23 protein-coding genes and 2 pseudogenes are annotated in these 40,478 nt (G+C 37.4%); 18 read left to right on the top strand and 7 right to left on the bottom strand.

What is annotated here, in order from left to right; translation table 11 throughout:
- The first annotated feature begins 1,060 nt into the window (after positions 1-1,060).
- Complete coding sequence (locus tag ACFIJ8_RS06930) at positions 1,061-1,195, top strand: hypothetical protein (protein WP_375639264.1); 135 nt, start codon at positions 1,061-1,063, stop codon at positions 1,193-1,195.
- A 311-nt stretch (positions 1,196-1,506) separates the two neighbouring features.
- Here the strand turns inward: ACFIJ8_RS06930 and ACFIJ8_RS06925 are convergent, their stop codons facing one another.
- From ACFIJ8_RS06925 to ACFIJ8_RS06915, 3 genes are read right to left on the bottom strand one after another with little or no spacing between them, the layout of a single operon-like run.
- The gene (locus ACFIJ8_RS06925) at positions 1,507-3,171 is read right to left on the bottom strand and encodes an electron transfer flavoprotein-ubiquinone oxidoreductase (RefSeq protein ID WP_273788096.1); all 1,665 of its coding nucleotides are present in this window, start codon (positions 3,169-3,171) and stop codon (positions 1,507-1,509) included.
- A 3-nt stretch (positions 3,172-3,174) separates the two neighbouring features.
- A complete protein-coding gene (locus tag ACFIJ8_RS06920) occupies positions 3,175-4,095 on the bottom strand; it encodes an electron transfer flavoprotein subunit alpha/FixB family protein (protein ID WP_375639263.1) in 921 nt (306 codons plus the stop codon).
- A gap of 51 nt (positions 4,096-4,146) precedes the next feature.
- Positions 4,147-4,893: an electron transfer flavoprotein subunit beta/FixA family protein gene (locus tag ACFIJ8_RS06915; RefSeq protein ID WP_375639262.1), complete on the bottom strand. Its 747-nt coding sequence runs from the start codon at positions 4,891-4,893 to the stop codon at positions 4,147-4,149.
- A gap of 514 nt (positions 4,894-5,407) precedes the next feature.
- Between ACFIJ8_RS06915 and ACFIJ8_RS06910 the strand changes: the two genes are divergently transcribed.
- From ACFIJ8_RS06910 to ACFIJ8_RS06900, 3 genes are all read left to right on the top strand, one after another.
- Positions 5,408-6,226 carry a hypothetical protein gene (locus ACFIJ8_RS06910; RefSeq protein ID WP_375639261.1) on the top strand — a complete coding sequence of 273 codons (819 nt, stop codon included), beginning with the start codon at positions 5,408-5,410 and terminating at the stop codon, positions 6,224-6,226.
- 179 nt (positions 6,227-6,405) lie between these two features.
- Positions 6,406-7,326, top strand: coding sequence for a sulfite exporter TauE/SafE family protein (locus ACFIJ8_RS06905; RefSeq protein WP_015856288.1), 921 nt, complete (start codon positions 6,406-6,408; stop codon positions 7,324-7,326).
- Positions 7,327-7,328: 2 nt separating this feature from the next.
- Positions 7,329-8,138, top strand: a complete 810-nt coding sequence (locus tag ACFIJ8_RS06900) for a TIGR02186 family protein (protein ID WP_375639260.1) — start codon at positions 7,329-7,331, stop codon at positions 8,136-8,138.
- A gap of 22 nt (positions 8,139-8,160) precedes the next feature.
- On the opposite strand, the gene ACFIJ8_RS06895 is transcribed toward ACFIJ8_RS06900, so the two are convergent.
- A complete protein-coding gene (locus ACFIJ8_RS06895; protein ID WP_026500288.1) occupies positions 8,161-8,442 on the bottom strand; it encodes a DUF6460 domain-containing protein in 282 nt (93 codons plus the stop codon).
- 1,098 nt (positions 8,443-9,540) lie between these two features.
- Between ACFIJ8_RS06895 and ACFIJ8_RS06890 the strand changes: the two genes are divergently transcribed.
- From ACFIJ8_RS06890 to ACFIJ8_RS06840, 11 genes are all read left to right on the top strand, one after another.
- Positions 9,541-11,166, top strand: a complete 1,626-nt coding sequence (locus tag ACFIJ8_RS06890; protein ID WP_375639259.1) for an ABC transporter substrate-binding protein — start codon at positions 9,541-9,543, stop codon at positions 11,164-11,166.
- A 924-nt stretch (positions 11,167-12,090) separates the two neighbouring features.
- Positions 12,091-13,722: an ABC transporter substrate-binding protein gene (locus ACFIJ8_RS06885; protein ID WP_273788090.1), complete on the top strand. Its 1,632-nt coding sequence runs from the start codon at positions 12,091-12,093 to the stop codon at positions 13,720-13,722.
- A gap of 831 nt (positions 13,723-14,553) precedes the next feature.
- Entirely contained in the window at positions 14,554-16,185 is a 1,632-nt protein-coding gene (locus ACFIJ8_RS06880; RefSeq protein ID WP_375629893.1) for an ABC transporter substrate-binding protein, read from the top strand.
- Positions 16,186-16,586: 401 nt separating this feature from the next.
- Positions 16,587-18,017, top strand: a complete 1,431-nt coding sequence (xseA, locus tag ACFIJ8_RS06875; protein WP_273788088.1) for an exodeoxyribonuclease VII large subunit — start codon at positions 16,587-16,589, stop codon at positions 18,015-18,017.
- Positions 17,995-18,621, top strand: coding sequence for a DNA-3-methyladenine glycosylase I (locus ACFIJ8_RS06870; RefSeq protein WP_015856295.1), 627 nt, complete (start codon positions 17,995-17,997; stop codon positions 18,619-18,621). The genes xseA and ACFIJ8_RS06870 overlap by 23 nt, the downstream gene beginning before the upstream one ends.
- Positions 18,622-20,265: 1,644 nt before the next feature.
- A complete protein-coding gene (locus ACFIJ8_RS06865; protein WP_375639258.1) occupies positions 20,266-21,891 on the top strand; it encodes an ABC transporter substrate-binding protein in 1,626 nt (541 codons plus the stop codon).
- 374 nt (positions 21,892-22,265) lie between these two features.
- Entirely contained in the window at positions 22,266-23,867 is a 1,602-nt protein-coding gene (locus ACFIJ8_RS06860; RefSeq protein ID WP_375639257.1) for an ABC transporter substrate-binding protein, read from the top strand.
- 112 nt (positions 23,868-23,979) lie between these two features.
- The gene (locus tag ACFIJ8_RS06855) at positions 23,980-25,053 is read left to right on the top strand and encodes an ABC transporter permease (protein WP_015856298.1); all 1,074 of its coding nucleotides are present in this window, start codon (positions 23,980-23,982) and stop codon (positions 25,051-25,053) included.
- Between the two features lie 2 nt (positions 25,054-25,055).
- Positions 25,056-25,985, top strand: a complete 930-nt coding sequence (locus ACFIJ8_RS06850) for an ABC transporter permease (protein ID WP_015856299.1) — start codon at positions 25,056-25,058, stop codon at positions 25,983-25,985.
- A complete protein-coding gene (locus ACFIJ8_RS06845) occupies positions 25,978-26,862 on the top strand; it encodes an ABC transporter ATP-binding protein (RefSeq protein ID WP_015856300.1) in 885 nt (294 codons plus the stop codon). Before ACFIJ8_RS06850 ends, ACFIJ8_RS06845 begins: the two co-directional genes overlap by 8 nt.
- Entirely contained in the window at positions 26,849-27,631 is a 783-nt protein-coding gene (locus ACFIJ8_RS06840; RefSeq protein WP_375639256.1) for an ABC transporter ATP-binding protein, read from the top strand. Before ACFIJ8_RS06845 ends, ACFIJ8_RS06840 begins: the two co-directional genes overlap by 14 nt.
- Positions 27,632-28,290: 659 nt before the next feature.
- Here the strand turns inward: ACFIJ8_RS06840 and ACFIJ8_RS06835 are convergent.
- The 3 genes and pseudogenes from ACFIJ8_RS06835 to ACFIJ8_RS06825 all read right to left on the bottom strand — a co-directional run bounded on the left by ACFIJ8_RS06835 (position 28,291) and on the right by ACFIJ8_RS06825 (position 37,394).
- Positions 28,291-29,019 (bottom strand): autotransporter domain-containing protein, encoded by a 729-nt coding sequence (locus ACFIJ8_RS06835; protein WP_375639255.1) that lies wholly within the window; start codon positions 29,017-29,019, stop codon positions 28,291-28,293.
- A 123-nt stretch (positions 29,020-29,142) separates the two neighbouring features.
- On the bottom strand, positions 29,143-33,384 hold the full coding sequence (locus ACFIJ8_RS06830) for a right-handed parallel beta-helix repeat-containing protein (protein WP_375639254.1): 4,242 nt from the start codon (positions 33,382-33,384) through the stop codon (positions 29,143-29,145).
- Between the two features lie 599 nt (positions 33,385-33,983).
- A pseudogene (locus tag ACFIJ8_RS06825) lies at positions 33,984-37,394 on the bottom strand (autotransporter outer membrane beta-barrel domain-containing protein).
- 801 nt (positions 37,395-38,195) lie between these two features.
- Between ACFIJ8_RS06825 and ACFIJ8_RS06820 the strand changes: the two are divergent.
- From ACFIJ8_RS06820 to ACFIJ8_RS06810, 3 genes and pseudogenes are all read left to right on the top strand, one after another.
- Entirely contained in the window at positions 38,196-39,326 is a 1,131-nt protein-coding gene (locus ACFIJ8_RS06820; RefSeq protein WP_375639253.1) for a metallophosphoesterase, read from the top strand.
- A gap of 651 nt (positions 39,327-39,977) precedes the next feature.
- Complete coding sequence (locus tag ACFIJ8_RS06815; RefSeq protein WP_375639252.1) at positions 39,978-40,358, top strand: hypothetical protein; 381 nt, start codon at positions 39,978-39,980, stop codon at positions 40,356-40,358.
- 13 nt (positions 40,359-40,371) lie between these two features.
- Positions 40,372-40,478 (top strand): annotated as a pseudogene (locus tag ACFIJ8_RS06810) (phage tail protein); the annotation flags it as partial.

Genomic DNA, 40,478 nt, shown 5'->3' with positions numbered 1-40,478 from the left:
ATCTCATCTCATCTCATCTCATCTCATCTCATCTCATCTCATCTCATCTCATCTCATCTCATCTCATCTCATCTCATCTCATCTCATCTCATCTCATCTCATCTCATCTCATAGTCAATTAATCAAAATCATTTTCGTGCATTTTGAAGCCTTCTCAAAGCAAAGATTATTGCATCATTGGGGCTTGCAGAGAAAATGACGCTGTTAGCTTGTACTTTTTATTTCGTAAATATGGAAGTGTTTGTTCACAGGAGTACGTTATACTTTTTTTGAATAGTGTCGCAAAATAATTGTTCGATATGTGTTAAGAGCTATCTCTTAAAAACAAGCCCATGAATGAACAACACAAGTCTGTTTTAATTTTGGATGCCTTATTTTTCTGAAGGATATGCTCCCATAAAAAACGTAAGTAATAAAAGCAGGGGCAATTTGTGGTTTCTTCTTTTTAAAAGATATTGTGATGCTTTTGAAAGTTCTAAAACCGAATGGATAGATGATAGTAAAGAGGAAAACAGGTTTCTCTCCTTTCAGATTTCATATTCTTGCTAAATGAAGCTGTATTTTCGTTTCAGAGATTAATCAAATAGAATACGCAATATTTTTGCTCTAACTACAAAAGCTGGAACGGCGCGCAGAGCTTTCATTTACCTTAATCTTTCTTTTAAATATACTACTTGTGTTAAATTTGGATGTTGATTTACAAGAAACAGCGAATGCACAAGCTTTATAAGAAAAACAACCCTATAAAACGCGTCATAGAGTGGTCATGAAAGCTATTTTGGCTTTTTATCAGATGGTTTTGCTAATAGCGATAGTTTCCATGGTTTGGCATCTGCTTATTCTTACGGTGTTTGTACATATTCATTGCAGTATATTGGTAAAGGTTAGATGCAAGGCGATTATCCTTGATGAAAAAATAAAAGGTCAATGTGATATTAAAGATTTTTTCGTGTCATTATTAGTAGAAACATTGAAATAGCTTGAACAAGCATGCTCTTTATCTCGTTATCTCGCAATGTTTTTTCTACATTTTTCTGTGGTTATCTTTAGTGAGCATTACTTGGCAAAGTGTAAGAGAAAAAATAAACTTGAAGCGCATCTTCATGGGTTTTGTTCTTGGCTAGTTAAAACAATTGATGTTTCTTATGAGGGGGCTAAAAGCATTTTGGATCATGTAGGAGAGGGGGCAAAGTAGAGCGGACTTATTTTCCTTCAGATTTTAGAGAAGCGTGGCTGTTTCTTTATCGCAGAATTGCCAAGATATATTCATTATTGTTTTGTCATTTAGATAAAAAATTTTTGATAAAAATATGTTATGTTTTGCTATTGAAAAAAGTCATGCGGTGGGGAGAGTGTTTTATATGAAAATAGAGTCCTTTTTACATTGTGAAAGAACGTATGCAGGAAGGGGATTGATAGATTTCTGATCTGAGGGAAATATTTTTATTTATTACGTTTTGTATATTTCAATTTTAGGAGAGTGAACAATGATTATACATTGGGGCATTACATATTGGGATAGAAGGGGCCCTCATTGCCTTGCGGACAGGTCCAAGTGATATTTTGGTTCGGATCTTTGATATCGCATGTTTTACAATGTATGCAATTTGAAGCGTTGATAATATAAGTCAGATGATCATTATACTCTAGCCACTCGTAGACAGCGGCGGGGCAATAGTGTGTGGAAGGTGCCCCATAGATTGCATATTCGGAGTCTTTTTGTTTTCTTAATGAGGTTATTTTTAAATGGCAAGGTTGATTTTCTTCATGGTGCGTATTGGAAAGGGCAACACTTGAAAGGCGATCAAAGGTTACAACACCATCTGGTTTTGGATAAGCAATGGGTTGAAATTTTTCTGCTGGTTCAAGATATGCATAATCTTCCTTTTTGTGGGGGAGTGTTTTAAATAAGGAAAATCCGAACAGCTGTTGCCACCACATATCAAAACCGGCAAGTTTAATTCCATATTTTGTCCCATATTGTGCCCAGAGCGGTTTGGCATTTCTCACTTTATAAAGATCTTTGCCAATGGGACCTTTTCGCCACTGTTCTTCGATTTCTTTGACCTCATCATGGGCACGTCCTTGCGCGAGAGCGGTAGCGATTTTATCGGCAGCTAATATGCCAGATAAGATGGCATTGTGTGAGCCTTTGATACGAGGAACATTGACAAAGCCAGCAGAGCAGCCAATAAGTGCTCCACCAGGAAAGGTGAGTTTTGGTACAGATTGCCAACCTCCTTCGCTGATAACACGTGCACCATAGGAAAGACGTTTTGCACCTTTGAAGATTTCATAGAGTTTTGGATGTGTTTTAAAACGTTGAAATTCTTCAAAAGGAGAAAGATAAGGATTTTTGTAATCTAAGTGCACAACAAAACCGACAGAAATGACATTGTTTTCTTGGTGATAAAGAAAGCCACCACCACCGGTATTATTGTCTAAAGGCCAACCCGTGAAATGTTGCACTAAACCGCGTTGGTGTTTATGGGGATCAATTTCCCAGAGTTCTTTGAGGCCAAGACCAAATTTTTGTGGTTCACGATTTTTGCTAAGGTTGAAATGTTTTATCAGTTGTTTTGCAATTGAGCCGCGTGCTCCTTCCGCAATCAGAGTATATTTTGCCAATAAAGCCATACCAGGCATATAATTTTTTCCAGGGGTTCCATCTTTGTTAAGCCCCATATCACCGGTGAGAACACCAATGATAGCTCCGTTATCTTTTTGGATGATAGGCTCTGTTGCTGCAAAACCAGGATAGATTTCAACACCCAACGCTTCAGCTTTTTTGCTTAGCCAGCGGCAGACGCTTCCAAGCGAAACGATATAACATCCGTTATTTGATAAGATTCTGGGATGCAAAATATTGGGCAATAGTGTCGCTTTTTGAGGCTTTAGAAAAAAAAATTTGTCTTGGGTGACGGGGGTTGTGAAGGGATGGTCGTTGTCATTTCTCCATTCTGGTAAGAGTGTATCGATACCAATGGGGTCAACAACTGCGCCCGAGAGAATATGTGCACCAACTTCGGTCCCTTTTTCAACAATTGTGACAGAAAGCTCAGGATTAATTTGTTTAAAACGAATTGCGGCAGAAAGCCCTGCAGGTCCTGCTCCGACAATGACTATATCAAACTCCATACTTTCACGTTGGTCATGCAGAGGTTCTTTCATGGCTTATAAAGCTTTCTCCAATTCTGGAATAATTTGGTGGAGATCACCTACAAGGCTGTAATCGGCAATTTGCATGATGGGAGCTTCTTCATCTTTATTAATGGCAACAATAATTTGTGCATCCATTATACCTGCTAAATGCTGGATTGCACCGGAAATGCCAACAGCGATATAGAGTTCAGGGGCAACGACTTTTCCTGTTTGTCCAATTTGCCATTCATTGGGGGCGTAGCCTGCATCAACTGCTGCGCGGCTGGCACCTAAAGCGGCATCTAATTTGTTTGCAAGAGGAAGAAGAAGTGCCATAAATTGTTCTTGAGAACCAAGACCACGCCCGCCTGATATAATAACACGTGCAGAGGTAAGATCAGGACGATCACTTTTGTTGGTTTCTTCTTTTACGAAAGAAGAAAGATTTGGATTGGGAGCTGGTGTTATTATTTTAATGGGAGCAGAATTATTTTGGGAAGGCGTTGGTGTGAAAGAAGCTGTGCGAACTGTTATAATTTTTTTATGAGCATTGGTACGGACAGTTTCAAGTACATTGCCTGCATAAATGGGTCGTTTGAAGGTATCAGGTGAAAGAACGGCGGTAATATCTGAAATTTGCACAAGATCAAGAAGGGCTGCTACGCGTGGCATCACATTTTTTCCAGTGCTGCTGGATGCAGCCATGATCACATCATAATCATTTGCTAACGTGAGAATTGTATCTGCCATAGGCTCGGCAAGTTGATGGGCTAAATAGTCTGCTTTTGCAATAAGAACTTGCCGCACACCATTAAGTTTAGCACTATTTTCCGCTATCGTTTGAATTTTTTCTCCGCAAACCAGAATATCGATATCATTACTGAGTGCGCGTGCAGCGGTGAGCGCTTTTGCTGTTTCTTCTGTATTATGATCAGCCAATAAAAGAATTGCCATAAGTTTTTGCCCTTTTATGTGAGTGTTGCTTTTACTCTAGTGGTGAGAATATTAAATGCAGTTCTTTTGTTTTAGCGCACTGACAAGCTCTACTACATTCGCCACTTTAATACCGGGTTGACGGGGTTTTGGCTCTTCAACGCTTAAAATTGTTAAGCGTGCTTCCGTATCGATGCCAAGATCAGAAAGAGATTTTTGTTCAATGATTTTCTTTTTTGCTTTCATGATATTGGGGAGAGAGGTGTAACGCGGTTCATTGAGCCGTAGATCGGCAGTCATAACCATGGGAAGGGGAAGACAAAGAGTTTGTGTTCCATTATCAACTTCACGAGTAACTGTAGCATGCCCATTTTCTATGTTAAGATGTGAAGCGAAAGTTGCCTGTCCCCAACCAAGAAGAGCTGCGAGCATTTGTCCTGTTTGGTTGCTATCATCATCAATTGCTTGTTTTCCTAAAAAGACCATATCGGGTTTTTCTTCATCAACAATAGCTTTGAGAACCTTAGCAATTGCTAAGGGTTCAAGTGTTTGATCTGTTGTGACAAGAAGTGCGCGATCAGCGCCCATTGCAAGTCCTGTTCGTAGAGTTTCTTGGGCTGCTTCTGGGCCAATTGAAACAAGAAGAACTTCTGAAATTTTACCGGATTCTTTCTGGCGAATAGCCTCCTCCACGGCTATCTCATCAAAAGGATTCATAGACATTTTTACGTGAGACAGATCAACACCTGTACTATCGGGTTTGACGCGTATCTTGATGTTATAATCAACAACACGTTTGACAGCGACAATTATCTTCATAATGATCCTCTTTGTTTGTATGACCACAAGTTTATAGCAATACTCATAAGAAACCAAATTGTTTAGAATGAAGTCTCATTTATAACCTGTGTTATCTTTCATATAAGCTTTTTTTACGTTTACTTGTACTTTCTCGTCGTTATTTTCAATCTTCATATTTTTGCATTGCTATAATTGCCTTATTTGCTTGAATAAAAAGTAAAAAAATCAATCTGTCTTGTGAGAATATTCTTTTTTAGTTTCTTATGCTTTGTTTATGATGGTGCAATAGGTCCTTTATACAATGAAAAATTAAGTGAAAAAGATAAAAATGGGGGAATGTTTTTGCTCTTCAAATCTTGAAGACAGAAAAATTAAAGATCTGTCTTTCAAGTATTTTGGATAAAGATTGGGGAAAATATTTCTAACAAAAAAGTTTTTAGGACTTCTTAAAGCTCTATTTACTAAAATAGAGCACACTTTCTCATCATTTGTTACGATTCTTTTCAAAAAGGTTAATGAGGGGTAGGCGTTTGTGAATACGAAGGGTCATACGATCGATCAGGCGACCAATCAGGTTAAGAATGGTAAATTCTTTTCTTTTGTTGAACAGAAAGAAAGAATGGATACTTCTGTAGAAGTAACGATGTCGGATATTGCTCAAAAATTACGCACCGTTTATACGCAAATGCAAATGAAGCATCCGCCCCGTTCTTTGATGCAGCAGAGTTCTGTAGAAGAGCATTTTAAATCTTACTTAGATGATATTAGTCGAGCCATTTTGGCTGAACATTATATACGTCGTCAAAGAGAAAAAAAGCTTTTTGAGTCTTTAGAGCAGATTAAAACAATTGTTAAAAGTTTGCAGAGTGAAAAAAAAAGCTTAGAAGAAGAAGCGGTAACACGACGGGTATCTCGTTCAAAATCACCTGATTCTGTTGTACAAAAACTTGCTCATATGGAATGTCAGGAAAATCAAGAACGTTTATTCCTTCAAAAGATGCAAAATTTTTCAAAACAAAACGGTATAATTCCACTCCAAACAAATGTTGAAAATACGTTGCAGCAAGAAAATAGAAGTTCTTTGCCCAGTGATGCTCTGAAACCTTCTTTTAAAAAGGATGAGGGAGTAGTGAAGCGTGCTGTGATAGAAGAAAAGGGTATGATGGATGTTCAGGTATCTAATCATTGCAGTGAGAATGATTTTTCTTCTTTAAAGGCGCAGTCTCGGGAACATGTCTCGTTTTTATCTTATTTGGTAAAAAAAAGTGTTCTTTGTTTTTTAACCGTTGTATTTGTGGTAGCGATAACGTTATGTCTTTATAGCTTTTTAAAAGGAGCTCGTTTTTTTTAATTTGTATGATGTTGATGTTAATAGATGTGAAATGTATTGCGCATTCGTGTTTGTACGAAAGCTATAGCAACTAGAATTATTCTTTTAAACACGCAACAAAGATTATTGGAAAAGAGGATAATTGGAGAAGGATTCTCTAATTGTTAAAAAAACCTCAGATTATCTTGAAGGTTCTGTAAGTGAGTATTTATTTACCAATTGCTGAAATGTCACTCAATATGCTGATCTTGATTGGTATGGGAGTCGTTGCTGGTTTTTTTTCAGGCCTTTTTGGAATCGGTGGTGGGTTTCTCATCACACCGTTATTGATTTTTTATAATATTCCTCCTGCTATTGCTGTTGGAACAGGTGCTAACCAGATGATTGCGTCATCTGTAACAGGAGCAATTACACATTTTAGAAGACGTACGCTCGATATTAAACTTGGTATTCTTTTAGCGATTGGAGGAGGGGGTGGTTCTTTAATCGGGATTCAGGTTTTCTCTGTTTTGAAAAAGTTAGGTCAATTAGACTTAATGATTTCGCTTCTTTATGTGATTCTTCTTGGAAGTGTAGGAAGCTTAATGATCGTTGAAAGTTGGTATGATATGATGCGCAAGCGTAAGGCAGGAAAAGCCAATATTCGTCTTGCTGGTCGACATAACTGGATTCATCGCTTACCCTTAAAAATGCGTTTTCGGACATCTATGATATATGTTAGCATTATTCCAGTTTTAGGGATTGGTCTCATTGTGGGGTTGTTGTCTTCTATTATGGGAATTGGTGGGGGGTTCTTTATGATACCAGCATTGATTTATCTTCTGCGTGTTCCAACCAGTGTGGTGATTGGGACTTCACTTTTTCAGATTACATTTGTGTCTTCTTTCACGACAGTTTTGCAAAGTATGACTAATCAGTCCGTTGATATTGTCTTGGCTTTTTTGTTAATGCTTGGAGGAAGTATTGGTGCGCAATATGGAACAAGGGCTGGACGGAAGTTAAAGGCTGAACAATTGCGTATGGCGCTTGCATGTTTAGTATTGATTGTGTGTATGCGTCTTGCTTTTCAATTATTTATACGCCCTGATAATCTTTTCTCTCTGGATATTCTTATGAGATAAAAATGGGTAGATTATTTTCTTTATACATCATTACAGGTTTTTTTTGTTTTATTTCTTTTTCTACATGGTCACACGTTGGGACGCCAGCTACATCCATTGATCAACTTGACCACGAAACTGTCCAAATTATCGTAACAACGAATACGATTACTGTGGATGCAAATTTTGCTGGTCGTGATCTTTATATTGCTGGTGTTTTGGAAAATATTGATCCGTTATATTCTCGACAAAACCGTTATGATATTGTTGTAAGCTTGGAGGGACAAGATCGGACAATGGTGATGCGAGAAAAAAAACGCAATGCCGGTGTATGGGTTAATACAGATTCTCTTATTTTTAAAAAGGTTCCTCTTTTTTACTCTATGGTCACAACACGTGAAATTGACGATATTACGAGCATTGAAGATTATAAACGCTTGGGGTTAGGATTGCTCTATTTTCCATTACAGACGGATGAACAAGATCAGAAAAAAATACAAAGCTTTCGCGATGAACTTATAAAATTGCAAAAAGCTAAAAGCCTTTATTACGAGGAAGTAGGTGGTGTTCGTTTTGGTTCTGACACACTGTTCACAGCACATTTTCGTTTGCCAGCAAATATTCCTGTTGGACATTATAAAGTTCGTGCTTATCTTTTTCGTGATGGACAGTTTATTGATAGTACAACAACGACTCTTGAAATTGTTAAAGCACATATCGCTTATACAATTTTTTATGCAGCGCACAAGTATCGTTTTTTATATGGTATTGTTGCAGTGATTATTGCTATTACTACAGGATTTTTATGTCGTTTGATTTTTCGAAAAGATTAGCGCAAGGAAAATGTTAAGGCTTTTATTTTTTATGAAAAATTCGTAAAATAAGAAAAATAGGTACAACAACAATAGCTCCCGTCATAGTTATATGAAAGAAATTTGTAAGCGTTATAAATCCTGCTTTCCATAGTGATTGAAAAAAATCTACTATTCGTTGTATGAGGTTTCGAGGTGTCCATCCCAAAAAATTCATTACGATGCCAATGAAGAATGAAAGGATAAGCAATTTTAGACTAGCACGGTTTAATGTTCCTCCAAGAAACGCATGAGAAGAATTTAACAACTTTTTCTTTCGGTTCATTTTAATATACTTTCGAAGATCGTGTTTTTTATTATATTATCATAGTACAGCGATGTTACTAGCATAAAAGAAAAACATTTTTTATTTTTTCTTACTTTTTTAAGTTCACTACCTTAGTACTGGTGTAATAACAGTGCTGTTTTTTGAAATATACGCGTATTTTATTGCATTTTCGCGATATTTTCAGGGCGCTTCATTTCATTAAATGAAGGGATATCCTTTTGTTGCTGAGAATTTGTAGAGAAATTTTATAACGTTTCGATATTCCGCGTCAGGGTGAGAGTTTTTGTTCGTTGAAGATTTTGTAACCGACTTATTATTGTTGTGTATAGAAATAATATTTCAAGACAGTTTACTTAAAAAAAGACTATCTATTCTGATAATGGTGTGCTTATATAGGTATTATATTTAGGTATTTCAACCTTAGTCATTGAAAAGATTTTTTTCTGAAAAAATGCAAGCAATGAATTGAGTGTTGTTAAAGGAGCAAAGGTATTTAAAATACAATATTGAAAAAAGCTTTGTTATGTACGGATGCGTGAGGGAATGTCAGAGGTTTGTGGTGCCCGTACTCCTTTTATTTGGAAATAAGATATAATGAGAAGCTGTTATTTAGTGGGGAATTATGGAAAAATCCAAAATTCCTTTTGCAGAAGGGGTAGAGGTGGTTGATGTTGGGCGATGGGCAAATTTTTCTGTTTTGTTGAAATATCAAATTATTATGAAGGCTCTTTGTTATTAAGGTTTTTGAGCTAACTGGGGGTTGTCCTTTGATGGCATAAAAACGCTAGAGTAAAGAAGAGCTGAGCTTGTCCGACAAGAGAGAAGAAGTCTTTGTCTTATAGCCTTCAATGGTAGACGTTGTAATATCATCAATAATTGGTGATGGGTTATGTCATTCATCATATATTAGATTGTTTTTCGGTGCATATTCAGGGGTTGGTTTGTAACTATGGGCAGGAGGAGTGGTTGATAAGTGATGTTATTTGAAAGTTTTAATACTTTATCTCTCAGAGCCTATGGTTTGTCTAATTTTATTATTTTGCACATTCTTGTTGCGTGGGGAATTTATACAATAAACTTTAAAAGGAAAAGTCTATGAACTTAAAAAGAAAAATATTGAAAAGTAGCGGATCTCTTGTTGCTGCTCTTATTGCACTGGGAGTAGTTGTACAACAGGTTTCAGCAAAAACACCGGCTGATACCCTTGTGATGGCTTGGAATCTTGATGCAATCAGTACGTTTGATCCTGCGCAGCTCACGGATGTTTATGGAAGTGAAATTGTTCGCAATGTTTGTGATAACTTAGTCAGTACAGCGACAGACGATCCTGCTAAAATGGTTCCCGCTTTAGCAACACATTGGGATGTTTCAGGTGATGATCACAGTACGGTGATTACTTTTCATTTGCGCGATGGTTTAAAGTTTAACGATGGTAGATCAGCCAATGCCAATGATCTTGTTTGGGGTATGAGGCGGGTTGTCAAATTGAAGATGGGTAATGCGGCAATTTTTAATGAATATGGAATTACAGAACAAAATGTTGATGATGCTTTGCAAGCTGTTGATGAAAAAACAGTGGTAATGAAATTTGATAAGCCTTATCCAGCAGAGCTCATTCTGAATAATATTGTTGCAAGTCCTGCAACAGCTTTGCTTGATCGTAAGACGATCATGAAACACGAAAAAAATGGTGATTTGGGAAATCAGTATTTGAAAACTCATGCTGCTTGCGTTGGTCCTTATCAGTTAAAAAGTTGGCGCCCTGGAGAAGCGATTTTATTGCGTGCAAGCTCTCATTATTGGGGAGAAGCACCTAAACTAAAGCAGATTGTAATTCGCCATGTTGCGGAGCCTGGAACACAGCGCTTGTTGTTGCAAAAACATGATATTGATGTTGCTCGTAATTTGACACCTGAAGATCTGGCAGATTTGCAAAAAACAACAGATGTTAGAATCAAAGAAGTGTTAGAACCATCCATGATGTATTGGGGATTCAATACGACGAATCCGATTTTTGCTAAGGAAAAAGTGCGCTTAGCGATGCGTTATCTTATAGATTATGAAGGTTTTGGCAAGAAGCTTCTCAAAGGGATTGGTATCCCACGGGCAAGTTTTATTCCTCTTGGCAATCTTGGGGCTTTGGATGAAAAAGAAGGGCAACCCTTTAAGCTTGATATTCAAAAAGCCAAGCAGCTTTTGGCAGAGGCCGGTTATCCGAATGGATTTGAGGCAAATTTTCTCGTATCAAACACTCCTTATACTTTATTACTTGCTCAGTCACTCCAAGATAGTGCTGCGCAGGCGGGTGTGCGTCTTAAAATTGAACGATTGGCAGGTACACAGTTGTTTTCCAAACTTTATGCTCGGGCTTTTGATACAATTTTTGTTGGATGGAATAATGATTCTGCGGATCCTCATACAATGGCTTCACGTCTTGTTTATAATCCAGATAATCGGTTTGAGGCAAAAAATACAGCTTATCCTAGTTGGCAGCATGGGTATTTTGATGCCAAGATGAATCAAAAAGTTGAAGAGGCGTTGTTTCAAAAAGATCCGCAAAAACGGGCGCAAATATATGCTGATTTACAACGTGAACTTATGCAAAAAGGACCTTATGCGTTTATTTATCAGAAATATGGCGTCGTCGCGATGACACCGGATATCAAAAAGTGGGTTTGGAATAGTGCACCGCATATTTTTTATAGTAAAATTGAAAAATAAGCGTGTCTTCAATACTGTTCAATAGATGAAGGACATTGTCATGATATATTCGGCGTATTGTATAAATTTTCAAGCTTTGCAATACGTCGAAGATTATAGGTAATGCGTGATATACTGTTGAATGTCTTTTTAAGACATTCGTTTAAAGGGATTTTTCATTCTCATTAGAGGTGTATTGGTGTGGATGTTAAGATTGAATATTTCAATTTCTCTGAATTGAAAAGTGATCAATTTATTTGTTAAAAAACTGAATGTAACATAAAAAAACTAAGTGTAACAAATGTCATGGAATTTAGTAGTGCTAAAGGTGCAAGGTTGTTCGATGTTGAAGGAAAGTTTTCTTATGGGTGGGTACACAAGGAATTCAGTTTTTATGGTGTTCATATTTTCTTTTGCTTTGAAAGATGATGAGATACCAAATGGAGGGTGTTATTTTACGGGGAGTGATGAAAAACAATCAAATTTCCTTTTAAAGAAGGAATAAAAGTCGTTGCACTTGGCAAACTAACGAATTTTCCTGTTTTATCAAATCATCAAATTATTATGAAAGCTCTTTGTTATTAAGGTACTTGAGCCGAAAGGGCTAGTGCTTTGATGGTATGCAAAACGCCGGAAGAAATAAGAGACAAGCTTGCTTAACAAGATAGAGAAAAAATATTGGTTTTATAGTCTTCAATAGTAGGCGTTATGATATCGTGGATAAGCTCTGTTGTTGGTGAGCGTTCATTATATATCAGAGTGTTTTCCTTTGTATGTTTTGGTTTGGCTTATAAGTGTAGGCAGGAGGAGTCATTGGCAAGAGGTGCTTATTCTTGAAGATTTTAAAGCTTGGTCTTTAGGAGCCTATAGTTCGTCTAAACTTAATTATTAAGCACGTTTTGCTGCATGGGGAATTTATACAATAAACGTTAAAAGGAAAAGTCTATGAACGTGAAAAGAAAAATATTAAAAAAGAGCTGTTCTTTTGTTTCTGCTGTTCTTGCAATGGGGATTTTTGTGCAACAAGTTTCAGCAAAAACACCTACCGATACGCTTGTAATGGCTTGGAATCTGGATCCAATAAGTACATTTGACCCTGCACAACTCAATGACCGTTATGGAATTGAAGTGGTTAACAATATTTGTGATAATTTGGTCGTTTCTGCTACAGATGATGCAGCTAAAATGGTTCCTTCTTTGGCAAAGAGTTGGGATGTTTTAAGTGATGACCAGAGTACGGTGATTACTTTTCATTTGCGCGATGGTTTAAAGTTTAACGATGGTAGATTAGCCAATGCCAATGATCTTGTTTGGGGTATGAAGCGGGTTGTGAAATTGAAATTGTCCAATGCGGCAACATTTAATGAATATGGGATTACAGAACAAAACGTTGATGAGGCTTTTCAAGCACCGGACGACAAAACGGTGGTGATGAAATTTGATAAACCTTATCCTGCAGAGCTCATTCTTAGCAATATTTCCACTAATCGCACTGCTGCCTTGCTGGATCGTGAGACACTCATGAAAAACGAACAAGATGGCGATATGGGAAACCGGTATTTGGCAAGTCATTCTGCTTGTGTTGGTCCTTATCAGTTAGAGAGTTGGCGTCCTGGAGAAGCTCTTTTATTGCGTGCAAGCTCCAATTATTGGGGGGAAGCGCCTAAACTGAAGAAGATTTTAATTCGCCATGTTGCGGAGCCTGGAACGCAACGTTTATTATTGGAAAAACACGATATCGATGTTGCACGTAATCTGATGCCAGAGGATTTGGCAGATCTCCAAGCAACAACGGATATTAAGGTTGAAAAAGTGTTGGCGCCCTCCATGATTATATGGGGTTTTAATACGACGAACCCTATTTTTGCTAAGGAAAAAGTGCGTTTAGCGATGCGCTATCTTATTGATTATGAAGGACTCAGTAAGACCCTTCTCAAAGATGTTGGTATTCCCCGTGCAAGTTTTATTCCTCTTGGTAATCTTGGGGCTTTAGATGAAAAAGAAGGACAACCCTTTAAACTTGATCTCCAAAAAGCAAAGGAACTTTTAACAGAGGCAGGCTATCCGGATGGTTTTGAGGCCAATATTTTTGCAGGGGCATCTCCTTATCCTTTTGCTTTACCTATTGCTCAGTCCCTTCAAGACAACGCAAAAAAGGTTGGGGTACATTTTAAAATTGAACGTTTTGTAGGTACGCAGTTGTTTTCAAAATTTTATGCGCGTGGTTTTGATACGATTTTTTTCGGATGGAATAATGGCTCTGCGGATCCCCATACAATGGCTTCACGACTTATTTACAATCCAGATAATCGGTTTGAGGCAAAAAATACAGGCTACGCTAGTTGGTGCCATGGGTATTTTGATAAAAGTATGAATCAAAAGGTTAAGGATGCGTTGTTTGAAAAAGATCCCCAAAAACGCGTGCAAATGTATGCTGATTTGCAACGTGAATTTATGCAGAAAGGACCCTATGCTTTTATTTATCAGACATATGTTTCTGTAGCGATGACACCTGATGTCAAAAAATGGGTTTGGAATAGTGCACCACGTATTTTTTATAGTGCAATTGAAAAATAAGAAGGTATCAGGTTTATAAAATATAAAAAACATGATCATGATATATTTGACGTATTGCAAAGTTCTTAAATGCTTTGCAATACGTTGAAGATTGTGAATAATAGAGGATATATTGCTGAGTGTCTTTGCAAGATTTCTATTAAGGGATCTTTCATTCTCATTAAAGATGTGCTTGCTTGGATGTTTAAAACTTAATATTTCAACTTCCATGAATTGAAAAGAGATCAATTCATTTGCTGAAAAAATTAGTACAACAAATGTTGTGGTATTTAGCATTGTTAAAGGAGCAAAGACTTTGCAATGTTGAAGAAGAGTTTTGGTGTGGAGGCAAAGAGGAATATCAGTTTTTTATGATGCCTATGTTATGTTTCCTTTTGTTTTGAAAGATAACACTCCGCAATTGGGGTATTATTTTATGGGGAGTGATGAAAAAATTCAAATTTTCTCTTGAGAAGGAGGGTAAATGATCAATTTCAGCAAATTACAATTCATTCAAAATCATCAAAATATCAAATTTTTATTGAGGCGCTTGAAGTAACCGGAGGTGGTGTTTTCGCGACACTTTTTAGAAAATCAAAAAAGAAATTTGAAGCAAAAGGTCTGATTGATAAAGCAAAAGGAAACTTTGCCTGATATGTCCCAAATTGTAAGCACTGTGATATCTCCAACAGATGCTGTTATGCCTAATACCTTCGTTTTATATCAGATCGTTTTCTGTTGAGTTTTTAATTTTATTTCGAGGAGGTATGTTTTCTAAGTCTAATCTTATTATTTCTTGCACGTTATTGTTGCATGGAGAACTTATACAATAAATTTTAAAAGGAAAAGTCTATGAACTTGAAAGGAAAAATATTGAAAGGGAGCAGTGCTTTTGTTTCTGCTGTTATTGCACTGGGGATTTTGGTGCAACAAGTTTCAGCAAAAACACCTGCCGATACGCTTGTGATGGCTTGGAATCTTGATTCAATAAGTACATTTGATCCCGCACAAATCAATGACCGTTATGGTAACGAAGTTCTTGTCAATGTTTGTGATAATTTAGTTGAACCAGCTAAAGATGACGCAGCTAAACTTGTTCCCTCTTTGGCGAAGAGTTGGGATGTTTTAAGTGATGATCAGCGTACGGTGATTACTTTTCATTTGCGTGATGGTTTGAAGTTCAATGATGGTCGTCCTGCGAATGCCAATGATCTAATTTGGAGCATGAAGCGGGTTGTTAAATTGAAGATGGCTACTGCGGCGACATTTAATGAATATGGTATCACAGAACAGAATGTTGATGAGGCTTTTCAAGCACCGGATGAGAAAACGGTGGTGATGAAATTTGATAAACCTTATCCAGCAGAGCTTATTCTTAGCCATTTTGCCACTAGTCGTACTCTTGCTTTGCTTGATCGTGAGACACTCATGAAACACGAAAAAAATGGTGATATGGGAAACCGGTATTTGGCAAGCCATTCTGCTTGTGTTGGTCCTTATCAGTTAGAGAGTTGGCGCCCTGGAGAAGGGATTTTATTGCGTGCAAGCTCCAATTATTGGGGTGAGGCGCCTAAATTGAAGAAGATTTTAATTCGCCATGTCGCGGAGCCTGGAACACAACGTTTATTGTTGCAAAAACACGATATCGATGTTGCACGTAATTTGATGCCAGAGGATTTGGCAGATCTCCAAGCAACAACCGATATTAAAGTTGAAAGAGTGTTAGAGCCATCCGTGATCATATGGGGGTTCAATGTGACAAATCCTATTTTTGCCAATGAAAAAGTGCGTTTAGCGATGCGCTATCTTATTGACTATGAAGGACTCGGTAAGACTCTTCTCAAAGATGTTGGTGTTCCACGTGCAAGTTTTATTCCTCTTGGTAATCTTGGGGCTTTGGATGAAAAAGAAGGACAACCCTTTAAACTTGATCTTCAAAAAGCAAAGGAACTTTTAACAGAGGCAGGTTATCCAGATGGTTTTGAGGCCAGTATTTTTGCTGGTACTTCTCCTTATCCTTTTGCTCTGCCTATTGCTCAGTCCCTTCAAGACAATGCAAAAAAGGTTGGGGTACGTTTTAAAATTGAACGTTTTGTGGGCACGCAGTTATTTTCAAAACTATCTGCACGTACTTTTGATACGATTTTTTTCGGATGGAATAATGATTCTGCGGATCCTCATACAATGGCTTCACGCCTTATTTACAATCCTGATAATCGGCTTGAGGCTAAAAATACAGGCTATGCGAGTTGGTGCCATGGGTATTTGGATGAAACTATGAATCAAAAGGTTCAAGATGCGTTGTTTGAAAAAGATCCCAAAAAACGGGCGCAAATGTATGCTGATTTGCAACGTGAATTTATGCAGAAAGGACCCTATGCTTTTATCTATCAGACGTATCATACTGTAGCTATGACACCTGATGTTAAAAAATGGGTTTGGAATAGTGCACCACGTATTTTTTATAGTGCAATTGAAAAATAAGAAGGTATCAGGTTTATAAAATATAAAAAACATGATCATGATATATTTGATGTATTGCAAAGCTCTTTAACACTTTGCAATACGTTGAATTTTATCGGGAATGGATTACTATGTTGTGTAGAGAATTTTATTTCAGGAGTTCTTATGAAAGATGTGTTTGTGTGGATGTTAAGATTGAATATTTTAACTTCTATTGATACAGCTTTCGGATGGAATAATAACTCTGGAGATCCCCATACAACGGCTCCAAGCTTTTTTATAACTCGGATAATCAGTTTGAAATTCGAAATATAAGCTGTTCTAGCCGGTGTTATGGATATTTTGATGAAGCTATAAATAAAAATTTTAAAGATTGTGTTGTTTCAAAAAGATTCACAGAAACGGGCGTAAAGAATTGAAAAATGGTAAGTTTGTTTAGTGAAAAAACAGGTGTAACAAATGTGGCAGAATTTACTGTTTCCGAAATAGCAGGAGCTCTAAAGCGTGTTGTTGAAGAAAAGTTTGGTTATGTACGGGTGCGTGGGGAGATATCAGGTTACCGTGGTACTCATGCTTCAGGACATGCTTATTTTGCTTTAAAGGATGATAAGGCACGGTTGGAAGCTGTTATTTGGCGTGGAGTGATGGAAAAGCTCAAATTTCCTCCTGAAGAAGGGATGGAAGTGGTTGCTGTTGGTAAACTTACAACTTATCCAGGGTCATCGAAATATCAAATTGTCATTGAGGCTCTTGAACCAACGGGGGTTGGTGCTTTGATGACACTTCTTGAAAATCGTAAGAAAAAGTTTGTGGAAGAAGGCTTATTTGATGAAGCAAAGAAAAAACCTTTGCCTTATATGCCTCGAATTATAGGCGTTGTAACATCACCAACAGGTGCTGTTATTCGTGATATTATTCATCGTATATCCGATCGTTTTCCGTTACATATTTTGGTTTGGCCTGTACGTGTTCAGGGGGAAACAAGTGGGAGAGAGGTAGCTGTTGCTGTTGAAGGTTTTAATGCTCTTGCTCCAGGAGGACTTATTCCAAAACCTGATCTTATTATTGTTGCACGGGGAGGGGGAAGTTTAGAAGATTTGTGGGGTTTTAATGACGAAGCTGTTGTTCGTGCTGTTTATGCCTCTGCTCTTCCCGTTATTTCTGCTGTTGGGCATGAAACGGACTGGACTTTGATTGATTATGTCGCTGATTGGCGTGCTCCAACTCCTACAGGAGCTGCAGAAAAGGCTGTTCCTGTTAAGCTTGATCTTGAAGTGTGTGTTGCGTCTCTTGGGGCACGTTTGCGCAAGGGACTTGTACGTTCTTTTGATTTTCATCAACAAAAGTTGCGTGCAGCCAGACGTGGTCTTCCCACTGTCGACCAACTTTTTGCTCTACCACGGCGTGGTTTTGATGAAATTTCAAATCGATTACAGCGTGCTCTTTGTGTGAGCTACGATAAAAAATGTTTTTCTTTTCATACTCTTCGTTTACGTCTTTCGCTACGTTTGTTAAATAGTGAAAAAGCACAACGCAATACAAAGGAATATACGGCGCGCCTTCATCGTGCTTTTGTGCGTAGTGTGGAAAAACAACGTGCTCAAATGGAGCTTGCATTCAGACTTTTAAAAAGCACTTCTTATCAGAATATTTTAGAGCGTGGTTTTGTTTTGGCTTTGGGGCAAGATAATAAGCCCGTTAAACGGTTGACTCAGTTTCCTGAAACAGGGCAAATAAATTTACGCTTTTTTGATGGTGATATCAGTGTTGCAATACAAGAACCTGTTTTTTCTAAACGTTCAAAACACAAGCAGATAAAGCCGCCAAGCGATGATCAAGGAACTCTCTTTTAATACGGTTAATGCCATGCTTGCGGAAGGTCTTCTTAAGGGAGTGGATGGAAAAGTTCGTTGCGCATGGGCTGGAACGGATCCACTTTATTGTGCTTATCATGATAACGAATGGGGAAAACCTGTTTTTGAGGATATCTGTTTGTTTGAAAAAATTTGTCTTGAAGGTTTCCAAGCGGGACTTTCTTGGTTTACAATTTTAAAAAAACGCTCTTTTTTTCGCATTGCATTTGATCACTTTGACTTTGAAAAGATTGCTCATTATGATGAGTTAAAGGTGAAAATGTTAATGCAGAATAAAGACATTGTTCGCCATCAAGGAAAAATTCAATCAGTGCTTAATAATGCACTTAGAGCACAGGAAATTATAACAGAGTGGGGGAGCTTGTCCCGCTATTTTTGGTCTTTTCAGCCACCACAATCAGAGCGTTATGAAAAGATAGACTTTCAAACACTGTCGGCTCATCCTACAACCCCTGCTTCTCTTCGTCTTTCTCAAGACTTGAAGAAACGTGGCTGGACATTTATTGGTCCCACAATTTGTTATGCTTTTATGCAGTCCGTAGGGATTGTTAATGATCATCTTGAAGGATGTTTTTGTCGATAAATTAGCCAACGTTCTTTTGTAAGGGTAATGATCAATAGGATAATAATTGAATTGTTTAATAAATGTATAGATTATACAACTCCACTGTATAAGATAATTAAAATATATAAACTATACAATATCAATGATTTCCTACTATTGTTGGCACTCAAAACGATAAAGGTATAATTTTGAAGATGAAAAAACAGATGCAAAAAGGAGTGATACCTTAACTGTCATGTATCTGAAGTGAGATAATGGTAATGTCTTGTATGTTTTAAAGAAACACCTAGTGTACCAAAGCCCATTTTGCGACGCAGCCCATGAATGGTATAATAATCAATCCATTGTGCACTCCATCTTCACGCTTATGAAGGAGCAAATCAGCACCATCACACACTTTACGAGCGTTCAATGTTGTGCAACAGCCCTTGGCATTTGAAATGGTTCAGAAGAGGTGTTTTTATTTTTGTTAATGACATGAGCGTTATAATAAGTAGTGAATATTTTATTCATGTTTATTGACGAATGCAAAGTGGTTTTTAGAGGGCGTGCTGTTGTTGCATTGTTATATTTTACTTTGGTTGTATGGTAGTTGGTTTATTTGTGTGTAGGTCGATTGTCCAATACTTACCTAGGCAATAAAAATAAAATGCAGCGATGAAAAATTGAAGTTAAATGACTCAAGCTGCTTGTGTTGGGTTTTATTATCTGATAGTTTTCTTCTATTAGAGGGTGATCTTGCCGCGTGTGCGCTCCAATAATTTTTGGGAAGATGATTAAGCTCAGGCAGGCTTGTATCCACTACATTGCTTAGTTGAATCTCTGTATGTTTCTGCTGGAAACAAGAGTTTTGTTTCAGTGTATTGTTTTCTGTTCTATTTTTATAGTGGTAAAGCAATAATGCACACTAAAGTTTAGAAGGATTTATATTCGTTATGTCTTTGGGGGGTAGTCTAATGAATTTTGTTTTTATCAGTAGAGAAGTGCATTTTAATGTGTATTCTTTTATTGCAAGCTTTATCTCTCAAAAGACAAAGCTTGAAAGTGCTGCTTCTTCTCATTGTTCCTTTGTTTTCGTTAACATGTTTGGTTTTGTTGGTAAAAACGTAAAATTTTTGACACTTGGGTTTCAAAAGATTAAGCAGATTTTTGTGGGGGGTAGAGTTTTAGAAAAGATCTTTTCTTGCTCCTTTCTACTGTTTTAGTGCAGTTTTGATCATGTAGTAAAGATGCGCCGCGTCTTGAAATTGAGTGTTTGAGGAGAATGACGATTTTTAAAGGTTGCATATTTTATTTTAAATACCGCCTAAAGGAATAGAATGGTGAATTCATAAATTTTTGCGCAATGATTTTTTTAAAAGCTTACCATTTTGGGGGCTACAAGGCTTATCGTTTTGATGATTAATGGGGCTGGTATACGGCATTATCGTATGCAAAGAAAGGTTATGAAAGAATGTGATACTGGTTAGAAAAACATATATTTCATGTTCGCTATGGTTTGATTGAGATGTAAGTCAATGAATTTATAAAGTAGATGACTCTGTATAGGCGATTAGAATGTATTTGTTCAATGTGTATAATTATAAAAATGTGTATAATTATAAATTTGCCATGTTATTTCAGCGTCATTAATTAATAAAAAATAAATAAAGGGAAACGTTTATGAACTCGAAGAAAACAATATTGAAAAGTAGCAGCTCTCTTGTTGCTGCTCTTGTGGCACTGGGAGTAGTTGTACAACAGGTTTCAGCAAAAACACCGGCTAATACTCTTGTGATGGCTTGGAATCTTGATGCAATCAGTACATTTGATCCTGCCCAAAGCAATGATGTTTATGCAAGTGAAATTATTGGAAATGTTTGTGATAATTTGGTCAGTACAGCGACAGATGATCCAACGAAAATAGTTCCGTCTTTAGCAACACATTGGGATGTTTCAGGTGATGATCACAGTACGGTGATTACCTTTCATTTGCGCGATGGTTTAAAGTTTAACGATGGTAGATCAGCCAATGCCAATGATCTTGTTTGGGGTATGAAGCGGATTGTCAAATTGCAGATGGCTAATGCGGCAATTTTTAATGAATATGGAATTACAGAACAAAATGTTAATGATGCTTTGCAAGCTGTTGATGAGAAAACAGTGGTAATGAAATTTGATAAGCCTTATCCAGCAGAGCTCATTCTGAATAATGTTGTTGCGAGTCGTGCGACAGCTTTGCTTGATCGTAAGACGATCATGAAACACGAAAAAAATGGTGATTTGGGAAATCAGTATTTGAAAACTCATGCTGCTTGCGTTGGTCCTTATCAGTTAAAAAGTTGGCGCCCTGGAGAAGCGATTTTATTGCGTGCAAGCTCTCATTATTGGGGAGAAGCACCTAAACTAAAGCAGATTGTAATTCGCCATGTTGCGGAGCCTGGAACACAGCGCTTGTTGTTGCAAAAACATGATATTGATGTTGCTCGTAATTTGACACCTGAAGATCTGGCAGATTTGCAAAAAACAACAGATGTTAAAGTTGAAAAAGTGTTGGTGCCAACCATGATGTATTGGGGATTCAATACGACGAATCCCATTTTTGCTAAGGAAAAAGTGCGCTTGGCGATGCGTTATCTTATAGATTATGAAGGTCTTGGCAAGAAGCTTCTCAAAGGGATTGGTATCCCACGGGCAAGTTTTATTCCTCTTGGCAATTTTGGGGCTTTGGATGAAAAAGAAGGGCAACCCTTTAAGCTTGATATTCAAAAAGCCAAGCAGCTTTTAGCAGAGGCCGGTTATCCGAACGGATTTGAGGCAAATTTTCTCGTATCAAACACTCCTTATACTTTATTACTTGCTCAGTCACTCCAAGATAGTGCTGCGCAGGCGGGTGTGCGTCTTAAAATTGAACGATTGGCAGGTACACAGTTGTTTTCCAAACTTTATGCTCGGGCTTTTGATACAATTTTTGTTGGATGGAATAATGATTCTGCGGATCCTCATACAATGGCTTCACGTCTTGTTTATAATCCAGATAATCGGTTTGAGGCAAAAAATACAGCTTATCCTAGTTGGCAGCATGGGTATTTTGATGCCAAGATGAATCAAAAAGTTGAAGAGGCGTTGTTTCAAAAAGATCCGCAAAAACGGGCGCAAATATATGCTGATTTACAACGTGAACTTATGCAAAAAGGACCTTATGCGTTTATTTACCAGCAATATAGCGTTATAGCGATGACACCGGATGTCAAAAAATGGGTTTGGAATAGTGCACCGCGTATTTTTTATAGTAAAATTGAAAAATAAAAGTGTCTTTTCGTGTTATCAAAGGTAAAAATAGCTTGATCATAATTGCATGATGAAAATATTCTTTCACGTAAAAGTTCTTCAGTTTTTTTAAGGATGAAACTGTGATGGATGTTTGTGCTGTATATGATGGAGGTCGTTTATTAAGGAGGGATGAATATAGAAAGTTATATTGGAGAAGATCTTTGTTTGTGGCTACAAGTTCTCTGCATCCCGAATATAGATTGATGTATGAGAGAATTATTTTATAGATGCTTAGTTTGATTAAATGAAGTTGATGTTTGATACTATGCTGTTTAAAAGATGAAAGAGCAAAATCACAACGGCTATGTGTGAAAAGGCATAAGAATATAATAGGAAAAAATGGGAAAAAAATGTTGAAAAAATTTTCTGTTTTATTAGGCATAACAGCTTTTTTAAATGGGGCTATAGCATCAGCATTTAGTGCTTCATCTAAAGATATATTGGTGATGGCATGGAATATTGATTCAATGAGTAGTTTTGATCCAGCGCAAACTGTTGAAGTTGTGACGAGTGAGTTATTGACGAATATTTGTAGCGCGTTAGTGCAATATGATGAGCATGATCCTACAAAAATTCGCCCTGCTATGGCAAAATCTTGGGATGTTTTAGATAATGGCAAAAGAATAGTTTTTCATCTTCGTGATGATTTAAAGTTTAATGATGGAAGAACAGCAACAGCGCAAGATTTGGTATGGTCGATGCGGCGGATTATTAAATTAGGATTGAGCTATGCCCAATCTTTAATGGATTATGGATTTAATAAAAACAATGTTGAAACAAATATTCAAGCTCTTGATGATAAGACTTTGCAATTAAAATTAGATAAACCCTATCCTATTCAGCTCATATTGACTGTTATTGGACAGTCTTATGCTTCTGCTTTGCTTGATCGGAAAACAATTGAAGCGCAGAGTATTAACGGTGATATGGGGAATAAATATTTAGCGACACATTCGGCTTGTGTTGGACCTTATAAATTGGTGAGCTGGTCTCCAGGAGATAAAGTTGTATTAGAGGCTACACAGCATTATTGGGGCGATGTGCCTAAAATTAAGAAGATTGTTGTGCAGCACGTAGCAGATTCATCAAGTCAAAGACTTCTTTTGGAAAAAGGTGATGTGGATATAGCACGTGATCTTTCTTCAGAGGACATTTTAGATATTGAAAAAAAGGGAGGCCCCGTCAAAATTAGTCGTGTTTTGCGCCCCCAGATTATTTATCTATCATTAAATAATAAGAATGCAATTTTTGCAAACGAAAAGGTCAGATTGGCACTTCGTTATTTGGTTGATTATGAAGGTCTTGGAAAAACTGTTTTGAAGGGGATTGCTATTCCGCGGGCAACTTATATGTCCTTGGGTGTTCCTGGTGCTTTGGATGAAAAAGAAGGTCTGCCTTTTAAGTTGGATTTGAAAAAAGCAAAACAGTTGATTACTGAGGCTGGTTATCCGAACGGTTTTAAAGCTAATCTTTTAGTTGGAAGCCTTAGTTATATGTCGTCTGTTGCACAGTCTATTCAAGCCAATGCACGTAAAATTGGTGTTGAGCTGACAATTGAAAAAATGGCACAAAATCAATTGTTGAGCCGTGTACGTGGTGGAAATTATGATACTGCTATTATGGGGTGGGGGAGTGCCGATCCTGATGGACATCCTGCCTCATTAAATCACGTGTTTAATCCTGATCCAACATTTACAAAAAAGCACAATATGTATTTGGCTTGGCGCGCTGGGTATTATGATGAAAATATTAATAACATGGTGATGGATGCTTTGTTTGAGAAAGACCCCAATAAGCGTATCATGCAATATCGTACTTTACAGCATTATGTGCTAGAGCATGGTCCTATGGTTTATTTATTTCAGACATATTATACCGTTGGTATGGGACCTGATGTCAAAAAATGGATTTGGAACAGTTATAGACTTTATTACAATGAAGCAGAAAAATAAAAAGAAGCATGTTATAGAGAAGGATTGTAGAACATGCTTAATAAGAGGTTGTTTCGTTATATAAAAAAAGGTATTTGCTTTATGTTTTGTCGCTACAGAGGGGATTTTTATAATGGTTTTGCCACTTTCAGAGACTGAAAGAGCTGTATCAGAAAAGCAGAAAAGATTATTTTTATGGGATTTTTTATGCAAAGGATTGAAACTTCTTATTTCAGTTTTTATCACATTGCTTGGGTTGGTGACGATCACTTTTTTTCTTGGTCATCTTCTTCCTCTAGATCCAGTTCTGTCTATTCTTGGTGATAATATCAGTCAGGAAGCTTATGATGCAATGTATTATAAGCTTGGTCTTGATAAGCCGTTGATTGTTCAATATTGGAAGTATCTTCATAATGTATTTTTATTTGACTTTGGAGATGCTTTAACTTCTGGGCGTCCTGTTCTAGCTGATATTATGCGTGTATTTCCTGCAACATTAGAGCTTGCAACCGTTGCTATTGTTATTGGCACAAGTCTTGGAATTCCATTTGGTGTTTTTGCAGCAATGTATCGCGATTCATTTATTGATTATGTTGTTCGTGTTTTTACACTTGTAAGTTATTCTACTCCAACGTTTTGGCTCGGTTTAATGGCTTTGTTAATATTTTACGCCAAGCTTGGCTGGGTTGGTGGTCCAGGACGTATTGATTTTCTTTATGAATATTCTTTCGAACCAAAAACAGGATTTTTCCTTTGGGATACTGCAAGCCAAGGACAATGGGAGGCTTTTGGTAATGTTTTTAGTCACATTATTATGCCTGCTTTGATCTTAGCTTTCGGTGCTATGGCTTATATTAGCCGTATGACTCGTGGGTTTATGATTGAGCAGCTTAATCAGGAATATATCATTACTGCACGTGTAAAGGGGTTATCGTGGGCGCGAACGGTATGGGGACATGCCTTTAAGAATGCTGCTGTTCAGGTTATTACCGTTGTTGCGCTTTCTTATGCTTTTTTATTAGAAGGGGCTGTTTTAACGGAGACAGTTTTTGCTTGGCCTGGTTTTGGACATTACTTGACAAATGCTCTTTTAGCCGGAGATATGAATGCAGTTGTAGGATGTACTTTACTTGTAGGATTTATCTTTGTCGCCATTAATTTATTTTCTGATTTGCTTTATCGCATTTTTGATCCAAGGACACGTTGAATATGACAGTAAGTAATCATCATAAATCGCAATCATCATCTTTTTTGGGCGGTTGGTTAAACGACCCTGTTCCAAGCTCCATAATTCAGGCGAACATACAAAGAATTTATCACGCACTGGTTAAGTTTTTTCATAACTTTTCGGCTGTATTCGGTCTGCTTATTATTTGTATTATTATCATATGTGCATTTTTTGCTCCTTGGATTGCTACGCATGATTTTCTTAGCAATGATCTAGGGCATCGGTTGCAGCCACCCTCTATGGCGCATTATTTTGGAACAGATGAATTAGGACGTGACATTTTTAGTCGCCTTGTTTTTGGTTCCCGTATTACTCTTTATGTTGTTTTTCTTACAACTATTATTGTAGGTCCAATAGGGCTTATTGTTGGAACTGTATCTGGTTATATGGGCGGATGGGTTGATACTGTGCTCATGCGCATTGTCGATATTTTTCTTGCTTTTCCAGGTTTGATTTTAGCTCTTGCATTTTCAGCCGCATTGGGACCAGGGATTGAAAATGCTTCTATTGCAATTTCAATTGCAGCATGGCCTCCAATTGCACGTTTAGCACGTGCTGAGACTTTGACAATACGTTCTTCTGATTATGTTTCTGTCGTTCGCTTGCAAGGGGCTTCTGCTTGGAGAATAATTTTGTTTCACGTTGCGCCCATGTGTATTCCTTCAGTGATTGTACGATTAACTTTAGATATGTCTGGAATTATTTTAACGGCTGCTGGTCTTGGTTTTTTAGGATTGGGAGCTCAACTTCCAAGTCCTGAATGGGGTGCGATGCTTTCTTCAGGGCGGGAATTTATGATGACAAATTGGTGGTTGGCGGCAATACCAGGCTGTGCAATATTATTTGCAAGTCTTGCTTTCAACCTTTTAGGTGATGGTCTTCGTGATGTATTGGATCCACGCAATGGGTAATAAATTATTAGAAGTAGAAGATTTACGTATTTCTTTTCCTACAACGCGCGGCATTTCAGAAGTTGTGCGTGGCGTTAGTTTTTCTGTTGGAAAAGAAAAAATTGGAATTGTTGGTGAATCCGGATCTGGAAAATCGATGACTGGGCGCGCAATACTAAGGTTGAGTCCAAGAGCAGCCATTGTTAAAGCTAAAAAAATGCGCTTTGAGGATGTTGATTTATTGACCGCAAGTGAACCTCAGATGCGAAAAATCCGCGGGAAGCGTATTTCAATGATTTTACAGGACCCAAAATATTCACTTAATCCATTAATACGGATTGGTGAGCAGATTATGGAGGCTTACCGTATTCATTACCGCGTTTCAAAAGTTGAAGCGCAGGAACGGACTATATCTATGTTAGAATCTGTTCATATTCGTGATCCTGAACATGTGATGCGCCTATTTCCTCATGAAATATCAGGGGGGATGGGGCAGCGTGTGATGATTGCAATGATGCTCATTCCAAAACCTGATTTAATTATTGCCGATGAGCCAACATCTGCACTTGATATTACGGTCAGACGACAAGTTTTATCTGTATTAGATGAACTTGTGACAAAATCTGGAACGGGACTTATTTTCATTAGTCATGATTTGAATATGATTGCTGATTTTTGTGATCGTATTTTGGTGATGTATGCAGGCCGTGTGTTAGAAGAGTTGCCTGCTTCTGATTTGTCTCACGCTTGTCATCCTTATACGAAGGCATTGCTCGCGAGTTTGCCACGGCTTGATAATCCTGTTGATGTTTTGGCTGTTCCTGAGCGTGATCCTGATTGGTTACATAATCCTACGATTGTTAATGGTGTTGAGGAGGTTCCTCATGACAAATTGTGAGAATATTATTGATGTTTCTAATTTATCTGTAACTTTTGGTCATAGGCATAAGGCAGTAACAGTTGTTAAAAATGTTAATTTTCATATTAAGCGTGGTGAAGCTTATGGTTTGATTGGTGAATCCGGATGTGGAAAATCAACAATTTTGAATACATTGGTGGGGCTTATTCCAGATTATAGTGGAAAGTTCCTTTTTGCTGGACAAGAAGTCGAAAAGAAAAGAAGTAAGGATTTTTTACGCTGTATTCAAATGGTTTTTCAAGATCCTTATGCATCACTTCATCCAAGAAAAATGGTCCATACGGTTCTTTCTGAATCTCTCAAAATCCATGGGATGGATAACCGAAAGGAGCGGGTGGAGGATGCTTTAGATTCCGTTGGTTTAGATTCTTCATTTCTTTATCGTTATCCTCATGAGCTGTCTGGAGGGCAGCGTCAGCGTATTGCTCTTGCACGTGCTTTAATTATTGAACCAGAGGTCTTGTTGCTTGATGAGCCAACATCTGCATTGGATGTGTCGGTACAGGCTGAAATTTTAAACTTGTTGAAATCGTTGCGAGCGAGAAAAAAGCTTACTTATTTGATGGTATCCCATGATCTTGCTGTTGTTGCACATATTTGTGAACGTGTTGGAATTATGCATAAAGGGATTATTCTTGAAGAGCTTAGCAATGATGAATTGCGTAATCTACATGCGCAACACAATTATACAAAGGAGTTTTTTGAAGCAAGTATAGAGCCTATTGTCCATAGAGAGCAAAGAGCATGATCAATTTTACAGAAGAGAAAATGCAATTTTATTTGTTTTGAAGTTTCTGGAGATGTTTGGCGGCATTGTTAAGAGGGAAGGGGATAATAGGATTTTTTCAGTATGAATTTTCTGGGCAGTGTTTGAGCTGTAATATTTTAAATCCTATTAGAACTCCCATTTTGAAATATACGAATGACTTATAACATACATCTCTTTGTTTGATATTATTGCATTATTTTTTACTTATCATTTTATGTTCAAAAGTTTTATTTTGGGATTTTAAGCATTAAATTTGTGAGAAATAACAAAAGATAGTAATGTTGTATTTTCTAGAAAAGCTTCTCATTATTTTACAATATCATTTTGTTTTTGGTTGTTCTCTTTTTTACAGTTTTATTCTTTATAAAAAGAATTTTTTGTAAAAAACATCCAATGGTCAATCACAGTCTTCAAATATTTCGCTGTTCTCTATTTAAAACAGCGCTTAAAAACAGCTTATAATAAACCAAAAAGGCAGCAATATGCTGCCTTTTTGTTAAATTGAATAGGCTATTTTTTACAGTCTTGATTTAAAACTGATAGAGTATTCCTCCTGAAAAGCTTGCACCACTTATACCAGTTTTTTGAAGCTTTTGTTGATAGCTGACATCACCATGAAGGGAGAGGTTAGCGGACAATTATGCACTAATACCAAGCCCACCTTCAACGGAACTTCCCGAGGGGTCACGTTTATAATACTTATCAATATGGAATGTCTGATCATCACCAAAGGTTTTGATTAAGTTTACTTTTCCATAGAAAGACATAGGACGGCTGTTTTCAGTGGCAATGGTTTTTGTCAAACGTCCACCAACACGGATCATCCATTGAGAAGGATTTTGCATGTCAATGGTCAGATTATCAGCATCTTTAATGGTATCAAACATCAAATGTTGATAGGCAATCTGTGCCTGTGGTTCGAATGTTACGCCTTGAATACCCGTTGCAAATTGTTTGCCAACAGTTGTGGAGATCGCCAACATTTTTGCATTTTTCAATTTTGCGGTTGTATTAATGAGGGCATTGGTGATCTTTCCCTTTAGGAAGCCATAGGATAAACAGCGTATCAAGATAGAAACCACTGTCACGCTGTTTACTGCCATAGGCGGTGAGTGAAATGACCATTTATTCAATATGCTCTTACTTGCTGTCTTGCATATTCTTTGGAGTGCAAAGAGAGTTGTCCATAGGTTTCTATAAGACCAAAATGTGTTGTAGATATTTTTCCTTTCTAGCGCGACAAAGTTAACAGCTCCTTGTAGAGCAGCATAACGAAGATGAGTACTGCTATAACCATATCTACTAGAAGTACTACTTATCAAAAAATAAGCTTCCTGTTTTTCCATAGGTGTATAAGAAAAAGCCATTCCGTTTGTCTTATTCTTTCCTTAAGACAAATGTTGCATATTGGTTAACAGTTGCACTTTGCTTAGCCATATCGGTCAATCCAGCATACAAGAGAGCACTGGGCATGATCAAAGAGTTTGTATTTATGGCACGATGTTTTTTACTTTTGAGTCGCTATCAAGCAGTACTGGTTGCAAGCGAAAATCCCAAAAATTTTTATTTTCTCCTAAAAGGTTTTGTTCAGTATTTGTTTTACTGTGGTTTGATTTTGGTCCATAAGCTTTCAGTATATATTTATAAGGTGAACCACTTATTGTGATATAGCCATTTGCAAGTTTGAAAGAGTTTTGATTTACTTTTCCAGACACTTGAATGAGTGAAAGACCACGTACACTGGTAAGAGCAGAAGTGTCTGCTTTAATATTGTTCTTTTCTAAATGTCCAGTGATATAAATCAGTGTAGTCCCTGAAACATCACCGTGAATCAGAAGATGGTCAGCTTTTTGTTTGTTTACGGCAGCGCTATCACTCCATTCGACATTGAAATGAATTTCTGCTTTTCCTGTAGCATTGTAGACTTTTTTAGTATTTGGTCTGCCAGATCCTATGTGCAACGTGTGATAATGATCTTCTGTTGGCTCTTCAAAAACAATAGAGCTGTCATTGATGTTAAGGACAGAAATATCAGAACGTACTCTTTGAGCAATATCAAGCAGTTGTTCGTTCTGGCTTTTTTTATTTGTGCTTGTTTTCAATGTCCATTTCGTATTGTTTTGCAAATCAAAGATTGTTTTGAATTTTTTTTCGGTGCTCACTTTGCCGTCTAAGACGGAGTGATCGGCGTTTAGTGTAAAAGTGAAATCATTTTTTTTCGTTGAAGCTTCGGTTACTAATAAAACATTGGCACGGATTTCTGAATTTTTGAGATTGACTTTACCAATTGATTCATTTGCATTAATTCCAGTACCATTTTTAATGTGAAGTTTTGTATTGGTTAAATTGATTTCTGATGTTTTATTGTTCTTGGATTTTTCAAATGCTATACCTCTATCTTCTGCTGTGGCAGAAACATCTGTCACATCAATATGTCCATTATTATTTACAACAAATGCACTATTTTCGGCAATTACTGTTCCTCCGATCATTTTAATCATCCCGCCATTTTCTGAAGAAAGTCCGATCTCAGCATTTTTAATCGTTGTATGGCCATATAATTCAACTAGACTGCTAACATCTTGGCTTTCCGCACCGGATCCGTTGCTATCTGCTGTTATTAGAGTAACATTCGTGGCTTTAATACGTCCACCGTTTTGGGCAGATAATGCAGTAGTTTTACCTTGTACTGTTCCTCCCGTTACGGTAACGACGGATTTTGAGTCTTTTGCATAGAGTCCAGCGTCGTCAGATGATGTAATTTGAGTATTGTCAGTTAAAGTAATGGTACTGCCGTTTATGGCAGATATTGCTGCACCTTCTGCGTTAAATGATCCTCCAGAAACTGTTATTTGAGAACCATTATCTGAAATTATGCTATTGATTGCTTGCGGAACGGTTACATTTTCTAAAGTAATGGCACTTTTTCTTGCAATTATTGCGTTGATCAGTAGTGTATTGTCCTTACTATTTAATATCGTTACATCTTTCAGTTTGTTATTGCTCTTATTTTTTAACAAATGAACGCCAGATTCGGAAGCAGTAATTGTTCCTCCGATCATTTTGATTGTACTATCGTTTTGCGCATCAATTCCGATTTTAACGTCACTGATCGTTGTATTTCCAAGCAATTCAATCACACTGTTAGAGCCAGAGGAAGCTGCACCAGCAGCTACACCACTGCCATTATTAGTTGCTTTTAAAGCAACATTTGTAACCGTAATATGGCCACCTATATCTGCTTCTAAGGCTGTATATTTTCCTGTCACGCTTCCTGTTGTCATTATAATCGTGGATTTTGAGTCTTGTGCATAGAGTCCTGCTTCATCATATGACGTAATTTGAGCATTGTCCGTTAAGGTGATGCTGCTGCCGTTTTGAGCACATATTGTTGCATAGCTTGAATCAAATGATCCTCCAGAGATTATTATGTTAGAACGATTATTTGCAATTACGCTGTTGCCTGTTTGAGTCACTTTTACATTTTTTAAAGTGAGTCTACTTTCTTTCTCTAGACGTATTCCGTTGCCTGAATTTTTATCTTTACCGGTTGATATTATTACATTTTCTAGTTTATTTTCGGTGCTCTTACTGTTCACGAAGCCAACACCAGTTGCAGAAGCCGTAATGGTTCCCCCTATCATTTTAATTACGCCATCATTACTTGCCAAAAGCCCGACAGTAGCATTCTTAATCGTTGTATTTCCATATAATTCAATCATACTATTAGCGCTATCAACTCCTGCTCCTCCCCCATTGCCATTTGTTGTTGTTAGAGAAACATCTGTGACCTTAATATGCCCACCGTTTTCTGCATTTAATGCTAATTCTCCGGTTACTGTTCCCCCCGTCATTGTGATGGTAGAATGTAAACCATTTGTATAGAGTCCTTTGCTATTCGATGATGATGATGTAACTTGCACATTGCCTTTTTTACTACTAGTTAAAGTAATGTTACTACCGTTTCCAGCGTATACTCCTACGGTTTTCCCCTCAAATGATCCTCCAGAAACCGTTACTTTAGAATGATTATTCGCAGCTATGCCGCTTTTTGCCTGCGTAACTGTTACATTTTCTAAAGTGACTTTACTTTCCTTGTCGGCACCTATTCCTGTGATTTTAGGCTCTTTATCGTTACTGCTCGATATTTTCACATTTTCTAGCTTGTTTTCATCGCTCTTACTATTGTAGAAACCAGCACCGGTTTCAGAAGCTGTAATGGTCCCTCCGATCATTTTTATCATTCCACTGTTTTGTGCATGAAGACCGACTACAGCATTCTTAATTGTTGTATTCCCATGCAATTCAATCATGCTGTTCGGACCGCCGGCGACAACTGTTCCGATTTTATCATTCGTCGCTGTTAACGCAACATCCGTGACCTTGATATGTCCACCGTTTTCTGCAACCAACGCCATTTTTTCTGTGATTATGCTTCCTCCCGTCATTTCGATTGTGGTTTCTGAATCTGTTGCATGAAGTCCAGTGCCATGAGATGATGTAGCTTGAACATTGTTGGTCAGAGTTACGCGACTGCCATTGTAAGCAGATATTGCTGCCTTTGTGGCATCAAATGACCCTCCCAATACCGTGATTTCAGATTTATTATTTGCAGTAACGCTATTCATTGCCTTAGTCACTTTTACATTTTCTAAAGTGACTTGACTGCCATTGTATGCAAATACACCACCGGATAGTGGTGCTTTTCCCTTGCCACTTGATATTATTATATCTTTTAGCTTGTTTCCAGCGTTCTTACTATTATTGAAGCTAGCACCAATATAGGAAGCGTTAATGGATCCTCCAGTCATTTTGATCATAGCATTATCTTTTGCAAAAAGTCCACCTCCATCACCGCTAATGGTTGTATTTCCGAGCAACTCAATTATGGTATCAGAATTGTAAGCATTGACAGTGAAAGTTGGGCTATTTATTATTTTTAAGGACACGTCTGTGACTTGAATATGGCCACCTTTGGTTGCAGATAATGCGGCATCTTTTCCTGTTATATTTCCTCCCGTCATTGTGATCTTGGCTTTTGAGCCTTCTGCGTAGAGACCAACGTTATCAGATGATGTAATTTGAGCATTGTTAGTTAAAGTAATCGTGCTGCTGCTTAGAGCATGTATTGATGCGCCTTTTGCATCAAATGATCCTCCAGAGATTGTGACCTTAGACTGATTATTTGCGACGACGCTATTCATTGCCTTACTCACTTTTAGATTTTCTAAAGTGATTTCACTGTCTTTGTCTGCAACTATTGCAAAATTTAGTGGTGCTTTGCCTTTGCCACTTGATATTATTATATCGTTTAGCTTGTTTTCAGCATTCTTACTGTTCAAGAATTTAGCGCCAGTGTTGGAAACTGTAATAGTTCCCCCAGTCATTTTTAGTGTAGCACCATCTTTTGCTACAAGACCGAAGAAAATGCTAGAACCAGTTCCTTTAATGGTTGTACCATCCAGTAATTCAATCGTAGTGTTAGAACCTTCAGCTGTTATAGCGTGCGTATTTGTACTTATATTGGTGTTTGTTTTTTTGTTTCCGATTATCGTCAAATGCTTGCCGATAATTTGGCTACCTTTTTTTGCGTGAATAATTTCATAGGTTTCGTTGGAAACTTCTTTTTTACTTTCTGAAATTTCAAGATTTTTAGCTTGTGCATTAAGATGGATACCAGACAGTACAACTGCCACAATTGCTGTGCAGGATAGAAGAAATTTTTTAGGCATCAATCCACTCCTTTTAAAGCCCCCAACATTCATTTTCCCGCCGACTTTATAAGAAGAAGTGAAAATAGATGGTTTTCAATAAAATAACCGATTCAGCCTATTTTGTTTATTATTACCTGTCAAATTAAAGTATATGATAATATAATTTATATTCAATTAAAATGTATTATTAAATAATAATTCTTTTTTTAGCTTATTATTTAGTAATTAAATATTTATTATAAATATAAAATGAATATTCAGCAACAATATTTTAAGTGAATTTTAGCTTATGTAGATTTTTGTTGAAGGCGCATAATATCGGTTACAATTTTTTCCGCATTAAGGAAAAAGGGGAGGGCAAGCGCTGTTGGGAGCAATAAGCAAAAATGAAAAAAGTTTCCTCATTTTGGATTTAAAACGCGTTTTCTGTTTAAGATAAAGAATACTGCTTGATGTGTTTTTACAAAGCGTAGCATTCTTCTTGAATGTGTCGCATGAATTTGTGGAGGACTCTTGTTATGTTTATTGTATCTGATTGAATAAGTTTCGTAGAAGAATGTTCTGCGCTGCCTTTTTTTAAATTGAATAGAATGATAGGCTATTTTTACAGCCTTGTCTTAAAACTGATAGCGTATTCCACCTGAAAAGCTAGCACCACTTATACCAGTTTTCTGAAGCTTTTGTTGATAGCTTACATCACCATGAAGGGAGAAATTGTGAGACAGTTGTGCATTGATGCCAATGCCGCCTTCAATTGCAGGTCCCATAGGATCAAGGTCAAAGTCTCTACCAATATGAATGGTACCATCATCACCAAAGGTTTTGATCAAGTTTACTTTTCCATAGAAAGACATAGGACGGTTGTTTTCAGTGGAAATGGTTTTGGTCAAACGTCCACCAACACGGATCAACCATTGAGAAGGATTGTTCATATCAACGGTAAAATTATCAGCATCTTCAATGGTGTTAAACATCAAATGTTGATAAGCAAGTTGTGCTTGCGGCTCGAAGGTTAAACCTTCCACACTGGTTGCAAATTCTTTGCCAACAGTGGTGGAAATACTCAACATCTTAGCATCGTTCAACTTTGCAGTTTTGCCAATAAGAGCATTGCCGATATCTCCTTTTAGAATTCCATAGGATAACAGTGTATCCATATAGAACCCATTGTCATGCTGCACGCTGCCATAAGCTGTTAGTGACCATTTATCCAATGTGCTCTTACTTACATCTTTCATATCCTTTGGTGTGAACGACAGCTGTCCATAGGTGCCTACAAGACCGAAATGTGTTGTGGTATTTTGTCCTTCTAATGCCGCTAATGTGACACCGGCTTGGAGAGCAGCATAACGAATATCAGCACCGTAACCGTATTTGAGAGGTCCGCGTTCAGAAGATAAGGTTCCTGTGCTTCCATAGGTGTATAAGAAGAAACCGGTTTGTTTTTCTTCTTCTTTTCCTGAGATGGATGTTCTGATATTGGCTAAGAGCGCGTTTTGTTTAACCATATCTGTTAATCCTGTACTGAAAAGAGCAGTTGGCATGACCAAATAGTTTGCTGCCTGTGGTACAAGAGCAGCCACACTTGGTTCAGAGCCAGAGCCAGAGCCAGAGCCAGAGCCAGCAGAGCCAGAACCCGAACCAGTGTCAGTTTCAATAATTTCAGGTTGCAAACGGAAATCCCAGAAATTTTCATTCTTTTCATCAAACAGGTTTTGCGCAATATTGGCTTTGCCTTGGCTTGAGTCTGGTCCATAGGCACGTAGTGTATACATATCCGGTAAACCACCTCTTGTGGTATAGCCATTTACAAGTTTGAAAGAGCTTTCTTCTGCTTTTCCAGAAACTTGAATGAGTGAAAGACCACGGACATTGGCAGCAGCAGAGGTATTTGCTTCGACATTGTCATCTTCTAAGCGCCCCGTAACATAAACTGCTGTCGTTCCTGAGACATCTCCATTGATCAAAAGTCTATCGGTTTTTTGGTCATTTATTGCAGCACCATCACTCCATTTTGCGTTGAAGTGAATCTTTGCATCACCCGTTGTGTTGTAGACTGCTGTGCTGTTTGGTTTACCAGAACCTATATGCAATGTTTGGTAATGATCTTCTGTTGGTTCGCTAAAAACAATGGAGCTGTTGTTAAGGTTTAGCACAGAAACATCAGAACGAGATCTTTGAGCAATATCAAGGAGATTGCCATCATCATCTTTTTCGTTTTTGCTGATTTTCAACGTCCATATTGAATCGTTTTTCAGATCAAAGTGTACATTTCTGTCTTTAGCAATATTCGCTCTGCCTTCCAGAGTAGACTGATCAGCGTTTAATGTGAAGGTGCCGTTGGAGATCTCTTTTAAACCCACTTGGTCCCAAAACTCTTTGTCTTTCCAATAAATGCCGTTTCCTAGTAAAATATCAGCATGGATTTCTGAATTTTTGAGATTTGCTGTACCGATTGCCAGATCTGCATTATTTTCAATATCGTTGTCAGTGAAGGCTCCAATAAGAATTCCAGTACCATTTTTAACGTGAAGTTTTGTATTGACCAAATTGATTTCACTGCTTTTACGTTTTTGGGGATTATCGGGATCTGTGTAAGAGAGAGACATGATCTGCAAACCACCGATTTTTGCTGTTGCAAAAACATTTGTCACATCAATATGCCCGCCGTTTTCTGTATACAATGCAGCTTTTTTTCCAAACACTGTTCCGTCTGTCATTGTGATTTGGGATTGTGGACCGCTTGTATGGAGTCCACTGCCATCAGATGCGTTAATTGTAGCATTGTCTTTTATGATAATGGTGCTATCACTTTGAGCATATGCCCCTGAGGTTTTTACATTGAATTTTCCCCCTGATACGTTTATTTGAGAATTAAAAGCGGAGGCTATGCCTATATTTTCTTGAGTAACTGTTACATTTTTCAAAGTAAGGTTGCTGTCATGAGTGGCTACTACCCCGAAAAGTTGTTGGTCATCGTCTTTACCACTTGATATTTTCACATTCTCTAGCTTGTTCTCAGCGCTCTTACTGTTATTAAAAGAAGCGCCTATTATAGAAGCCGTAATAGAACCTCCAGTCATCTTGATCGTGCCGTTTGGTTGTGTAAAAAGACCTGTTGAAACATCTTTAATCGTTGTATTATGTAATTCAATTATGCTTCCAGAGCCATCGGCGTGTGCACCGTCTCCGATGCCATCTGTTGTTAGAGTAACATCCGTAATTTCAATACGTCCACCATTTTCTGTAAGTAATACGCTTTCATATCCATCCCAAATTCTTCTTATAACAGTTCCTCCTGTGACAGTTCCTCCTTTCATTGTGATCTTGGATTCTATACCATCTGCATGGAGTCCAGTACCATTAGATGATGCGACTGTAACATTGTTGTTTAAGGTAATGATGCTGCCATTTTGAGCAGATATTGCTGTATTTTTTGCACCAAATTATCCTCCAGAGATTGTTATTTCAGAACCATGATTTGCAATTACAGCATTGCCTGCTTGCATCACTTTGACATCTGTTAAATCAACGGTACTTTTGTCTGCTTTTATCCCAACGAGTAGAGGTGCTTCATCTTTACCACTCGATATTGTCACATTGTTCAGCCAGCTTTTTTTGTTTTCATTGTTCCAGAAGAGAGCACCAGTGTCGGAAACGGTAATGGTTCCCCCAGTCATTTGAAATGTAGCACCGTCTTTTGCTTCAACGCCTAAAGAAATGACAGAAGCAGTTCCTTTAATGGTTGTGTTTCCTTGTAACGTAATCGCACTGTCAGGGTTTTCAGCCGTGACAGCATAAGCGGTTTCGTTTTCGCTTGAATTTATATCTTTATTTCCGATCACGGTTAAATCTTTGCCGGTGATTTTACCGCCGGTTTTTGCATGAATAATCTCATAGGTTTTTCCGAGTTCGGATACTGTCTTTCCCTCAGAAACTTCGAGATTTTCAGCATGTGCATTGAACTGGATGTTGAATAGGATGATAGCGGCTGTAGCCGTGCATGATAAAAGGGATGTTTTATACACCAATATTCTCCTTATGAGAGCCCCAAAATATTCATTCTCCCGAAAACTTCATAAGAAGAAGTGAAAATGGATAGTTGTTATTAATTTCGATAATTGTCTTTAGTTTCGTAAGACATTTCTGGTTTTTTGTCAAAATTAAAAATTAACTGATATTAAGCTTATATGAATTTATATTTAATATATAATGTTATTATAATTAATTATATTGTATAGTTAAATTTATTGTAAATATATATTATAAGTAATTTAAATATTATTATAATACTTACATAATTTATATTTTTTTATAAAGTAATGATAATATTTTGTGTGATACTTATGCAGTTTTATATTTTATCAAAGTGAGTTATGACGGTAATACTCAAACACTGTTTCTAGCACTTTTGATTATTTCTACCTTATTTATCATAAGATTCTAACGTATTTGATCTTGATATCGAAAGGAGTTGACTATTTTAGCATACAGAACACGTTTTTTCTTATGTTGGGATATTTTAATAGGATACGAACATTTACTAAGTTTTTGATAAATAACTAGTTTTCGGTAAGCGGTTGATGTATCGATGACATTTGAAAGAACTAGAGCCCAAGCGTATAAATCTCAATCAATTAAAGTGCTTGAAGTTGAAGGTTTGAAACCAGCAGTGCTTTTATATCATCAAAGTGCACCTTCATTGAAGGATCATTGCTTTCGTTCTTTTGAATTTTTGACACACTCTTGACAAGAAAATCTAAAAAATTGCTTCTGAAGAATTTTTTATAATATAATAAAATATATAACGTTTTTATGGTGATAGGTTTATGAGATATAAAGTTGAATTGGTAATCACCGTGATTGCTTTTACTCTCTCTGGTTGTTTTAACCTTGATTCTGAAAAGTTAAAAAGGGACGAGAGGCTTTATCATGATGCATTCATGGGCTGGTCTATGAAAGAAAAGTCTCTTACAAAAAATTATACTGCTATCATCATGGCTGATCCGCAACCCTGGCGTTTAAACTCTGGTGATGCCAATGGAATATCAAACAGAGAGCCATGGTTAAAGATAAATGAGCAGGTTGCTGGTGTGATAAAAGCGCACAAGGCCGCGTTCCATATTGTCAATGGTGATCTGACGGAGTTTGGACAACAAAAAAACTATGATGATTATAAAAATATTTATAAAACTCTTGGAGCGCCTGTCTATGAGGGGCTAGGGAATCATGATTATGCCAATAATGTTGGTAATTGTACAAATCCTCAAGAATTCAGTTTTTACAAAGATGCTTGTGCTATAAGTGCAGTTTCAAGAATGGTATCGGAAATCAAAAAATATCGTAGTCAATTATCGCATTTCAATGCAGATGTTACTGAAAGTTTTGTTCCCATTTCGGGTGGAAATATTCGCTCGATAAGGGGGAGTTTGGGTTATTCTTGGGATTATGGAGATGTTCACTATGTGCAGCTTCACAATTATCCAAGCTATACGGTTCGTTTGATGGGACAGTCTATGCAGGTGCAAATCAATAAATCTTTAGATTGGCTTAGGAACGATTTAGCTGCTGCTGATGCAAGAGGTAAAGTGACAATCATTAATTTTCATGATGCGCGTGCTGCTTCCATTGATGGTGAATCCTTTTTTATTCGTAAAAAGAATGCTAAAGATTTGTCGGTCTTTAAGTCAATTATTACCTCTCATAATGTTAAGGCAATCTTCGTGGGTCACACGCATTATCAGTCTTATTGCCGTGCGAAAAATGATAAGTTTTTTGGAAATATCCCTATCTATACAGCTGGTGCGCTTTTTAATGGAGATTATTACCTCATAGAGGTAAAGGGAAAGACCATTCACGTTAAAGCCTATAATGGAGAAATAGGAAAACCGCTTTTAATTAAAGATCTTGGTGTTATAGGAAAAGACACCCAATTTTCCGCAAGTTGCAGTCAGTTATAATAGGATTTTTTTCTTTGTTTTAAGGATGAAGGAAAAACGTATTATATGTGCGGATTTGAAAAGCAATGAGAGTATCTAAGTGTCACTTAAAAGTAGAATGAAAAATCAAACATCTTTTTCATATTTTTTTCAAAAATGCTAAAATATCAGGTTAAGCGCTATAAGTGCAATGGTTTAATGTGAACTGAGATTTAATACAAAAGCTTTAATACAAAGCGGAATAATGGTTTGTTATTTTATTTTTCTTTTCTTGTTAGGCTTTCATCTTTGAAGAGAAGAGGAGTGTGTCGAGGAAGTATTCAGAATTACCAAGAAAGCTTTTTGTTTTGATCAATTTTTTACTTATAATCTTCAAACAATTGATGTTTTGTGATGCTGTACAATTTCTCTTGATTAACCGTATGAACTTTTAATTGTATTACAATTTTATCTTCTTCTTTTATACGTAAGTAAATAGATACAATACGATACAAATATTGGAGTCTGTTTATATTGGTTATGGTCTCACGCAATTATCCTTAGATGACACTCACATGTCTTGACAGTTTTATCTTTGCTTGGAGAGAAGTGTAAAAAGGGGATTTTAAGAAGTTTCAGTTTAGAAAGAGCTTTTTTGCTCGCGAAAAGCTCTCTGATGATGCCAAGGCCGGTATGGAACAAGCAGGGGAGGATTTGGCCAATTGGATTGTCGATGGCTTTATGGCACCCATCACAAGGTTGAGTGATTTTTTTAAATCTTTGCCAAGCCGCATCAGAGAATGGATTGGCAGTGTTGATTTATCGGACCTTTTCCATTTGCCAAGTTGGCTTGGCGGCAAAACAGCCATTCAACCGATTGCACAATTTGCGGGGGCTGGTCATGCAAATCCATTGGGTAGCGAACAAAGAGGCAAAGAGCGTTCCACCATCACCCACAATCAAAATGTCACGGTGCATGTCAATGGCGCTCGTGACCCTGTTGCCACCGGTCGTGCGGTTGCCCACGCCATTCAACGGGCACGCGCTAATGCATTGCATGGCGGGACAGAATGAGGGGAGGGAGGCTATGAGAGATCCTTTGATGATGTTAGGACCACATCAATTTTATGTGGACTGGCTGAATTTCCAATCCTTTGAAGAAGAGTTTTCTGCCTCATGGGTTTGTATGGAGCG

The organism is Bartonella sp. MF74HXZ (assembly GCF_042194445.1).
Lineage (GTDB): Bacteria > Pseudomonadota > Alphaproteobacteria > Rhizobiales > Rhizobiaceae > Bartonella > Bartonella grahamii.
This window is presented reverse-complemented; position numbering and strand designations above follow the sequence as displayed.

Excerpts from the sequence above, each read along its gene's own strand:
- ACFIJ8_RS06915 (WP_375639262.1), bottom strand. The coding sequence starts at position 4,893 with ATGAAGATAATTGTCGCTGTCAAACGTGTTGTTGATTATAACATCAAG.
- ACFIJ8_RS06895 (WP_026500288.1), bottom strand. The coding sequence starts at position 8,442 with ATGAACCGAAAGAAAAAGTTGTTAAATTCTTCTCATGCGTTTCTTGGA.
- ACFIJ8_RS06815 (WP_375639252.1), top strand. The coding sequence starts at position 39,978 with ATGGAACAAGCAGGGGAGGATTTGGCCAATTGGATTGTCGATGGCTTT.
- ACFIJ8_RS06855 (WP_015856298.1), top strand. The coding sequence starts at position 23,980 with ATGGTTTTGCCACTTTCAGAGACTGAAAGAGCTGTATCAGAAAAGCAG.
- ACFIJ8_RS06920 (WP_375639263.1), bottom strand. The coding sequence starts at position 4,095 with ATGGCAATTCTTTTATTGGCTGATCATAATACAGAAGAAACAGCAAAA.
- ACFIJ8_RS06840 (WP_375639256.1), top strand. The coding sequence starts at position 26,849 with ATGACAAATTGTGAGAATATTATTGATGTTTCTAATTTATCTGTAACT.
- ACFIJ8_RS06890 (WP_375639259.1), top strand. The coding sequence starts at position 9,541 with ATGAACTTAAAAAGAAAAATATTGAAAAGTAGCGGATCTCTTGTTGCT.
- ACFIJ8_RS06835 (WP_375639255.1), bottom strand. The coding sequence starts at position 29,019 with ATGGCTTTTTCTTATACACCTATGGAAAAACAGGAAGCTTATTTTTTG.
- ACFIJ8_RS06900 (WP_375639260.1), top strand. The coding sequence starts at position 7,329 with ATGGGTAGATTATTTTCTTTATACATCATTACAGGTTTTTTTTGTTTT.
- ACFIJ8_RS06845 (WP_015856300.1), top strand. The coding sequence starts at position 25,978 with ATGGGTAATAAATTATTAGAAGTAGAAGATTTACGTATTTCTTTTCCT.
- ACFIJ8_RS06860 (WP_375639257.1), top strand. The coding sequence starts at position 22,266 with ATGTTGAAAAAATTTTCTGTTTTATTAGGCATAACAGCTTTTTTAAAT.
- ACFIJ8_RS06870 (WP_015856295.1), top strand. The coding sequence starts at position 17,995 with ATGATCAAGGAACTCTCTTTTAATACGGTTAATGCCATGCTTGCGGAA.
- ACFIJ8_RS06830 (WP_375639254.1), bottom strand. The coding sequence starts at position 33,384 with ATGCCTAAAAAATTTCTTCTATCCTGCACAGCAATTGTGGCAGTTGTA.
- ACFIJ8_RS06880 (WP_375629893.1), top strand. The coding sequence starts at position 14,554 with ATGAACTTGAAAGGAAAAATATTGAAAGGGAGCAGTGCTTTTGTTTCT.
- ACFIJ8_RS06820 (WP_375639253.1), top strand. The coding sequence starts at position 38,196 with ATGAGATATAAAGTTGAATTGGTAATCACCGTGATTGCTTTTACTCTC.
- xseA (WP_273788088.1), top strand. The coding sequence starts at position 16,587 with ATGGTAAGTTTGTTTAGTGAAAAAACAGGTGTAACAAATGTGGCAGAA.
- ACFIJ8_RS06925 (WP_273788096.1), bottom strand. The coding sequence starts at position 3,171 with ATGAAAGAACCTCTGCATGACCAACGTGAAAGTATGGAGTTTGATATA.
- ACFIJ8_RS06865 (WP_375639258.1), top strand. The coding sequence starts at position 20,266 with ATGAACTCGAAGAAAACAATATTGAAAAGTAGCAGCTCTCTTGTTGCT.
- ACFIJ8_RS06885 (WP_273788090.1), top strand. The coding sequence starts at position 12,091 with ATGAACGTGAAAAGAAAAATATTAAAAAAGAGCTGTTCTTTTGTTTCT.
- ACFIJ8_RS06850 (WP_015856299.1), top strand. The coding sequence starts at position 25,056 with ATGACAGTAAGTAATCATCATAAATCGCAATCATCATCTTTTTTGGGC.